The organism is Streptomyces sp. NPDC043427, from assembly GCF_056436655.1.
Window position 1 is genome coordinate 1 of the sequence record NZ_JBWKCC010000010.1, and the last position, 57,671, is coordinate 57,671.

48 protein-coding genes and 1 pseudogene (1 of these 49 running past the window's edge) are annotated in these 57,671 nt (G+C 71.0%); 30 read left to right on the plus strand and 19 right to left on the minus strand.

What is annotated here, in order from left to right; all coding sequences use genetic code 11:
- Positions 1-278 precede the first annotated feature (278 nt).
- The gene (locus AC067M_RS18315) at positions 279-971 is read right to left on the minus strand and encodes a 4'-phosphopantetheinyl transferase family protein (RefSeq protein ID WP_478698020.1); all 693 of its coding nucleotides are present in this window, start codon (positions 969-971) and stop codon (positions 279-281) included.
- Entirely contained in the window at positions 968-1,918 is a 951-nt protein-coding gene (locus AC067M_RS18320) for a metallophosphoesterase family protein (RefSeq protein ID WP_478698021.1), read from the minus strand. The genes AC067M_RS18315 and AC067M_RS18320 overlap by 4 nt, the downstream gene beginning before the upstream one ends.
- 356 nt (positions 1,919-2,274) lie before the next feature.
- Between AC067M_RS18320 and AC067M_RS18325 the strand changes: the two genes are divergently transcribed.
- A complete protein-coding gene (locus tag AC067M_RS18325; RefSeq protein WP_478698022.1) occupies positions 2,275-3,399 on the plus strand; it encodes an ATP-grasp domain-containing protein in 1,125 nt (374 codons plus the stop codon).
- 97 nt (positions 3,400-3,496) lie between these two features.
- Here the strand turns inward: AC067M_RS18325 and AC067M_RS18330 are convergent, their stop codons facing one another.
- From AC067M_RS18330 to AC067M_RS18350, 5 genes are all read right to left on the minus strand, one after another.
- On the minus strand, positions 3,497-4,018 hold the full coding sequence (locus AC067M_RS18330) for a cupin domain-containing protein (protein ID WP_478698023.1): 522 nt from the start codon (positions 4,016-4,018) through the stop codon (positions 3,497-3,499).
- Between the two features lie 239 nt (positions 4,019-4,257).
- Positions 4,258-5,508 carry an alpha-L-fucosidase gene (locus AC067M_RS18335; protein WP_478698024.1) on the minus strand — a complete coding sequence of 417 codons (1,251 nt, stop codon included), beginning with the start codon at positions 5,506-5,508 and terminating at the stop codon, positions 4,258-4,260.
- A gap of 2 nt (positions 5,509-5,510) precedes the next feature.
- Complete coding sequence (locus AC067M_RS18340) at positions 5,511-8,576, minus strand: alpha-mannosidase (protein WP_478698025.1); 3,066 nt, start codon at positions 8,574-8,576, stop codon at positions 5,511-5,513.
- Positions 8,577-8,607: 31 nt separating this feature from the next.
- Complete coding sequence (locus AC067M_RS18345) at positions 8,608-9,945, minus strand: 6-phospho-beta-glucosidase (protein ID WP_478698026.1); 1,338 nt, start codon at positions 9,943-9,945, stop codon at positions 8,608-8,610.
- On the minus strand, positions 9,942-10,706 hold the full coding sequence (locus tag AC067M_RS18350; RefSeq protein WP_478698219.1) for a DeoR/GlpR family DNA-binding transcription regulator: 765 nt from the start codon (positions 10,704-10,706) through the stop codon (positions 9,942-9,944). Before AC067M_RS18350 ends, AC067M_RS18345 begins: the two co-directional genes overlap by 4 nt.
- A 156-nt stretch (positions 10,707-10,862) precedes the next feature.
- Here AC067M_RS18350 and AC067M_RS18355 point away from each other — a divergent pair, with 156 nt between their 5' ends.
- From AC067M_RS18355 to AC067M_RS18385, 7 genes are all read left to right on the plus strand, one after another.
- Complete coding sequence (locus AC067M_RS18355; protein ID WP_478698220.1) at positions 10,863-11,882, plus strand: carbohydrate kinase family protein; 1,020 nt, start codon at positions 10,863-10,865, stop codon at positions 11,880-11,882.
- A gap of 71 nt (positions 11,883-11,953) precedes the next feature.
- Positions 11,954-13,240 (plus strand): ABC transporter substrate-binding protein, encoded by a 1,287-nt coding sequence (locus AC067M_RS18360; RefSeq protein ID WP_478698027.1) that lies wholly within the window; start codon positions 11,954-11,956, stop codon positions 13,238-13,240.
- On the plus strand, positions 13,240-14,211 hold the full coding sequence (locus AC067M_RS18365; protein WP_478698028.1) for a carbohydrate ABC transporter permease: 972 nt from the start codon (positions 13,240-13,242) through the stop codon (positions 14,209-14,211). The genes AC067M_RS18360 and AC067M_RS18365 overlap by 1 nt, the downstream gene beginning before the upstream one ends.
- A gap of 11 nt (positions 14,212-14,222) precedes the next feature.
- Positions 14,223-15,062 carry a carbohydrate ABC transporter permease gene (locus tag AC067M_RS18370; protein ID WP_393618512.1) on the plus strand — a complete coding sequence of 280 codons (840 nt, stop codon included), beginning with the start codon at positions 14,223-14,225 and terminating at the stop codon, positions 15,060-15,062.
- Positions 15,059-18,031, plus strand: a complete 2,973-nt coding sequence (locus AC067M_RS18375) for a glycoside hydrolase family 2 TIM barrel-domain containing protein (protein ID WP_478698029.1) — start codon at positions 15,059-15,061, stop codon at positions 18,029-18,031. Before AC067M_RS18370 ends, AC067M_RS18375 begins: the two co-directional genes overlap by 4 nt.
- 88 nt (positions 18,032-18,119) lie before the next feature.
- Positions 18,120-19,949 carry a LamG-like jellyroll fold domain-containing protein gene (locus AC067M_RS18380; RefSeq protein ID WP_478698030.1) on the plus strand — a complete coding sequence of 610 codons (1,830 nt, stop codon included), beginning with the start codon at positions 18,120-18,122 and terminating at the stop codon, positions 19,947-19,949.
- A 27-nt stretch (positions 19,950-19,976) separates the two neighbouring features.
- On the plus strand, positions 19,977-21,644 hold the full coding sequence (locus tag AC067M_RS18385; protein ID WP_478698031.1) for a PHP domain-containing protein: 1,668 nt from the start codon (positions 19,977-19,979) through the stop codon (positions 21,642-21,644).
- Between the two features lie 43 nt (positions 21,645-21,687).
- Here AC067M_RS18385 and AC067M_RS18390 read toward each other — a convergent pair whose 3' ends face one another.
- Genes AC067M_RS18390 through AC067M_RS18405 form a run of 4 tightly spaced genes read right to left on the minus strand, consistent with a single transcriptional unit; the run spans position 21,688 to position 25,481 of the window.
- Positions 21,688-22,143, minus strand: a complete 456-nt coding sequence (locus AC067M_RS18390) for a MaoC family dehydratase (RefSeq protein ID WP_478698032.1) — start codon at positions 22,141-22,143, stop codon at positions 21,688-21,690.
- A gap of 29 nt (positions 22,144-22,172) precedes the next feature.
- Positions 22,173-23,678: an acyl-CoA synthetase gene (locus tag AC067M_RS18395; protein WP_478698033.1), complete on the minus strand. Its 1,506-nt coding sequence runs from the start codon at positions 23,676-23,678 to the stop codon at positions 22,173-22,175.
- Positions 23,679-23,688: 10 nt separating this feature from the next.
- Positions 23,689-24,564, minus strand: a complete 876-nt coding sequence (locus AC067M_RS18400; RefSeq protein WP_478698034.1) for an amidohydrolase family protein — start codon at positions 24,562-24,564, stop codon at positions 23,689-23,691.
- Complete coding sequence (locus AC067M_RS18405) at positions 24,564-25,481, minus strand: SDR family NAD(P)-dependent oxidoreductase (RefSeq protein WP_478698035.1); 918 nt, start codon at positions 25,479-25,481, stop codon at positions 24,564-24,566. Before AC067M_RS18405 ends, AC067M_RS18400 begins: the two co-directional genes overlap by 1 nt.
- A 203-nt stretch (positions 25,482-25,684) precedes the next feature.
- Between AC067M_RS18405 and AC067M_RS18410 the strand changes: the two genes are divergently transcribed.
- The 5 genes from AC067M_RS18410 to AC067M_RS18430 all read left to right on the plus strand — a co-directional run bounded on the left by AC067M_RS18410 (position 25,685) and on the right by AC067M_RS18430 (position 30,582).
- Positions 25,685-26,146: a MarR family winged helix-turn-helix transcriptional regulator gene (locus tag AC067M_RS18410; RefSeq protein ID WP_478698221.1), complete on the plus strand. Its 462-nt coding sequence runs from the start codon at positions 25,685-25,687 to the stop codon at positions 26,144-26,146.
- Between the two features lie 10 nt (positions 26,147-26,156).
- Positions 26,157-26,921, plus strand: a complete 765-nt coding sequence (locus AC067M_RS18415; RefSeq protein WP_478698036.1) for an IclR family transcriptional regulator — start codon at positions 26,157-26,159, stop codon at positions 26,919-26,921.
- A gap of 136 nt (positions 26,922-27,057) precedes the next feature.
- Entirely contained in the window at positions 27,058-28,152 is a 1,095-nt protein-coding gene (locus AC067M_RS18420; RefSeq protein WP_478698037.1) for a carboxylate-amine ligase, read from the plus strand.
- A 14-nt stretch (positions 28,153-28,166) separates the two neighbouring features.
- Entirely contained in the window at positions 28,167-28,865 is a 699-nt protein-coding gene (locus tag AC067M_RS18425; protein WP_478698222.1) for a hypothetical protein, read from the plus strand.
- Positions 28,866-29,178: 313 nt separating this feature from the next.
- Positions 29,179-30,582, plus strand: a complete 1,404-nt coding sequence (locus tag AC067M_RS18430) for a glycoside hydrolase family 16 protein (RefSeq protein WP_478698038.1) — start codon at positions 29,179-29,181, stop codon at positions 30,580-30,582.
- Between the two features lie 41 nt (positions 30,583-30,623).
- On the opposite strand, the gene AC067M_RS18435 is transcribed toward AC067M_RS18430, so the two are convergent.
- Together AC067M_RS18435 and AC067M_RS18440 are read right to left on the minus strand one after the other, a co-directional pair.
- A complete protein-coding gene (locus AC067M_RS18435; RefSeq protein WP_478698039.1) occupies positions 30,624-31,463 on the minus strand; it encodes an aldo/keto reductase in 840 nt (279 codons plus the stop codon).
- A gap of 60 nt (positions 31,464-31,523) precedes the next feature.
- Positions 31,524-32,429: a helix-turn-helix domain-containing protein gene (locus AC067M_RS18440; RefSeq protein ID WP_478698040.1), complete on the minus strand. Its 906-nt coding sequence runs from the start codon at positions 32,427-32,429 to the stop codon at positions 31,524-31,526.
- Positions 32,430-32,575: 146 nt separating this feature from the next.
- On the opposite strand from AC067M_RS18440, the gene tkt reads away from it, so the two are divergent.
- From tkt to AC067M_RS18480, 8 genes are read left to right on the plus strand one after another with little or no spacing between them, the layout of a single operon-like run.
- Positions 32,576-34,651, plus strand: a complete 2,076-nt coding sequence (gene tkt / locus AC067M_RS18445) for a transketolase (RefSeq protein ID WP_478698041.1) — start codon at positions 32,576-32,578, stop codon at positions 34,649-34,651.
- A 19-nt stretch (positions 34,652-34,670) separates the two neighbouring features.
- Entirely contained in the window at positions 34,671-35,819 is a 1,149-nt protein-coding gene (tal, locus tag AC067M_RS18450) for a transaldolase (RefSeq protein ID WP_478698042.1), read from the plus strand.
- A complete protein-coding gene (gene zwf / locus AC067M_RS18455; protein ID WP_478698043.1) occupies positions 35,816-37,345 on the plus strand; it encodes a glucose-6-phosphate dehydrogenase in 1,530 nt (509 codons plus the stop codon). Before tal ends, zwf begins: the two co-directional genes overlap by 4 nt.
- On the plus strand, positions 37,342-38,268 hold the full coding sequence (gene opcA, locus AC067M_RS18460) for a glucose-6-phosphate dehydrogenase assembly protein OpcA (RefSeq protein WP_478698044.1): 927 nt from the start codon (positions 37,342-37,344) through the stop codon (positions 38,266-38,268). Before zwf ends, opcA begins: the two co-directional genes overlap by 4 nt.
- Before the next feature lies 1 nt (position 38,269).
- A complete protein-coding gene (pgi, locus tag AC067M_RS18465) occupies positions 38,270-39,931 on the plus strand; it encodes a glucose-6-phosphate isomerase (protein WP_478698045.1) in 1,662 nt (553 codons plus the stop codon).
- Positions 39,932-39,933: 2 nt separating this feature from the next.
- Positions 39,934-40,833, plus strand: a complete 900-nt coding sequence (gnd, locus tag AC067M_RS18470; protein WP_478698046.1) for a phosphogluconate dehydrogenase (NAD(+)-dependent, decarboxylating) — start codon at positions 39,934-39,936, stop codon at positions 40,831-40,833.
- Between the two features lie 7 nt (positions 40,834-40,840).
- Positions 40,841-41,428: a histidine phosphatase family protein gene (locus AC067M_RS18475; protein ID WP_478698047.1), complete on the plus strand. Its 588-nt coding sequence runs from the start codon at positions 40,841-40,843 to the stop codon at positions 41,426-41,428.
- Positions 41,429-41,466: 38 nt separating this feature from the next.
- On the plus strand, positions 41,467-42,087 hold the full coding sequence (locus AC067M_RS18480) for a GyrI-like domain-containing protein (protein WP_478698048.1): 621 nt from the start codon (positions 41,467-41,469) through the stop codon (positions 42,085-42,087).
- 23 nt (positions 42,088-42,110) lie between these two features.
- On the opposite strand, the gene AC067M_RS18485 is transcribed toward AC067M_RS18480, so the two are convergent.
- A complete protein-coding gene (locus AC067M_RS18485) occupies positions 42,111-42,692 on the minus strand; it encodes a hypothetical protein (protein ID WP_478698049.1) in 582 nt (193 codons plus the stop codon).
- A gap of 87 nt (positions 42,693-42,779) precedes the next feature.
- Between AC067M_RS18485 and AC067M_RS18490 the strand changes: the two genes are divergently transcribed.
- Complete coding sequence (locus tag AC067M_RS18490) at positions 42,780-44,222, plus strand: membrane-associated oxidoreductase (RefSeq protein WP_478698050.1); 1,443 nt, start codon at positions 42,780-42,782, stop codon at positions 44,220-44,222.
- Between the two features lie 9 nt (positions 44,223-44,231).
- Here AC067M_RS18490 and AC067M_RS18495 read toward each other — a convergent pair whose 3' ends face one another.
- Together AC067M_RS18495 and AC067M_RS18500 are read right to left on the minus strand one after the other, a co-directional pair.
- Entirely contained in the window at positions 44,232-46,061 is a 1,830-nt protein-coding gene (locus tag AC067M_RS18495; protein WP_478698051.1) for a bifunctional sugar phosphate isomerase/epimerase/4-hydroxyphenylpyruvate dioxygenase family protein, read from the minus strand.
- A gap of 24 nt (positions 46,062-46,085) precedes the next feature.
- Positions 46,086-46,970: a shikimate dehydrogenase gene (locus AC067M_RS18500; RefSeq protein ID WP_478698052.1), complete on the minus strand. Its 885-nt coding sequence runs from the start codon at positions 46,968-46,970 to the stop codon at positions 46,086-46,088.
- A gap of 163 nt (positions 46,971-47,133) precedes the next feature.
- On the opposite strand from AC067M_RS18500, the gene AC067M_RS18505 reads away from it, so the two are divergent.
- Both AC067M_RS18505 and AC067M_RS18510 read left to right on the plus strand, forming a co-directional pair.
- The gene (locus tag AC067M_RS18505; protein WP_478698053.1) at positions 47,134-47,799 is read left to right on the plus strand and encodes a TetR/AcrR family transcriptional regulator; all 666 of its coding nucleotides are present in this window, start codon (positions 47,134-47,136) and stop codon (positions 47,797-47,799) included.
- Positions 47,800-47,928: 129 nt separating this feature from the next.
- Positions 47,929-49,278, plus strand: a complete 1,350-nt coding sequence (locus AC067M_RS18510) for an MFS transporter (protein ID WP_478698054.1) — start codon at positions 47,929-47,931, stop codon at positions 49,276-49,278.
- A gap of 54 nt (positions 49,279-49,332) precedes the next feature.
- Here AC067M_RS18510 and AC067M_RS18515 read toward each other — a convergent pair whose 3' ends face one another.
- Positions 49,333-49,743, minus strand: a complete 411-nt coding sequence (locus AC067M_RS18515; RefSeq protein ID WP_478698055.1) for a VOC family protein — start codon at positions 49,741-49,743, stop codon at positions 49,333-49,335.
- Between the two features lie 231 nt (positions 49,744-49,974).
- Here AC067M_RS18515 and AC067M_RS18520 point away from each other — a divergent pair, with 231 nt between their 5' ends.
- The 3 genes from AC067M_RS18520 (at position 49,975) to AC067M_RS18530 (ending at position 54,534) form a co-directional block, all read left to right on the plus strand.
- The gene (locus AC067M_RS18520; protein ID WP_478698056.1) at positions 49,975-51,237 is read left to right on the plus strand and encodes a glycosyltransferase; all 1,263 of its coding nucleotides are present in this window, start codon (positions 49,975-49,977) and stop codon (positions 51,235-51,237) included.
- Between the two features lie 125 nt (positions 51,238-51,362).
- Positions 51,363-53,534 (plus strand): RNA polymerase recycling motor ATPase HelR, encoded by a 2,172-nt coding sequence (gene helR, locus AC067M_RS18525; RefSeq protein ID WP_478698057.1) that lies wholly within the window; start codon positions 51,363-51,365, stop codon positions 53,532-53,534.
- A 76-nt stretch (positions 53,535-53,610) separates the two neighbouring features.
- Positions 53,611-54,534 carry a phosphotransferase family protein gene (locus tag AC067M_RS18530; protein ID WP_478698058.1) on the plus strand — a complete coding sequence of 308 codons (924 nt, stop codon included), beginning with the start codon at positions 53,611-53,613 and terminating at the stop codon, positions 54,532-54,534.
- A 9-nt stretch (positions 54,535-54,543) separates the two neighbouring features.
- Here AC067M_RS18530 and AC067M_RS18535 read toward each other — a convergent pair whose 3' ends face one another.
- Positions 54,544-55,611, minus strand: a complete 1,068-nt coding sequence (locus AC067M_RS18535) for an N-acetylmuramoyl-L-alanine amidase (protein WP_478698059.1) — start codon at positions 55,609-55,611, stop codon at positions 54,544-54,546.
- Positions 55,612-55,852: 241 nt separating this feature from the next.
- On the opposite strand from AC067M_RS18535, the pseudogene AC067M_RS18540 reads away from it, so the two are divergent.
- Positions 55,853-56,060: pseudogene (locus AC067M_RS18540) on the plus strand (MFS transporter); the annotation flags it as partial.
- 14 nt (positions 56,061-56,074) lie between these two features.
- Here AC067M_RS18540 and AC067M_RS18545 read toward each other — a convergent pair.
- On the minus strand, positions 56,075-56,521 hold the full coding sequence (locus AC067M_RS18545) for a PPOX class F420-dependent oxidoreductase (RefSeq protein ID WP_478698060.1): 447 nt from the start codon (positions 56,519-56,521) through the stop codon (positions 56,075-56,077).
- Positions 56,522-56,601: 80 nt separating this feature from the next.
- Here AC067M_RS18545 and AC067M_RS18550 point away from each other — a divergent pair, with 80 nt between their 5' ends.
- Complete coding sequence (locus tag AC067M_RS18550; protein ID WP_478698061.1) at positions 56,602-57,183, plus strand: TetR/AcrR family transcriptional regulator; 582 nt, start codon at positions 56,602-56,604, stop codon at positions 57,181-57,183.
- Positions 57,180-57,671 carry the start of an MFS transporter gene (locus AC067M_RS18555; protein ID WP_478698062.1) on the plus strand. Its footprint extends 882 nt past the window's final position, so the window shows 492 of its 1,374 coding nt (coding positions 1-492); the start codon lies at positions 57,180-57,182; its stop codon lies beyond the right edge, outside the window. Before AC067M_RS18550 ends, AC067M_RS18555 begins: the two co-directional genes overlap by 4 nt.

A 57,671-nucleotide genomic window follows, 5' to 3' on the forward strand; every position in this document is an offset into this window, starting at 1 on the left:
CGTCTCTCTCTCCCCCCGCTCTCCCCCCCCCCCCCCCCCCCGCCCCCCCCCCCCCCCCCCCCCCCCCCCCCCCCCCCCCCCCCCCCCCCCCCCCCCCCCCCCCCCCCCCCTGACCGGTGGGGCCCGTGTCGTGCGCACACCGCACGGGCCCACTTGGCTGACCGGCCCGACCGGCCCGACCGGCCCGACCGAAGAGAGCCTGCCTGGGAGCGCGGGCTGGGGTCTTTCGTTGGATCATGCCGGACCCCGCGAGCCCGGCATGATCCAGACGAGAGGCCCTAGCCGCCGACGTGCGGCACCGTCACCGCCGTGGCCACCAGGCCCCGTTGGACGGTCCAGCGGCCCTCGAAGTGGTCGACGCGGTGCCCGTCGACCACGGGGCCGGGGACGAGGAGGCGTGCCCGGAAGCCGCCGTTGAGGCGTTCGCCGGGGTCGGCGTAGAGGTCGAGCTCGGCCTCCGTGAACTCCAGCCACAGGCCGGTGAGGGGGAACCACGCCTTGTAGACGGACTCTTTGGCGCTGAACAGCAGCCGGTCCCAGTGGACCTCGGGACGGTCCGCGGACAGCCGGCCCAGCCGCTGCGCCTCCGTGGGCAGCGACACGGCGGGCAGGACGCCCTCGGGCAGCGCCTGGTGGGGTTCCGCGTCGATACCGAGGGAGGCGACGTCGGCGGCGCGGACCAGGGTGGCGGCACCGTAGCCCTCGCAGTGGGTCATGCTGCCGACCAGCCCGTCCGGCCAGCGCGGTGCACCCCGCTCCCCCGGCAGCACGGGCTGGGGCGGCACGCCGAGCTTCTCCATGGCGCGGCGGGCGCAGGAGCGGACGACGGCGAACTCACGGCGCCGCTTGGCGACGGCCCGCACCACGAGCGCCGCCTCCTGCGGAAGCAGCCCTCTCTCGGCCTCGTCGGCCCCCTCGTCGCCGTACGCCTCGACGGCGACCACCGACTGCGGCAGCAACTCCTCGATCACCGGCCCGCCCCCTCCCTGCCCGCCCCGTCCCCTATGCCCGCCCTGTCCCCATTGCCTTCGCTGTCCACTCTGCCTTCGCTGCCCCCTCCGCCTTCTTCCTCCGGCCTCGGCAGAATGCGGCGCAGGCGACCCGGCGGCTGCGGGCGCTTCCGCCACTCGCGCGGGTAGCCCACCGACACCTCCTCGAAGCGGACGCCCTCGTGCCAGGTGGTCCGCGGGATGTGCAGATGGCCGTAGACCATGGTGGCGACGCGGAACCGGCGGTGCCAGTCCGCGGTCAGCCGGGTGCCGCACCACATGGCGAACTCGGGGTGCCACAGGATGTCGGTGGGGTGCCGGTCCAGCGGGTAGTGGTTGACGAGCACCGTGGGCAGGTCGTCCGGCAGCGCGGCGAGCCGGCGTTCGGTCTCGGCGACCCGCGCCCGGCACCAGGCCTCGCGGGTGGGATAGGGGTCGGGGTGGAGCAGGTACTCGTCGTTGCAGACGATCCCGGTCCCCTGCGCGTACGCCAGCCCCTCCTCCTTCGTCGCACAGCCCTCCGGCAGGAACGAGTAGTCGTACAGCAGGAACAGCGGCGCGACGACGACCGGGCCGCCGGGGCCCTCCCAGACGGGGTAGGGGTCCTCGGGCGTCAGCACGCCCAGGTCGCGGCAGAGGGCGACCAGGTGCTCGTAACGGGCGACCCCGCGCAGCGTGACCGGGTCCTTCGGGTGGGTCCACAGTTCGTGGTTGCCGGGCGCCCACACGACCTGGCGGAATCTGCTCTCCAGCGTCTTCAGCGTCCAGGTGATGTCGGCCACGTTCTCCGAGACGTCGCCGGCCACGAGGAGCCAGTCGTCGTCCGTCTCCGGTCGCATCGCCTCGACGAGGGCGCGGTTCTCGGGATATCCGACATGCAGGTCACTGATGGCCAGCAGCTGTCCGGCACCACCGGCCGTCGACGTCACCTCTCGCCCCCTCACGAGCACACGAATGGGTCCACGAGAACACATTCGAAGTCGGCGGGCAAGGACACCCGGCCGTCCATGGATCCGTTTCCGGCCGACGCCGGATCACCCTCGGCTCGGCCTCGGATCGTGCGGCTCGTTCCGGCGGATCACCGGTGCCGGCGCCCACGACAATTCATGATCGCAAAATCCGTAACACCCACGTTGCACGAGAGGGCCCCGAGAAGCCGTATGATCGCCCCAACACCACAGCACTGACACCCCTTCATCAGGGGCGCTTTGGTGACCCTTCCCATACCCCTGGCCGGGCACGGCCCTGCTTCGCCGTGCCCGCACACCCCCGAAAGGCGGCCTGCATGCTCTCTCGCGTACGCGTCTGGCTCAACCGCACGTACGCGGAGAACGTGTTCTTCATGGATCAGTTGCGGCGAAATCCGAGCGATCGGGCCGTCGAGATCCATGCCACGCACGGCGACGCCGACTCCCCCGTCCTGGCCGCCGCCGACACCGCCGAGCTGGAGCCGGAGGGCCTGTCCCCCGCCGCGTACGTCGAGTTCGCGCTCGCCCAGTGCCGGCGCCGCGGCATCGACGTGTTCGTGCCCCGGCTGCACCAGTCGGCGATCGTGGCGCACCGCGCCGACTTCGCGGCGATCGGCACGGCGCTGCTGGCGCCGCCGCCGGAGGCCGTGGCCGTCTTCGAGGACAAGGTGATCGCCTACGAGGCGGTCCAGGCGATCGGCGTGCCGGTGCCGCCCTGGTACCGGGTGCGCACGGCGGACGAACTCCTCGCCGCAGTCGAGGAGTTGGAGGCGGGCGGCCACAAGGCGTGCTTCAAGCCGGCGTCCGGCGCGGGCGGGGTGGGCTTCCGTATCGTCACCCGCGCTCCCTTCTCGCTCGCGCACCTCAACGGGTTCCCGAGCCCGTACGTCCAGCTGGACATGGTCCTCGAGACGCTGCGGCAGGCCGACGAGCCGGTGGACTGGCTCGTGATGCCGCGTCTGGAGCAGCCGGAGGTGTCCGTCGACTGCCTGACCGGCCCCGACAACCGGATCCGTCTCGCCGTGGGCCGCACCAAGAACGGCCGCCGTCGTGGCTTCACGCTCCACGAGCAGTGGCTGGAGCCGGCCCGGCGGATCGCCGAGGGTTTCGCGCTGCACTACCTGTCCAACATCCAGTTCCGCATGTACGGCGAGCAGCCGGTGCTGATGGACGTCAACACGCGCCCCGCGGGGGGACTGCACCAGCTGTCGCTGTGCGGGATCAACGCTCCCTGGGCCGCTGTGCAGTTGGCGCTGGGTGAGGATCCCGGGGAGGTCGTGCCGCCATTCCTGGGGCAGGACTACACGGTGGTGTCGGGTCCGCGCCCGTTGCGGGCGGTGTCGATCCCCCAGCAGCGGGAGATCGAGGCGGGGCCGCTGCTGCCGGCGGTACCGGCACCGGTCGAGTCCGTCGAGGCTGCGGCGCAGGCGCTGCCGCTGTAGGCCGGCGGTCGGGTGCGGGGGGCGTGGCTTGTCGCGCCGTTCCTCCCGCCCGTGACCTGCGTCACCTCATCCGGCGTGATCAGCAACTGCTCTGGCGTCAGCCCCGCGCCGCGAGCGCCTCGCGCCACACCGGGCTGTCGACGTAGTGGTTGTCGAACCGCTCCGAGGAGTCCTTGATCTCCTGCGGATCGGCCTCGCCGCGCATCACTCGGCCGAGAAGTCGCAGGTAGTCGAAGCGGTCCGCGCCCGGGGTGAAGACGAACAACACGTCGGCCGTGGCACCGGGCGCCGCGGCGAAGGCATGCGGGGTGTGCGGCGGTACGAGGAGGAAGTCGCCCGCCTCCAGGACAGTGATCTCCTCGCCCACCAGGACCTGCAGCGATCCGTCGATCACGAAGAACAGCTCGGACGCCTTGGTGTGCAGGTGGGCGGGCGCGCCCACCGCACCCTCGGCGAAGGTCGACCGGTAACTGGTCAGTCGGCCGCCGGTGTTGACGGAGTCCGCGAAGAGCGTCATCACGCTGCTGGGGTCACTCGTCGTCTCGGCGTCGGCGGCACGAGTGAGGACCGGCTCGAAGTGCGTGGTCACCGTGGTCTCGTTCTTGTTCGTCGTCGTCATGTCTACGACTCTATGCAGCCGGGTGACCGGTGGCGGGGGGCATTTCGTGGGCAAAATCGTGGGTCAATTCACGATCGCGAGATTTCTTCTCCCGGGGGTGTATCAGGCGGCGGGTGGCGCGCTCATAAGAGTGAAGGATCGCGGGGGAGCACAACGGGGGAACCGGGGGGAACGGGGGCTCGGGTCGGTCGGTCGCTGCAACGGGGGAGCGACCGACCGGCCCGAGATGCTGTCCGGGGTCAGAAGCGGCCCGAACCGCGGTAGAGCTCCAGTTCGCCGTCGAGTTCGACGGCCAGCACCGTGGCGTGCGGGTCGAGATCCGCCGCGGCGGGCGGCTCGATCCACAGCACACCGACCGCCTCGTGCAGGCCGCCCACGACCCGGTGTGCGAGTTCCGTGCCGGTGCCGAGGACGGTGACCCTGCGGACCGCTGTGGCCAGACCCCGGACCCCGATGTCGGCGCGCGGGGCGTCGAACAGGGTGAGGTAGAGCGTGCGACGGTCGGCGGACAGGGTGCTGGGGCCGTAGTGGTGCCCGGCCGGGAGGCCGCGTACCGTCCCGTACACGGCCTCCGCGTGCCTGCGGACCCACTCCCCCAGCGCCTCCAGCCGCTCCACCTGCGGCTGCGGGATCGTGCCGTCCTCCATCGGGCCCACGTCGAGCAGCAGGTTGCCGCCCCCGCCGATGGTCTCGGTGAAGTAGCGGATCAGCTGGTCGACCGACTTGTGGTGGTGGTCGTGGTGCTGGTAGCCCCAGGAGTCGTTGATGGTCAGGCACAGCTCCCACGGGCCCTCGGGCGGCACCACCGGGGCGCCCTGCTCGGGAGTGGCGTAGTCGCCCTCGCTGAGCATGCGGGCGTTGAAGACGACGTCCGGGACGTACGACCGGATGAGCGCGGCGAGTTCGGGGATGCGCCACTGCTCCTCGCTGCGGTCCCACTCACCGTCGAACCACATCAGGTCCGGCCGGTAGCGGGAGGCCAGTTCGCGGATCTGGCCGTCGCGGTAGGCGATGAACCGCTCCCAGGCGTCCAGGTCCTCGAACTCCGCCGCGACCTCCGAATATCGGTTGTCCTCCAGCTCCGGCGGGCGGCCCGGCTTGCGGGTGGAGGCGTAGTCGGGGTGGTTCCAGTCGGAGTGCGAGTAGTACAGGCCGACCTTGAGGCCCTTCTCGCGCAGGGCCTCGGCGTACCCGGAGAGGTAGTCGCGGCCCAGGTTGAGATCGCCGTACGCGGTGTCCCACAGGGCCACACCGTCATGGTGACGGCTCGTCAGCACCGCGTACCGGGCACCGGCGCGGGCGAACAGGTCCGCCCAGGCCCTCGGGTCGTACTTGGCGCCCGTGAAGCGGTCGAGCTGGGACATGTACCGGTCGTGCGGCACGATGTCGTCGTAGAACGACCAGGACTCCTGGACGCCGTCGACGGCGTAGATGCCCCAGTGGACGAAGATCCCCAACTTGGCGTCGGTGAACCACGGTTGCATGGGCACGGTCAGCTCACCCCGGCCCTCTTCAGACGGAGCGTCAGGACCTGGAAGGGGCGCAGCTCGACCGGGACCGCGCCGTCGGCGTCGACCTCGACGTCCCGGTCCTCCAGCGGTCGTTCCAGCAGGTCGGTGATGCGGGCGGCGGCCAGCGGGAAGCCGGTGCGCAGCGCGCCGGTGGCGCGGCCGCCGCGGCACTCGTACAGGCGGACCACGACGTCGCCGGACGCGTCGTCGGCGAGCTTGACCGCCTCGACGGTCACGCCGTCGCCGGTGACGGAGACGACCGGCTGCGGGGTGCCCGCCGACTCCGCCACGCGCAGCGGCAGGTTGAGGGCGTAGCCCTCGGCGACGGCGTCCTCGATGCCCGCGCCCGGCAGGAGGGAGTAGGTGAAGCGGTGCTTGCCCTGGTCGGCCTCGGGGTCCGGGACGCGCGGGGCGCGGACCAGGCTGAGGCTGACCTTGGTCGTCGTACCGCCGTCCTCGCGGACCGTGCGGGAGACGTCGTGGCCGTACGTCGAGTCGTTGATGACCGCGACGCCATAGCCGGGCTCCCCGATGTGCACCCAGCGGTGGCCGGAGACCTCGAAGCGGGCCGCCTCCCAGCTGGTGTTGGTGTGGGTGGGGCGCTGGACGTGGCCGAACTGGATCTCCGCGGACGAGTGCGGCGCGCGGACGTCCACCGGGAAGCCCGCCTTGAGGATCTTCTCGGCCTCGTGCCAGTCGATGTCGGTCTCGAAGTCGATGCGGGGGCTTCCGGCGCGCAGGGTGATGGTCTGGGTGATCGTCGAGCCCTTGCCGAAGGAGCGGGTGACGCGGAGGGCGCCGAGCAGCGGGTCGTCCTCGACCACGGTCACCGAGTCCGGCTCCAGCAGGTCGGTGAAGCGGTTCTTGTAGTGCTTGTCGATGTCCCAGGCGTCCCAGTAGTTCGGGAGGTCGGTGTGCAGGCGGAGCAGGTTGCCCTGGCCGGCGAGGACCTCACGGTTCGCACGGAGATCGTATACAGACGACAGTGTGCCGTCTTCGGCCACCTCCACGCGGACCAGGCCGTTGTCGAGGACCCGGCCGGAGACCGTCACCGACTGCGGGGATCCGCCGGCCGCCGCGGCGAGCGGCGCGCTGCCGCTCGCGGGCACCTCCACGTACGCCGGTGCGCCCGCGGAGGTGCGGATCACCTCGGCGCGGTCGTACGGGCTCGTGTTGAACACCGTGGTCCCGCCGCCACCCAGCGCGGCCACCGCCTCCGCCGTCAGCGCCTCGAGCTCCTCGGCGACACGGGCGTATTCGGCCTCCGCCTCCCGGTGCACCCAGGCGATGGACGAGCCCGGCAGGATGTCGTGGAACTGGTGCAGCAGCACCGTCTTCCACAGGCGGTCCAGCTTCTCGTACGGGTACGCGTAGCCCGGCGCGTGCAGGGCCGCCGTCGTCGCCCACAACTCGGCCTCGCGGAGCTTGTGTTCGCTGCGCCGGTTGCCCTGCTTGGTGCGGGCCTGGGAGGTGTACGTGGCCCGGTGCAGCTCCAGGTAGAGCTCGCCGTTCCAGACCGGGGCGTCCGGGTACTCCTCGCGGGCCTTGGCGAAGAACTCGTCCGGGTGCTCCACGACGACCTTGGGCGAGCCCTCCAGGTCGGCCAGCCGACGCGCCCGTTCCATGATCTCGCGGGTGGGGCCGCCACCGCCGTCACCCCAGCCGAAGGGGGCGAGGGAGCGCGAACCACCGCCCTTCTCGGAGTAGTTGCGGACGGCGCGGTCCATCTCCTCGCCGCTGAAGCGGGCGTTGTAGGTGTCGACCGGTGGGAAGTGGGTGAAGATGCGGGTGCCGTCGATGCCCTCCCACCAGAAGGTGTGGTGGGGGAACTTGTTGGTCTGGTTCCAGGAGATCTTCTGGGTGAGGAACCACTCGTTGCCGGCGAGCTTGGCGAGCTGCGGGTAGGCGGCGTTGTAGCCGAAGGAGTCCGGCAGCCAGACGCCCTTGGTCTCGATGCCGAAGTGTTCGATGAAGAACCGCTTGCCGTGGACGAGCTGGCGGGCGATCGCCTCGCCGCCGGGCAGGTTGCCGTCGGACTCGACCCACATGCCGCCGACCGGCGCCCACTGGCCCTTCTTCACGGACTCCTGGATGCGGGCCCACACGTGGGGGTAGTGGTCGCGCACCCACTCGTACTGCTGGGCCTGGGAGCAGGCGAAGATGAAGTCGTCGTACTCGTCGGCCAGGGACGTCACGTTGGAGAAGGTCCGGGACGTCTTGCGCTTGGTCTCGCGGATGGGCCACAGCCAGGCGGAGTCGATGTGGGCGTGGCCGACGCCGGAGATCGTGTGGGCGCTGGCGTGGGCGGGCCTGGCCAGGACCGGGGCCAGCACCTCGCGGACGGCCGGGGCGCTGCCCGCGATGTCGTCCAGGTCGAGGGCGTCCATGGCGCGGTCCAGGGCGTGCATGATCTCGTGCCGGCGCGGCTCGTGCTCACCGAGGTGGACCATGAGCTCGCGCAGCACCTGGAGGTCGAGGTCGAGGTGCCAGACCTCCTCGTCGAGGACGGCGATGTCGGCCCGCAGGAACGTGTACAGCGGACGGTCGCCTGCCGTCAGGACGTCGCCGAGCAGGGTCGGCTCCGCGAAGTTGTTCGCCAGGATGTCGGGGTTCGAGGCCGCCTCGACCAGGTAGTCGATCTGCTCCCCGCCGGTCGCCGGGTTGGCGATCGGCACGTACTGGTTGAGCGGGTTGACCGCCTTCAGGGGCCGGCCGTCCGGAAGGTGCACGAGCGCCTCGGCCTGGTTGCCCGGCCAGTCGCCCACGAAGCCGAGGTCGATGACCGCCTCGACGCGCCGGCCCGCCCACTCGGCGGGCACCTCGCCCCGCATGCGGAACCAGGTGGTGCCCCACGGCGGGCCCCACGGGGTGCCCATGGCGAAGGGCTGGTAGCGCGCCGCCGCGGCCTCCTCGAAGGGGACCGGCTCCCCCGGTGCCTGCCAGGCCTCGACCTCGAAGGGGACGGTGGCCGCGTAGATCGCGGGCTTGACGCGCTGGGTGTGGACGCGCTCGACGCGCTCCTCGATGCGGCGGCGTTCGTCGTGCATGAAAGTCTCCAGAGAAGCAGATGGCAAGCGCTTACTTAAGGTACGCCAGACCCGGGTGGACCGCGGTGTAGCCCTCGACGAGCCTGCGGGCCACGTTGACGGAGTCGACGAGCGGGTGCAGCGCGAACGCCTTCACGGCCGTCGTACGGGAGTGGGACTCGGCGGCGGCGAGCACCTCGCGCTCGACCGCCTTGACCGCGCAGACCAGGCCGGTGGCGTGGCCGGGCAGCGGGGCGACGGCGACCGGGTGGGCGCCGTTGGCGTCGACCAGACAGGGGACCTCGATGACGGCGTCCCCGTCGAGCACCGAGAGGGTGTCCTGGTTGCGCACGTTGAGGATCAGGGTGGCGCGTTCGTCGCGGGCGATGGCCCGCATCAGGGCGAGGGCCACCTTCTCGTAGCCTCCGGAGAGATCGTCGGCGTCGCGCTCGCCGGCGCCCGCGGTCTCCCGGTTCTCCGCCATGTAGGTCGCCTCGCGCTCGGCGCGGGTGCGGTCCCAGGTGGTGAGGGCGGCCGCGTCCGGGTCGCGCATCTGCTCGTAGAAGCGGGCCTGCTGGTCGGCGAGGAAGGCGCCGCGGGTCTTCTCGGCCTGCTGGTAGGCGCGGACGGCCTCGCGGTTGAAGTAGTAGTAGTGCAGGTACTCGTTGGGGATCGCGCCGAGGGACTGCAGCCAGTCGACGCCGAAGAGCTTGCCCTCCTCGAAGGAGCCGAGCAGGTCGGGGTCGGCGAGCAGCCGGGGCAGCTCGTCCCGGCCGGCCACGCGCAGGCCGCGCACCCACCCGAGGTGGTTGAGGCCGACGTAGTCGATCCAGGCGTCCCGCGGGTTCGCGCCGAGGACACGGGCGATACGGCGGCCGAGGCCGACCGGCGAGTCGCAGATGCCGATGACACGGTCGCCGAGGTGGCGGGACATGGCCTCGGTGACCAGGCCGGCGGGGTTGGTGAAGTTGATGACCCAGGCGTCCGGGGCCAGGCGGGCCACCCGACGGGCGATGTCGGTGGCGACGGGGACGGTGCGCAGGCCGTAGGCGATGCCGCCCGCGCCGACCGTCTCCTGGCCGAGGACACCCTCCGCCAGCGCCACCCGCTCGTCGTCGGCACGGCCCTCCAGGCCGCCGACGCGGATCGCGGAGAAGACGAAGTCGGCGCCGCGCAGTGCCTCGTCGAGGTCGGTGGTGGCGGTCACGGTGGGGGCGTCGGGGACACCGGCGGCCTGCTCGGCGAGCACGCGGGTCACCGCGGACAGCCGTTGCCCGTCCAGATCGTGCAGCACGACCTGAGTGACCCGCCCCTCGGCGCGGTCCGTCAGGAGCGCCCCGTACACCAGCGGCACCCGGAACCCGCCGCCGCCCAGAATCGTCAGTCTCACCCTTGCACCTTTCCTGCCACGACCACCTCGACGCCCGCCTCCTCCAGGGAGGACCGCGTCGTCACGTTCACCGGCGCGTTCGTCACCACCACGTCCAGTTCCTCGGGACCGCAGACCCTCGCCATGCCCGTGCCCGGGAACTTCGCCGAGTCGGCGAGCAGGACGACCTTGTCACTGGCCTTGATCATGGCCCGTTTGACCGGCACCTCCACCACCGTCGTGTCCATCACCTGCCCGGCCGGACGCACTCCACTGGTGCCGAGGAAGAGCCAGTCGGCGTGCAGCTGGCGCAGGTTGTCCTCGGTGAGGAAGCCGACCAGGGAACGGTACTCACGGCGGACCATGCCGCCGAGCAGCACCAGCTCGATGTCCTCGTCGTCGGCGAGTTCCTCGTACACCACGAGGTTGCTGGTGATCACGGTGAGCCGGCGGCCGTGGAGTTGACGGGCGAGGCGGTACGCGGTGGTGCCGATGTCGAGCAGCACCGAGTCACCGTCCCCGATCATCGCCGCCGCGTGCGCGGCTATGGCGTCCTTCTCGGGCACGCGCACCTCGGCGACCTCGGCGAAGGGCTGGTCGCCCTCCTCGACGACGGCACCGCCGTGCACGCGCGTCAGAAGTCCCTCTTCCTCCAGTTTGAGCAGATCCCGCCGGATTGTGGCAGGGCTCACGCGCAGCTGCTCGGAGAGATCGGTCACTGCCGCGGGGCCCCCGGAGCGCAGGGCGCGCAGGATGAGTTGGTGTCGTCGTTCTGCCAGCACGGCGTGAACACTACTCGTCATCTTCAATCATTTCCATGCTCGCTTCTGCTCAGGTATTGACCAATCTCTGAGGCAGCGCAACGATTCCGGTCACCGAAATGAAGAGTTTTGACGAGCTCTCTCCCCCCTGCTCCGCCGACGAGAGGATGCATGCGCGTGGACGACGACCGGCCCGATGTGCTGCTGACCGGGCTGCTCTTCTACGACCTCGTCCTCACCGGCCTCGGCAGGCCGCCCACGCCGGGCGAGGAGATCTGGACCGCCGGGATGGGCTGCGGTCCCGGCGGCATCGCCAACCTGGCGGTGGCCGCGTCCCGGTTCGGTCTGCGCACCTGTCTCGCGGCGGTCTTCGGCGACGACTTCTACGGCGCCCACTGCCAGGAGGTCCTCGCAGGTCAGGAGGGCGTCGACCTCTCCCTCTCGCGTGTCTTCGGCGGCTGGCCCACGCCGGTCACGGTCTCCCTCGCGTACGGCCACGACCGGGCCCTCGTCACCCACGGCCAGGAACCGCCGTACTCGCAGGACGAACTGGTGGGCGACCCTCCCGAGGCGCGCACGGCCCTGGTGCACCTGGAGGCGGAACCGCGCCGGTGGCTCGCCAAGGCCGCCGCGAACGGCACCCACATCTATGCCGATGTCGGCTGGGACCCCACCCAGGAGTGGTCCAGGGACCTCCTCGACCAGCTCGCCCTGTGCCACGCCTTCCTCCCGAACGAGACCGAGGCGATGGCGTACACCCGTACCGACAGCGCGGTCGCGGCCCTCGGGACGCTCTCTGAGCTGGTGCCGGTCGCCGTGGTCACGCGCGGTGGGGACGGCGCGGTCGCCGTCGACCAGACGACCGGCGAGTACGCCGAGGTACCGGCCCTCGACGTCGACGTCCTGGACGCCACGGGCGCCGGGGACGTCTTCGGCGCGAGCTTCGTCGCGGCCTCGCTCGGCGGCTGGCCGCTGGCGGAGCGGCTGCGGTTCGCGGTGCTCGCCGCGAGCCTGTCGGTCCGGCACCACAGCGGGGCGCTGGCGGCGCCCGGCTGGTACGGCGTGGAGCGCTGGTGGCGGTCGCTGACCGACCCCGAGCTGAAGAGCGCGTACGGCTTCCTCGCCGACCGGCTGCCGAAGGATCCCGGCGCTCCCGTCCGGTACGCGCCCGTCACCCCACCCGCACGACAGCACTGACCCCCTGCACGACCCGGCACCACTCACCCCCCCATGCAAGAACCAAGAAGATCCGAAAGGCGGTGGGAGCTGTGCGGCTCTCACGAAGAGGCCTGCTGCGCGCGGGACTGGCCGGTTCGGCCGCGACCGCGCTCGGCGGCCTGGCGTCCGGCTGTGCCGTCCCGACCGGGTCGACCGGCCGGAACATGGTCCTGTGGTACTGGGACGGCGGCCTGGGTGACACGGTCATCAAGAAGGCCAGGGCCCGCTACGACAGCTCGGTCGACCTGAAGGCCATCAAGATCGGCGGCTACTACCGCTCCAAGCTGATCACCACGATGGCCGGCCGCGCCCACGTCCCCGACATCGCGGGCCTCAAGGGCGAGGACATGGCGTCCTACCTGCCCAACGCCGACCAGTTCGTGGACCTGCGCACGCTCGGCGCGGACAAGTTCAGAAGCCAGTACCTGCCGTGGAAGTGGGACCAGGGCATCGCCGACGACGGCTCGATGATCGGCTTCCCGATCGACTGCGGCCCGGTCGCGCACATCTACCAGTACGAGGTCTTCCGCAAGGCGGGACTGCCGTACGAACCGGCCGACGTGTCCCGGGAGTTGAACACCTGGGACACGTTCTTCGCGGCCGGCGAGCAGTTGCGCAAGCGGATCCCGGGGACCTCCCTGCTCACCGACGTCAACAGCGTCTTCGAGAACGCGGTGCAGCAGGGCGGCAAGCGGTACGTCGACAAGGACCGTCACTTCATCGGTGACCAGCAGCATGTGCGGGACGCCTGGGCGCTCGCCGTTGAGGCCAAGCGGCGCGGGATCGTCTCCGACCTCGTCAGCGGTACCCCGGACCAGTTGTCGGCGATCGAGGCGGGCAGGCTGCCGAGCCAGCTGGGTGCCTCCTGGGCCACCAACGACATCAAGAACGGCGTGCCGAAGACCAAGGGGAGATGGCGGGTCGCCGACATGCCGGTGCGGCCCTCCAACAACGGCGGATCGTTTCTGTCGATCACCAAGGCGTGCCGGGAGCCCGAGCGGGCCTTCCAGATCATCAGCTGGATGCTCGACGCGGGCAACCAGGCACAGGGCTACGTCGACGCGGGTCTCTTCCCCTCCACCCCCGCCTCGTACGGCCTGAAGCAGCTGCGCGAGCCGGATCCGTTCTTCGGCGGCCAGGTCACGATGGACGTCTTCGGGCCCGCCGCACAGAAGATCGTGGTCGCCTACAACAGCCCGTTCGACGTGGCGCTCGGACAGCCGATCAAGGACGAGATCAAGAACGTCGGCGTCCTCGGCAAGGACCCCGCGAAGGCATGGAGGGACGCCATGAGCAAGTGCAGGCGGATCGCGGCGCACCTGGGGGTGAGCTACTGATGGCCACCCTCCCCGCCGTGGAGAAGCCCCAGCCCCCGGCGCCCGTCGTGGAGGCACCCGCCGCACGACCCAGGACGGGCTTTCGCAGGTACTGGCACCTCTATGCCGCCATCTCGCCGTTCTACCTGCTGTTCCTGTGCTTCGGCCTGATCCCGGTCGGCTTCTCGCTGTACCTGTCCTTCCACCGCTGGGACGGCCTCGGCTCGATGGAGTCCGCGGGTCTGTCGCAGTACGCGTACCTGCTGAGCGACAGCGACTTCTGGAGCTCGATCGGCAACACGGTCATCATCTGGGCGCTGTCCACCTTCCCCATGATCTTCCTGGCGATGGTGACGGCCGTGATGCTCAACTCGGCGGTCCGGTTCAAGAACGTCTACCGCTTCGCGTTCTTCCTGCCGAACGTGACGTCCGTCGTGGCGGTCGCGATCATCTTCGGATCGGTGTTCTCCACCAACTTCGGTTTGATCAACGCCCTGTTGCAGGCGGTCGGGCTCGACCAGATCGCGTGGCTGAACACGCCCTGGGGCATCAAGATCGCCATCGCGACGCTGATGACCTGGCAGTGGACCGGCTACAACGCGATCATCTTCCTCGCGGGGCTCCAGACCATCCCGAGCGACTTGTACGAGGCGGCGCGCATCGACGGCGCCGGTCCCGTGCAGACGTTCTTCCGGATCACGCTGCCGCTGCTGCGGCCGACGCTGCTGTTCGTGCTCGTCGTCTCCACGGTGACGGGTCTGCAGAGCTTCTCCGAACCGCAGGTGCTGCTGCAGAACACCTCCAACGACTCGACGTTCTCGGGCGGTCCCGACCACGCGGGCCGGACGATGGTCCTCTACTTCTTCCAGCAGACCTTCGACAACAACGACTTCGGCTACGGCGCCGCCGTGGCCTGGGGCATCTTCCTCGTCGTCGTCCTCTTCTCGATCATCAACTGGCGCCTGGTGCAGCGCCGGGGCGAAGAACAGTGAGGCCGCACACCATGGCATCCCTCAAGGGCTCCGGGCGCCGGGGCATCGGACTGCATCTGTCGCTGATCGTCGGTGTGGTGCTGTCGGCCTTCCCGTTCTACTGGGCCGTCATCATGTCGACGCACACGACGACCGAGATCTTCTCCTACCCGCCGAAGCTGCTGCCGGGCACGCACTTCCTCGAGAACGTCCGCAGCCTCTTCGACAACATCGACTTCTTCGGCTCGATGTTCAACTCGCTGCTGGTCGCGTGTTCGGTGACGTTCCTCGTGCTGTTCTTCGACTCGCTCGCCGCGTTCGTCTTCGCGAAGTTCGAGTTCCCGGGCCGCAAGGTGCTGTTCGCGCTGCTGATGGTGATCTTCATGGTGCCGACGCAGCTCCAGGTCATCCCGCAGTTCGTGATCATGGCGAAAATCGGCTGGATCGGATCGATGTCGGCGCTGATCGTGCCGGCGGCGGCCAACGCGTTCGGCATCTTCTGGATGCGCCAGTACATGCGCAGCGCCATCCACGACGAACTGCTCGACGCCTCCAAGCTCGACGGGGCGGGCTTCCTGCGCCAGTACTGGCATGTGGCGCTCCCCGTGGTCCGCCCGGGCCTGGCCTTCCTCGGCATCTTCACCTTCATGGGCCAGTGGAACGACTACGCCTGGCCGCTGATCGCCCTCACCAACCCGGACAACGTCACCCTCCAGGTCGCGTTGTCCCAGCTCAACGGCGTCCACGGCACGACGGACTACGGCATGGTGATGACCGGCGCGCTGCTCGCGCTCGTCCCGCTGCTGATCGTGTTCGCGGTCGGCGCCCGACAGATCATCGGCGATCTCGGCAAGGGAGCGGTCCGAGGATGAACGATGCGTCGATCAGTGAGCGCGGGATCGTCGATCCCCTGGTCGCCCTGCGCCCCTGGGAGGCGCCCGAGATCACCTCCTGGGGACGCCTGCCCATGAACGCCGTCGACCGGCGCTCCGGATGCCTCTCCCTGGACGGCGACTGGCGCTTCCAGTTGCTGCCCGCTCCGGACACGCTGGTCGGCGGTGCGTGGTCCTCGGCCCACGTGCCCGGTGTCTGGACCATGCAGGACACGGACGATCTGCCGCAGTACACGAACGTCCGTATGCCGTATGCGGAATTCCCTCCGCGGTCGCCCGCCGCCAACCCGACGGGCGTCTACGAGCGGACGGTGGACGTGCCCGCCGAGTGGGCCGGACGACGGATCGTGCTCCAGGTGGGGGCCGCCGAGAGCGTGCTCCTCGTGCACGTGGACGGGCGGCCGGTCGGCATCTCCAAGGACTCCCATCTGGCCGCCGAGTTCGACCTGACGGGAGTCGTACGCCCCGGTGGGCGGGCCCTCGTACGGCTCACCGTGGTGAAGTGGTCGGACGCCTCGCACATCGAGGACCAGGACCAGTGGTGGCACGGCGGCATCACCCGGTCCGTGCTGCTGTACGCGACGGACCCGCTGCACCTCGCCGACGTGACCGTACGGGCCCGGCGGGACGGGCGGCTGCGGGTCGACTGCCAGGTGCGGGACGCGCGCGGCGCGCTGCCCGAGGGGTGGTCCATCAGCGGGGACCTGGACGGTCACGCGCTCCCGCAGGACCGGGAGTTCGACCGCGCCAACGCCGAGGAGGAGCGGGTCTCCGACTTCCTCGGTGAGGCGCGGCTCGGGACCACCGTGCCCGAGGTGCGCACCTGGACCGCCGAGACGCCCGAGCTGTACGACCTGACGGTCCGGCTGCACCGCGCCGACGGCAGCGTCGCCGACACCTCCCGCCACCGCGTCGGCTTCCGCGACGTCGAGATCGTCGGCCGGGACCTGCTGGTCAACGGCGAGCGCGTGTTCATCCGGGGCGTCAACCGGCACGACTTCCACCCGCTGACCGGCCGGACGGTGTCGTACGACGACCTGCGCGCGGACCTCGTCCTGCTGAAGCGTTTCGGCTTCAACGCGATCCGCACCGCCCACTATCCGAACGACCCGGCGCTGTACGACCTCGCCGACGAGCTCGGCTTCTACGTCGTCGACGAGGCGGACATCGAGTCCCACGACCACGCCCATGAGATCGCCGACGACCCGAGGTATCTGGGCGCGTTCGTGGACCGGGTCTCACGGATGGTCCTGCGCGACAAGAACCATCCGTCGATCATCGTCTGGTCCCTGGGCAACGAGTCCGACTACGGCGCGAACCACGACGCGGCAGCGGGCTGGGTGCGCCGGCACGACCCGACCCGGCCCCTGCAGTACGAGGGGGCCGCCAAGCGCGGCTGGGCCGACCCGGACCTCGCCTCCGACATCGCCTGCCCCATGTACGCCCCGCTGGAGGAGTGCGTGGCGCACGCGCTGTCCGGGGAGCAGACCAAGCCGCTCATCCAGTGCGAGTACTCGCACGCCATGGGCAACAGCAACGGCACGCTCGCCGACCACTGGGCGGCCATCGAGGCAACCCCGGGTCTTCAGGGCGGCTTCATCTGGGAGTTCTGGGACCACGGCATCCTCCAGCGTGTGAACGACGGAAGACCTGCTGGGCGTGGGGGCGCCGGGCTCTTCGACAACGGTGTCGCCGCGCCCGGTCATCGCTGGGCGTACGGCGGCGACTTCGGCGAGACGATCCATGACGGCGCGTTCATCGCCGACGGGATCGTCTTCCCGGACCGCACGCCCAAGCCGGTGATGTACGAGCACCGGGAGATCGCCGCGCCGGTGCGCATCGACTGTTTCCGGCACGAGGGGGTCGTCCTCTCCAACCACCAGCACTTCCGGGGCGTGGAGTGGCTGTCCGCCGAGTGGGAGCTGTCCCTGGCGGACGGCCGCACGCTGACCGCGCCGACCGAGCTGCCCGATCTGAGGCCGGGCGAGACGGCGGCGGTGCCGTTGCCGTTCGAGCTGCCGGAGGGCGGCGGCGAGGCCTGGCTGACCCTGCGGGTGACGACGGCCGAGGACCAGCCGTGGGCGCCACGCGGTACGCAGGTGTGCGCACCGCAGGTGCGGCTGCGCGCGGCCGAGCGGTCCTGCACGGCGGCTTCCGTGCGGGTCGCCGAGCCCCTCGGGGCGGGCCCGGTCGAGGTCGACGACGAGGGTCTGCTGATCCATCCCCTGCTGACGGCGGCGCCCGCGCTGTCGCTGTGGCGGGCGCCCACCGACAACGACGAGCTGGGCGGGATCGCGCTGCGCTGGCGCGCCTGGGGGCTCGACTCGCTTGTACGCAAGGTCGTCTCGGTGCACCGGGACGGGCCGGGCGTGACGGTGCTGGCGGAGTACGCCGGGGCCGTCGCGGTCGTGCGTCACCGGCAGGTGTGCACGCCGGTCGAGGGCGGGGTCCGTATCGAGGAGTGGGCCGAACTGCCGGACGACCTGTACGACGTGGCGCGGGTCGGCTCCGTGTTCGAGACGGTGCCGGGCCTCGATCTGCTGGAGTGGTTCGGTCACGGTCCTTGGGAGTCGTACCCCGACCGCAGCGCGGGCGCGCCCGTGGGGCACCACTCCGTACCCGTCGACCAGTTGTTCACCCCGTATCTGCGCCCGCAGGAGAGCGGCGGCCGGCACGGCGTACGGCGCTTCACGCTGTCCGCGCCGGACGCCACCGGTCTCGCGGTCGAACTGGACGAGCCCCGCCAGGTCTCCGTCACCCGCTATCGTGCCGCCGACCTGACGGCGACCGCGCACCACGACGAGCTGGTGCCGCGGCCCGGCTGCGTGGTGCACATCGACGCGGCGCACCGAGGCCTCGGCACGGCCTCGTGCGGCCCCGACACCTTCCCCTCGTATCTGGTCGCACCAGGTGTCCATCGCTGGAGCTGGACGCTGCGCGTGCTCTGAACCCCGCTCTCCACCTCCCGTTCTGAACCAACCCCCCGCTCTGAGCCCCCCACGCTTCGTTGTCACTTCCCCTCCCACGGAGCAACACGTGTGTACTACGCATGAGCACGACCAGGGCGAGGCCGCGCAGGCCGGTGCCGGAAGACGCGGTTTCCTGCGGGCGACCGCACTGCTGGGCGCTCTCGCCACGGCCGGGATCGCCCTCCCGGACACCGCCGAGGCCGCGTCGTCGGGCAGCTGGCGGCCCGACCCGGAGAGCCGCCGCTTCACGCTCGCCGTCATGCCCGACACCCAGTACCTCTTCGACGGGCCGAGCATCGACAGGGCGCCGGTCGAGGCATCCCTGCGCTACCTCCTGGAGCACGGCGAGGACGAGAACATCGTCTTCCTGTCGCACCTCGGCGACCTCACGGAGAACGGCGCGGCGGCCGAAGTCACCGCGATCAGCGAGGCGTTCCAACTGCTGGACCAGCGCGGCGTCGGCTACAGCGTCCTGGCCGGCAACCACGACGTGAAGTCGTCGACCGACGACCAGCGGGGCTCGACGCCGTACCTGGAGGCCTTCGGGCCGCAGCGGTTCCAGGGCAAGCCGACGTTCGGCGGCGCCTCCCCGGACGGCTACAACACCTTCCACCTCTTCAAGGCGGCCGGCCGCCAGTGGATGGTGCTGGCGCTGGACTGGCGGCTGTCGGCGAAGGGGTACGCCTGGGCCAAGGACGTCCTGGCCAAGCACCCGAGGACGCCGGTCGTCCTCACCACGCACGAGCTGGTCGTCGAGGACGACAGCTTGTCGGCGTACGGACAGCAGCTGTGGGACCAGCTGATCGAGGACCACGACCAGATCTTCCTCACCCTCAACGGGCATGACTGGCCGGCCGGCCGGGCCACGCGCAAGAACGCGGCGGGCAACGACGTCCACCTGCATTTGACGAACTATCAGAACCGGTACTTCGGTGGCGCGGCGATGATCCGCCTCTACCACTTCGACCTGGACCGGAACGTCATCGACGTGGAGACGGTCTCCCCATGGATCCTCGGCCGGGCCTCGGAGGGGCTCAATGAGCTGGAGCGGCAGGAGATGGAGCTGAGCGGCGACGCCGACCGGTTCTCCGTCGACATCGACTTCGCCGACCGCTTCTCCGGCTTCGCCCCGGTGGCCCCGCGTCCGGCCCGCCCCGTCTCGCAGATGCTGGTCCCGGGCACGGTCGCCTACTGGCGCTTCGAGTCCCCCGTGTCCGGCACCGTCCGTGACCTGTCCGGCCGCGGCAACGACCTCACCCTGGTGTCGGTGGGCGGCAACCGCACGCTGGGCTGGTCGGCGGACCACCACCCCGACCAACCCGGCCACGGCAGCCTGGAGTTCCAGGGCTACAAGTCCCCGCTGAAGGGCGCCTACCTGCGCACGGTCGACGGGGCGCCCCTCAACTCCGCGACCTTCGAGGCCGGTTACACCATCGAGGCGTTCTACCGTCTCCCGGCCGACTGGGACCCCTCCCACAACGCCTGGTCCGGGCTGGTCAGCCGGACCGGCACGGGCGGCGCCGCCGGCAAGACCGCCGACGACCCCGACGAGCCGCTCGCCACGCTCTCCCTGTCCGACGGGCCCGGCCCGCAGTGGGCGGTACGCCCGCTCAACCAGCAGGGCATCGCGACGAACTGGGGCGACGAGACGGCCCGGGAGGTGTGGTGGCACGTCGCCGTCGTCAACGACGGTTCCCACACCACGATGTTCGTGCAGGGCTGCCCGGTCGCCCGCAATCCGCATGCCACCGCCGTCGGAATCACCTCGGTCGGACTGCCGTGGCTGCTGGGCGGTTACGAGTACGGCGGCAAGATCGACCAGATCCTCTACGGACGCCTCGGGGACGTCCGGATCGTCGCACGGGCGCTGCCCGTCACCAGTTTCATGAACCACTGAACGCACGTGACACCCCAGAGGAACGTCATGACCGAGCAGCAGCTGCCCAGCTGGGCCGACCCGACCGTCTCCCCCGCCGACCTGGACGCCCAGGGCGTCTCCCGCCGTCAGCTCCTGCGCCGTGCGGGTCTGTTCGGCGCCGCGTTCGCCCTCGGCTCGGCGGCGATACCCGAGGCGGCCGCCGCCGAGGGCTACGGCGGCAACGATCCGAGACTCGCCTACCTCGTCGGCGACCACCACGTACACAGCGTGTACAGCCACGACGCGAAGTACACCTTCTCCCAGCTGGCCACCGCTGCCGCCAAGTACGGCCTCGACTGGATGGTGTTCAACGAGCACTCCAACTTCGGGCACGCCTGGTACGGCGCCAAGATGGAGCACGAGGAGATCCTCAAGGCCCGCGCCGAGAACCCCCGCCAGCTGATCTTCCAGGGCCTGGAGTGGTACATCCCGGCCGCCGAGCACTGCACGATCTTCGCCGCGCCCGGTCCCCACGAGGTCGACCTTCTCACCCAGTTCGAGCTGGCCTACGACGGCAAGCTGCTCAACTACACGGACGGTGCCCCGGACAATCCGAACACGGCGCGCAACGAGGCGCACGCGGTCAAGGCCATCCAGTGGCTCGCCGAACAGCGCCGTGCGGGATACGTCGACGACGTCCTCGTCCTCGCCAACCATCCGATGCGGCTGGGCATCGACTCCCCGCACGAAATGCGCAACTGGCGGGACGCGGCCCCCGAGATCATGATCGGCATGGAGGGCGCGCCCGGCGCGCAGGGCGGCGGCATCCCCGGCTGGGAGGGCCCCACCTCGCAGCGCGGCGAATACACCAACAAGCCGTCCGTGAACTCCTGGGCCGGCTACCCGGAGAACGCGTACGTGCTGTACGGCGGTTTCGACTGGATGACGGCGACGGTCGGCGGCATGTGGGACGCGATGCTCGCCGAGGGCAAGCTGTTCACGATCACCACCAACTCCGACGTCCACCGGGTCGTCTTCGACACGTGGAAGAACGGCGACTGGCTGCCGGGGCAGAACTTCGACAACACCGGCAAGATCCCCGACCCCGTGAACACGGACTCGCCGCAGCCCGGCGGCGACTTCTGGCCCGGCCAGTTCAGCCGCACCCACGTGGGCGTGACCGGCTACGGCTACCGCGCGGTGATGGCGGGGCTGCGCGCGGGCCGGGTCTGGCTCGACCACGGGCATCTGCTGGACGGGCTCGACGTGCGGCTGAAGCGCGACTGCGACGCGGGCCGCGGTGTCACGCTGGGCGGGCGGCTGCGGGTGCGCAAGGGCGAGAAGCTGACGCTGAACGTGACCGTGACGACCGCCTCCCGCCCCAACCCCCAGGGAATCCTGCCCGAGTTGGCCCACGTGAACGTCATCCGCGGGGCAGTGCGCGGCCCGGTGCCCGACCGGGACAGCTGGCGGGCACCCGACACCAGGGTCGTGCGGACGCAGGACGTGTCGGGCCGCACGGGGACGTACACCCTGCGCATCCCCCTCACCGCCGGCGACGAGTCCTTCTACGTCCGGCTGCGCGGCAGCGACGGCAAGCGCAACGGTGCGGGCTACCTCGGCGCCTCCGTCGACCCGCACGGGCCGATTCCGCACGTGCCTGGGGACGGCGACCCGTGGGCCGACACGTGGTTCTACTCCAACCCCATCTTCGTAGATGTGGTGGGTGCCTGATGGAACGTCATCTTCTCCCAGGCCCTCCAGGGGTGACTGAGCGTCAGGCGTAGAACCGCGACAGGCTCTGCAGGACGGCGGCGGGCTTCTGCCCGCCGTCGATCTCGATCGTGCCGTCGACGGTGATCTGAACACCGCCCGGCACCTCCTCGACCTCCGCCAGCTTCCCCACCAGCCGGATGCGTGAGCCGACCTTGACCGGTGAGGGGAAACGCACCTTGTTCAGGCCGTAGTTGACCTTCGTGGTGACACCCTGGACGTCGAGCAGCTCGGTGAACAGGGGGATGAAGAGGGAAAGGGTGAGGTAGCCGTGGGCGATGGGGGCGCCGAAGGGGCCCTCAGCGGCCTTCTCGGGGTCCACGTGGATCCACTGGTGGTCGCCCGTGGCGTCGGCGAACGTGTTGATGCGCTCCTGCGTGATCTCGATCCACTCACTCGTGCCGAGGTCGCTGCCGGCGAGCTTCTTGAGTTCGTCGAGGCCGTTGACGGTGATACCCATGTGGCTTTCCTTAGCTGGGAGTCGAGGGTTCAGGAGTCGGCGCCGAAGCGCTTGCGCACCCGGGCCTTGAGGAGCTTTCCGGAGGCGGTGCGCGGGAGTTCGTCCGCGAGCACCACCGACTTCGGGATCTTGTACTTGGCGAGGCGGCCGGCCAGGGAGGCCAGCACCTCGTCGGGATCCAGCGAGGCGCCCTCGCGGGGGACGACGACCGCGCGCGGCACCTCGCCCCACTTGTCGTCCGGCACGCCGATGACCGCGCACTCGACGATGTCCGGGTGGGCGAGGAGCAGGTCCTCGATCTCGGCGGGGTACACGTTCTCTCCGCCGGAGATGATCATGTCCTTGATGCGGTCGACGATGTGCACGTAACCGTCCTCGTCGACCCGCGCCGCGTCGCCGCTGCGGAACCAGCCGTCGGCGAAGGAGGCGGCCGTCTCCTCGGGCAGTCCCCAGTAGCCGGGCATGACGTGCGGTCCGCGCACCACGACCTCGCCGGTCTCGCCGATGTCGACGGGTGCCAGGTCCGGCCGTACCACCCGGACGTCGCTGAAGAAGTGCGGCACCCCGGCCGAGCCGGCCTTGCTGATGGCGTGCTCGGCGTCCAGGAAGAGCGTGCCGGGGGCCGCCTCCGTCATGCCGTAGCCCTGGAGGAAGGTCAGGCCCCGCTCCTGGTACGCCGCGATCAGCGGCGAGGACACGGGCGAGCCGCCGCAGGTCAGGATGCGCAGGGAGGACAGGTCCGCCCGCGGCCAGCGCGGATGCCGGGCCACCTGGTCGAACATCGTCGGCACGCCGAACATGAAGGTGATCCGGTGCCGTTCGATCAGGTCGAAGGTGGCGTCCGGGTCGAAGGACTCGACCAGAACGCAGGTGCCGCCCTTGAGCAGGACCGGCAGCGTCAGCATGTTCAGGCCCGCCGTGTGGAACAGCGGGGCGGAGACCAGGGCGCGTTCGTCGGCGATCAGGTCGGTGTCGACCAGGACGTTGATCGCGTTCCAGGTCAGGTTGCCGTGCGTGAGCATGGCGCCCTTGGGGCGGCCGGTCGTCCCCGAGGTGTACATGATGATGCAGGTGTCGTCGGGGCCGACCGGTTCGTCGATCGGCTCCTGGAAGGCGGCGGCCACCGCCTCCTCGTACTCGGCGCCGACCTCGAGGTACGTCCGCACGTCGGTGCTGCCCGGCAGGCCCGCCACGAGTCCCGCGTGCGAGCGGCCGTAGACGAGGGCCTTGGCGCCGGAGTCGGCGAGCTGGTAGGCGATCTCGGGTCCGGCGAGGCGGGTGTTGAGCGGGACGAAGACCGCGCCGAGGGTGCCGGCCGCGAACAGGGTCTCCAGGTAGGAGGGGTGGTTCGGGCCGAGGTAGGCGATGCGGTCGCCGCGGCGCACGCCCCGGGCGCGCAGGGCGTGCGCGAGGCGGGTGGTGCGTGCGTACAGGGCGCCGTAGTCGGTCGACTGCTCGCCGTGGACCAGGGCCGTGCGGTGTGGGGTCTTGCGGGCCCGGCGTGCGGGCCACGACCCCAGTCCCTCGTTGCGCATCTACGACCCCTTATGGCTTCGTCAGCCCGAGCAGGCGGGCGGCGTTCTCCTTGAGGATCTTCGGCTTCACCTCGTCCTTGATCGACAGCTTCTCGAAGTCGGCGAGCCAGCGGTCGGGAGTGAGGACGGGGAAGTCGGAGCCGAAGAGGACCTTGTCCTTCAGCAGCGTGTTCGCGTACTGCACCAGCTGCGGCGGGAAGTACTTCGGCGACCAGCCGGACAGGTCGATGTGCACGCCCGGCTTGTGTGTGGCGACGGCCAGGGCCTCGTCCTGCCAGGGGAAGGACGGATGCGCCAGGATGATCTTCAGATGCGGGAAGTCGGCGGCCACGTCGTCGACGTGCAGCGGGTTGGAGTACTTGAGGCGGATCCCGCCGCCGCCGGGCACTCCGGCGCCGATCCCCGTCTGTCCCGTGTGGAACAGGGCGATCGTGCCGGTCTCCTCGATGACCTCGTAGAGGTCGTACGCCACCGAGCGGTCGTTGGGGAAGAAGCCCTGGATGCTGGGGTGGAACTTGAAGCCCCGCACCCCGTACTCCTCGACCAGGCGGCGGGCCTGCTTCACGCCCGCCCTGCCCCGGAAGGGGTCGATGGAGGCGAAGGGGATGAGGACGTCCGCGTTGGCGGCGGCCGCCTCGGCGACCTCCTCGTTGGGGACGGGGGCCGTCCCGGTCGCGGACTCGGCGTCCACCGTGAAGATCACGGCGGCCATCTTCCGCTCGCGGTAGTAGGCGGCCGTCTCCTCAAGGGTCGGCTTCCGCTTGCCCTCCACCTTGAAGTAGGCGGAGGACGCGTCGTGCAGGTCGTCGTCCAGCGAGGAGTGGCCCTTGGAGGACACCTCCGCGTGGGTGTGGACGTCGATCGCGACGAGGTCGTTCAGGTCCATCACGCCTCCGGGAACTTCGGGGCGGGGATACCGACGGTCTGGAGTTCCGCGCCGACCGAGGTGGCCCACGCGGCGGCCAGGGTGTCCGGCGTCCAGCCGCCGTCGGCGTACGCCGCCTTGATCTCCTGCGGATGCGACCAGAGTGCCACCTTGTCGCCGCCGATGCCGATGGCCTGGCCGGTGATGCCCCGGGCGGCCTCGGAGGCGAGGAACGGGACGAGGGCCGCGCAGTCCTCGGGGGTGCCGAAGCCCTCGCCCTTGCGCAGGAAGTCCGGCAGCGGCTCACCGTTCTTCATCGCCTCGACGTACGGGGCGAAGGCGGGGATGGTCTCGGTCATCGCGGTCGCCGCGACCGGCACGATCGCGTTGACGGTGATGTTCGCGCGGCCCAGCTCCATGGACCAGGTGCGGGCGAAGGCGGCGATGCCGGCCTTGGCCGCGGCGTAGTTCGTCTGGCCGAAGTTGCCGCGCTGGCCGGCCGGGGAGCCGACCAGGATCAGGGTGCCGCCCTCGCCCTGCTCGCGCATCCGTACGGCGGCGGCGCGGGCGCAGGTGAAGGTGCCCTTGAGGTGGGTGGCGATCACCGCGTCGAAGTCGTCGTCGGTCATCTTCCACAGGACCTTGTCGCGCAGGATGCCCGCGTTGGTGACCAGGATGTCGAGCCGCCCGAACTCCTCGACCGCCCGGTTCACGAGCCGGTCGGCGGCCTCGGTGGTGCCGACGGCGACGACCTCGGCGACGGCCTTGCCGCCCGCCTCGACGATCGACTTCACGGCCTGCTCGGCCACGGCCTCGTCGACGTCGTTGACGACCACGGAGGCGCCGTGGGCGGCCAGGGCGTGCGCGTAGGCGAGTCCCAGGCCCCGGCCGCTGCCGGTGACGACGGCGACCTTGCCGGTGAGATCAGTGGTGGACACGAGCGAGTCCCTTCACGAACGGATGCAGGTCTGATGCGGGTCTGATGCGGGGGTGCTGCTTGGGGTGCTGCGGCTTCGAGATCGAAGCTAAGAGCAATAATTGTTGACGTCAATAGTTGTTGGTGACCTCGGGGTGCGGCATGCTGAAATCTCAGAGAACGCAGACCGAGCTCAGGGAGCCCGCCATCACCCGCCAGCACGCCATGAACCCGAGCCCCATCGACGCGGACGAGCCGTGGATGCGCGAGCTGCACGCGGACGCGGGCTACCTCCTGTACCGCCTGGGCCTGCGCTCCGGGCAGCTGTTCAACACGTTCCTGCAGGAGTCGGGCCTCAGGCTGCGCCACTACGCGGTGCTGCGCTTCCTCGCCACCTCCGAGGGCGTGCTCCAGCGCGAGCTGAGCGCCCGCCTCGGCTACGACCCGAGCGCGATCGTCGGCCTGGTCGACGACCTGGAGAAGCTGGGCTTCGCGGAGCGCCGCCCCTCCCCCGACGACCGCCGCAGCCGGATCGTCGTCCTCACCGGGGACGGCCGTGCCTTCCTGCGCAACACCGATGAGGCGGGCCTGCGCGTGACGAACGAGCTGCTGGGCCCCCTCGACCCCGCCGAACGCCAGACCCTGCACGCGCTCCTGCTGCGCGTCGCCGAGGACGGACTCACCTGACGAGGACCGGATGACCGCAACGACCACCACTCGCTCGGCGCCCGACCGGCTGCTGTCCGTGCTCGCCGCGTTCGACCACGAGCACACCGCGCTGTCCCTGACCGACATCAGCCGCCGGGCCGGCCTGACGCTGACCACCACGCACCGGCTGGTGGGCGCCCTGACCGCGTGGGGCGCCCTGGAGCGGGACGGCGCCGGCGTGTACCACGTCGGACTGCGGCTGTGGGAGGTCGCGGCGCTCGCACCGCGCGGGCTCGCGCTCCGGCAGGTCGCGCTGCCGTATCTGGAGGACCTGTACGAGGCCACGCACGAGAACGTGCAGCTGGCGGTGCGGGACGGGGCGGAGGTCGTGTACACCGAGTGGCTCTCGGGACGTTCGGCGGTCGGCGTCCACATCCGCGTCGGCGCGCGCTGGCCCCTGCACGCCACGGGCGTCGGCCTGGCGCTGCTGGCGCACTGTTCGCCGGACGTCCAGGACCAGTACTGCACGCGCCCGCTGGCCTCCTTCACCCCTTACACCATCACCGACGGCGACCGGCTGCGCCGGGTGCTCGCCGAAGTCCGGCGGACCGACGTGGCCGTGAGCAGCCGTCAGGTCACCGAGGACGCCCTCTCTGTCGCGGCCCCCGTGCGCGGCCCGGGCGCCGCGGTGGTCGCCGCCGTGTCGGTGGTCGTACCCCAGGCCGACGCGCAGGTACCGGTCCTGATTCCCGCGGTGCGGATGGCGGCGCGCGGGATCTCACGGGCGCTGGGGTGGCAGCCGGACACGCCGTGAACCGCTGACGGACGGTTCTGAGGCTTCTCCCTTCCGCGTGGGTGCCTTTTGGGTAGGTTTTGTCATGAATTAAGTGCGACACTCGTGTCACCCGTGGGTGTGCGCCCCTCCGGGGTGCGAAGCGAAGGGGTGACCGATGACGACGATCGGTGTGGAAGAGGAGTACCTGCTGCTCGACTCGGTCACCGGCCTGCCGGTGCCGCAGGCGGACAAGGTGCGTGCCGCGGCGGGCCTGGCGTCACTCACGGCCGACCAGGAGGTGCAGTACGAGCTGCTCCAGGCGCAGGTCGAGGTGGCCACCCCGGTGTGCAGCACCCTGGAGGAGGTCGGGGGGCATCTGCTGCGTCTGCGGCACGCCGTCGGTGCCGCCGCCGAGGCGCACGGCTGCCGGATCGCGACCTGTGCGACGCCGCCGCTGCGCCACGGCCGTCCCGTGGCCGTCACCCACCGGGCCCGCTACCGTGCCATGGCCGTGCAGGCGCCGCAGCTCGTGGCGGAGCAGTTGGTCAACGGCATGCATGTGCACGTCGGCGTGCCCAGCCGTGAGGCCGGGGTGCAGGTCCTCAACCGGATCCGGCCCTGGCTGCCGACGCTGACCGCGATGTCCGCGAACTCCCCACTGTGGGACGGCCACGACACCGGCTTCGCCAGCTGGCGCACGGTGATCTTCGGCCGCTGGCCGGTGAGCGGCATGCCTCCGTCCTTCGTCGACATCGCGGACCACGACCGGCGCGTGCACCAGCTCCTGGAGAGCGGTCTGATCTCGGACACCGGTCAGCTGTACTGGCAGGCCCGCCTCTCCGACCGGTACCCCACCATCGAGGTGCGCTGCCTGGACGTCCAGCTGCGCGCCGACGACGCCGTCATGTTCGCCGGGATCATCCGGGCCCTGGTGGAGATCACCCTCGCGAACACGGCGGCCGGGGCTCACGTCCCGGACTGCGCCCAGGAACTGCTGCAGGCCGCGATGTGGCATGCGGCCCGCCACGGACTGAGCGACGCCCTGATCGACCCCAGGGGTGGCCGCAGGCGAGCCGGCGACGTGCTGTACGAGCTCCAGCGGCACATCGCTCCGGCACTCGACGCGACCGAGGACACCCGGCAGGTCGCGTCTCTTGTCCATCGGCTGCTGCGCGACGGCACCGGTGCGGACCGGCAGCGCGCCGCCCTCGCCACCGGCGGGATCAGGGCGGTGACCGACCTGGTCAGCAGCGAGAGCACCGCGTCGTGACCCCACCCTCCCGGGTGCGACGGCGGGTGCCCCTGCCCGCGGCAGCGGCGGGCCGGCGTCCGTCGTCACGGCTCCGTTTCGACGGCTGGATCGCGGGCACGGGCACGGCCTCCGGGACCCGCCTCGTCCTGGGCACCTGGCAGCGGTCGCCGTTCGGGCCGTTCAGCGACGTGATGCTGGAGCGGGCCGACGGAGAACGGCTGCTGCTGGCCCCGACCCGGGAGGCGGCGGACTTCGTCAGCGGCGTCTACGCCTTCGACACCATGTACGTGGTTCCGGTCGAGGTGCGCGTCGCGGACGGAGACTGGAGCGTCACCGCGGGGCCGCTCGACCTGCGTTTCACCCCGGGCCGCCGAGGCCCCCTGGGACTCCTGCTGCGTACCGTTCCCGGCACGCTCGCCCGCCGTCCGGCGTGGTGCGCGCTGACCGACCGGCCCGCCCGCTTCCTGCTGCCCGGCGTGCGCACCCGCGGGAGTACCGGTGCGGGCCGCCGTGAGTGGTACGGCGCGCGCGACCTGCGCCCGATCCGCCGGCTGTCCGCGACCCTCGACGGACGCGACCTCGGCCCGGCGGCACCCGTCGAACCACCCGTCCACTTCGGTTTCGGCTCGGTACCGCGCCACCCCGCCCTCATCCGGGTCACGACGACAGTCGAAGGCAGCGGCTTGTTGCCCACGGTGCGAGGCGGCCCGTCCCCGTCCCCCGGCGGGTGACCCACGTGTGTCGAGGCGGGCGCGGAACGTGTAGCACCCGTCCTCCCACACGAGCGGCCCGTCGGCCCGGGCCCCGGCCCGGCCGGTCACCTCGGTGGCCGTGCGGGGCGCGCCGAGGCTCAGGGCGGTCCAGGCGTCGGGCGTGGTGCCGCCCGGCTGCCCGGTCCCCGGCATCTTGCCTCACCTCTTGACGGCCGCAGTTGCTGGGAGCACATTGGGCGCACTTTGAGAGCGCTCTCAAAACTCTCCGAGCGCTGTCCCAGGCACCTCCCAGGCACCCGCGCACCCCACTCCGTACCCGAGAGGCACCCCCATGAGTGAAACCTCCGGCATACTCCGCAGACGGCGCCCCCTGAGGCGGACGCTCGTCGCCGTCATCGGCACCCTGGGCCTCGCGGCGGCCGCCGCCACCGCCGCCGTCCTCCCCGCGAACGCCTCCGCGCCCACGCCCCCGTCGGGCTGGTCCCAGGTCTTCCTGGACGACTTCAACGGCGCCGCCGGCACCGGCGTCAGCACCTCCAACTGGCAGTACGCGACCGGCACTTCGTATCCGGGCGGCCCCGCCAACTGGGGCACCGGCGAGGTCGAGACGATGACCAACAGCACCAGCAACGTGTCGCTCGACGGCAACGGCAACCTGCGCATCACCCCGCTGCGCGACGCGGCCGGCAAGTGGACCTCGGGCCGCATCGAGACCAACCGCACCGACTTCCAGCCCCCGTCCGGCGGCAAGCTGCGCGTCGAGGCCCGCCTGCAGATGCCCAACGTCACCGGCACCGCGGCCGAAGGCTACTGGCCGGCGTTCTGGATGCTGGGCGCGCCGTACCGCGGCAACTACCAGAACTGGCCCGGCGTCGGCGAGTTGGACATCATGGAGAACGTCCAGGGCCGCAACACCGTCTGGGCCACGATGCACTGCGGCACCAACCCGGGCGGGCCGTGCAACGAGACGACCGGTATCGGCAACAACACCGCGTGCCCCAACACCACGTGCCAGTCCGGGTTCCACACCTACACCATGGAGTGGGACCGCTCGGTCAGCCCGGAGGCGATCCGCTTCTTCGTCGACGGCGTCAACTTCCACACCGTCACGGCCAGCCAGGTCGACGCGACGACGTGGTCCAACGCCACCGACCACGGGTTCTTCATCATCCTGAACGTGGCGATGGGCGGCGCGTTTCCGGACGCGTTCGGCGGCGGCCTGGACGGCGACACCCGCTCCGGCGTCCCGATGGTCGTGGACTACGTGCAGGTGCTCCAGTCGACCGGTGGTGGGGGCGGCACCACTCCCCCGCCGACCGGCAACCGCGACGCCTACGGCCCCATCCAGGCCGAGTCCTACGACAGCCAGTCCGGCGTGAGCACGGAGTCGACCTCCGACACCGGCGGCGGCCAGAACATCGGCTCCCTCGCGGGCGGCGACTGGGCCCTCTTCAAGGGCGTCAACTTCGGCTCCACCGCGGCCAAGCAGTTCTACGCCCGGGTCGCGAGCGGCGCCGCGGGCGGCGTCAGCGGCCTGGTCGAGGTCCGCCTGGACAGCCGCGGCAACGCGCCGATCGGCAGCTTCTCGGTCGCCAACACCGGCGGTTGGCAGTCGTGGCGGACGGTCCCGGCCAACATCAGCTCCGTGACCGGCAGCCACGACGTGTATCTGACCTTCACCAGCGGCCAGCCGTCGGACTTCGTGAACGTCAACTGGTTCAACTTCGGTCACTGAGACGGCCGTTCACGGCTGATCCGCGAGGGGCACCTCGCGGATCAGTCCTGCTCGGTCAGCCGGTCGAGACGCTCCCGCTGGGCCGGGGCCAGCTGGAGGTGCGCCGCGGCGAGGTTCTCCTCCAGGTGGTCGATGCGGGAGGTGCCCGGGATCGGGAGGACGACCGGGGAGTGGGCGAGGAGCCAGGCGAGGGCGACCTGGGTGGGGGTGGCGCCGGTCTCGGCGGCCACGGCGGCGATCTCGGCCCGGGCGCCCGACGTGCCCGCCGCGACGGGCCGCCACGGCAGGAACGCGATGCCCGCCGCCTCGCAGGCCGCGAGGACGGGCTCGTACTCGCGGTCGAGGAGGTTGTAACGGTTCTGGACGCTCGCCACGTCGACGATCTGCCGGGCCTCGTCGAGCTCGGCGACGGTGACCTCGGAGAGTCCGATCCGGCCGATCTTGCCTTCCGTCCGGAGATCGCGCAGGGTGCCGAGTTGGTCGGCGAGAGGTGTCTGCGGGTCGATGCGGTGCAGTTGGAGCAGTTCGATCCGCTCGGCGCGCAGCCGGCGCAGCGCCCGCTCGACCTGGTCCCGCAGGACGGCGGGGCGACCGTCCAGCCGCCACCCGTCGCCGAAGTCCGTACGCACGACGCCGACCTTGGTGGTGACGAGCAGCCCGGCGGGATAGGGGTGCAGGGCCTCTGCGACCAGCTCCTCGTTGGCTCCCCAGCCGTACATGTGCGCGGTGTCGATCAGTGTGACGCCCAGTTCGACGGCCCGCCGGGCGACCTCGACGGAGGCCTTGCGGGCGTCGGCGGGCCCGGTCGGCAGGCGCATGGCCCCGAATCCGAGCCGCCCCACGGTCAGGTCTCCGCCGATGTCGAAAGTGGTCGGTGTCATGTGCTGTCTTCATCCCCCTCGGTTCAAGAGGCCACGCTAACAGGGCAGTTGGCGCCCGCCCTACCGCAGCTCCGCCCGGAACGCCGCCGGCGTGAGGTCCGTGTGCTGGTGGAAGAACTTGGAGAAGTTCGCCGCGTCGGGGAAGCCGACGGCCGCGCCGACGCGGCCGATGGGCAGGTCCGTGTGGGCGAGGAGGCGTTTGGCCTCCAGGACGACCCGTTTGTCGATGAAGCCCTTGGGTGTCTCGCCGGTGGCGGCGCGGACCGCGCGGACGAGGGTGCGGCGGGAGTAACCGAGCGCGTCGGCGTAGGCGCTGACGCTGTGGTTGATGGCGAAGCCGTTCTCGACGGCGTCCCGGAAGAGGGTGAACGTCGTGTCGGCCTGACGGCGTTCCGCCTCGGCGGAACTGGCCGCGAGGTGGGAGAGGCGCAGCAGGAACGCCGTGAGGGAGTGGCGCAGTACGGCGGTGTGGAGGGTGGGCGGCAGGGTCTCGGTGTCCTCGTACTCGCGTCTGAGCTGGGCGAGGGCCGCGCGCAGGGCGGTGAGGCGGGGCTCGTCGGTGCGCAGCAGGGGCGACACGTCGTAGCGGTACAGGCCGGTGGCCTCCACCGTGGCGCGCGGCAGGAAGCCGGGCTGCATGGTGAGGACGGTTCCGCGGTACTCGCTCGTGCGCGTGAAGCGGTGGACCTGGCCCGGGCGGATCCACAGCACGTCGTCGGCCGTGGCCTCGTACTCGGCGAAGTCGACCATGTGCCGGACCGGGCCGTCGTCGAACAGCATCACGACATGGAAGTCGATGCGGTGGACACGTTCAAGAGGGGCGTCGGCGTGCCAGGTGCGGTCGGTGCCCATCGGGCCGATCTGCATGCCGACGCCGCCGACGCTGAGGCCGACCGGGAAGGGGAACGTTCTGATCGCGTTGGTGTCGCCTTCACCGTCCGCGGGTTGGGTGGTTTCGTCCGCCATGTCCTTCTCGTGCCGTCTCAGACCTGATGGTGGTGTCCCACTTTCACCAAAGGCTGGCACACGGAGACCTACCACCGTAAAAGTCAGACTTTTAAGTTTGAACGCGTCAGAGCAGCTACCTGGCCCCTATCGAGGACTTCTTGAAGATGAGCACGCAGACGCCCGACAGCTTCGAGTGGACCGATCTCGACCGGCGTGCCGTCGACACCGCCCGTCTTCTGGCGGCGGATGCCGTTCAGCAGGTCGGCAACGGCCACCCCGGCACCGCGATGGCTTTGGCCCCGGCCGCGTACACGATCTTTCAGAAGGTGATGCGCCATGACCCGGCCGACCCGGAGTGGACCGGCCGCGACCGGTTCGTGCTGTCCCCCGGGCACACCTCGCTGACCCTCTACACCCAGCTCTACCTCGCCGGCTACGAGTTGGAGCTGGACGACCTGAAGAGGTTCCGCACGCACGGCTCGAAGACGCCCGGCCACCCCGAATACGGGCACACGGCGGGGGTCGAGACGACGACCGGCCCGCTGGGCCAGGGCGTGGCGAACGCGGTGGGCATGGCGATGGCCGCACGCTACGAGCGGGGCCTGTTCGACCCCGACGCCCCCGAGGGCGCCTCCCCCTTCGACCACACGATCTGGGCGATCGTCTCCGACGGCGACCTCCAGGAGGGCGTCTCCGCCGAGGCCTCCTCCCTGGCGGGCCATCAAAAGCTCGGCAACCTCGTCTTCCTCTACGACGACAACCACATCTCCATCGAGGGCGACACCGCCACCGCGTTCTCCGAGGACGTGCTGGGGCGGTACGAGGCGTACGGCTGGCACGTGCAGCGGATCGAGCCGCTCGAGAACGGCGACGTCGACGTGCACACGCTGTACGCGGCCCTGGAGGCGGCCCGGGCCGAGACCGGCCGCCCCTCGATCGTCGCGATGCGCACGGTCATCGCCTGGCCCGCCCCGAACGCGCGGAACACCGAGGCCTCCCACGGCTCGGCGCTCGGCGAGGACGAGGTCGCCGCCACCAAGCGCCTCCTGGGCTTCGACCCGGAGCAGACCTTCCAGGTCGCCGACGATGTCCTCGCCCACACCCGGACGGCCCTGGACCGGGGCGCCGAGGCGCACAACGCCTGGGACAAGCGGATCGCCGAGTGGCGTACCGCCCGGCCCGAGCGCGCCGAACTGTTCGACCGGGTCGTGGCCGGTCAGCTCCCCGAGGGCTGGGAGGACCACCTGCCGGTCTTCGAGGAGGGCAAGTCCGTCGCCACCCGCGCCGCCTCCGGCAAGGTGCTCCAGGCGCTCGGCGCCGTCCTCCCCGAGCTGTGGGGCGGCTCCGCCGACCTCGCCGGCTCGAACAACACCACCATCGACAAGACGTCTTCGTTCCTGCCGAAGGGCAATCCGCTGGCCGAGGCCGACCCGTACGGCCGAACCATCCACTTCGGCATCCGCGAGTTCTCGATGGCGGCGGAGATGAACGGCATCGCGCTGCACGGCAACACCCGTGTCTACGGCGGTACGTTCCTGGTGTTCTCCGACTACATGCGCAACGCCGTGCGGATGTCGGCCCTGATGCAGTTGCCGGTGACGTACGTGTGGACGCACGACTCCATCGGTCTCGGCGAGGACGGCCCCACCCACCAGCCGGTCGAACACCTGGCCGCCCTGCGGGCCGTTCCCGGTCTGAACGTGGTCCGTCCGGCGGACGCCAACGAGACCGCGATCGCCTGGGCCGAGATCCTCCGGCGGCACGCCACCGACCCGGCCCCGCACGGCCTCGTCCTCACCCGTCAGGGTGTACCGACGTACACGCCGAACCCGGACGCGGCGAAGGGCGGTTACGTGCTGGCGGACTCCTCCACCGCGACCCCGGAGGTCGTCCTCATCGCGACCGGTTCCGAGGTGCAGCTCGCCGTCGCGGCCCGCGAGATGCTTCAGGCCGAGGGGGTCGGCACCCGGGTGGTGTCGATGCCGTCGGTGGAGTGGTTCGAGCAGCAGCCGCGCGCCTGGCGCGACAGCGTGATTCCGCCGTCCGTGCGCGCCCGCGTCGCCATCGAGGCCGGGATCGGTCTGACGTGGTACCGGTTCACAGGAGACGCCGGACGCATCGTCTCCCTCGAACACTTCGGTGCCTCCGCCGACGCGAAGACCCTGTTCGCCGAGTACGGCTTCACCCCCGAGAACGTCGTCGCCGCGGCCCGGGAATCCTTGGCCGCCGCGCGTGGTTGATCCGACCGCCAGAAAGAAGATGATCACTGTGAGCGAAGCAACCGCGAAAGCGGGAGCACTGAAGCGCCTGTCCGACGAGGGCGTCTCGATCTGGTTGGACGACCTGTCCCGCAGGCGCATCGAGTCCGGCAACCTCGCCGAACTCGTCGAGACCCGGAACGTGGTGGGCGTGACCACCAACCCGTCCATCTTCCAGGCCGCCATCGGCTCCGGGGAGGGTTACGAGGAGCAGCTCGCCGAACTCGCCGTGCGGGGCGTGACGGTCGAGGAGGCCGTCCGGATGATGACGACCGCCGACGTGCGTGCCGCCGCCGATGTCCTGCGTTCCGTGTACACCGCGACGGAAGGCCGCGACGGCCGGGTCTCCATCGAGGTCGACCCCCGCCTCGCCCACCGCACGGCGGCCACGGTCGCCGAGGCCAAGCAGCTCGCCTGGCTGGTCGACCGGCCCAACGTGATGATCAAGATCCCGGCGACGAAGGCGGGCCTGCCGGCCATCACGGAGGTCGTCGGCCTCGGCATCAGCGTCAACGTCACGCTGATCTTCTCCCTGGAGCGCTACCGCGAGGTCATGGACGCCTACCTCGCCGGTCTGGAGAAGGCGCGGGCGGCCGGCCTCGACCTGTCCCGCATCCACTCCGTGGCCTCCTTCTTCGTCTCCCGCGTCGACTCCGAGATCGACAAGCGCCTCACCGTCCTCGGCACCGACGAGGCCCTGGCGCTGAAGGGCAAGGCCGCGCTGGCCAACGCCCGGCTCGCCTACGAGGCGTACGAGGCCGTGTTCGGCTCTGCAGCCCGCTGGACCGCCCTCGCCGGGGCGAAGGCCAACAAGCAGCGCCCGCTGTGGGCCTCGACCGGTGTGAAGGACCCGGCGTACAAGGACACCCTGTACGTGGACGAGCTGGTCGCGCCCGGCACGGTCAACACCATGCCGGAGGCCACCCTGAGCGCCACCGCGGACCACGGCCGGATCACGGGGAACACGGTCAGCGGCGGTTACGCGCAGGCCCGCGCCGACCTCGCCTCGGTGGAGCGGCTCGGCATCTCCTACGACGAGGTGGTGCAGCGCCTCGAGGACGAGGGCGTCGCCAAGTTCGAGGCGGCCTGGGACGACCTGCTGGCCGCCGTCACGAAGGCACTCGACAGCAAGGGAGTTGACGGGGAATGACCTCCGACTGGACCAACCCGCTGCGCGACGGGCGCGACCGGCGGCTGCCGCGGATCGCGGGTCCCTCCGGGCTCGTCATCTTCGGCGTCACCGGCGACCTGTCCCGCAAGAAGCTGATGCCGGCCGTCTACGACCTGGCCAACCGCGGCCTGCTGCCGCCGGGCTTCTCTTTGGTGGGCTTCGCGCGGCGCGACTGGGAGGACCAGGACTTCGCGCAGGTCGTGCACGACGCCGTCCGCGAGCACGCGCGCACCGAGTTCCGCGAGGAGGTCTGGCAGCAGCTCGCCGAGGGCATGCGGTTCATCCCCGGCGACTTCGACGACGACACGGCGTTCAAGCAGCTGCGCCAGACGGTGGACGACCTCGACGCGGCCCGCGGCACCAGTGGCAACTACGCCTTCTACCTCTCCGTACCGCCGAAGTTCTTCCCGAAGGTCGTCCAGCAGCTGAAGAAGCACGGGCTGGCGAAGGCGCGGGAGGGGTCGTGGCGGCGCGCGGTCATCGAGAAGCCGTTCGGGCGCGACCTGGCGACCGCGCGTGAGCTCAACGCGATCGTGCACGACGTGTTCGAGCCGGACCAGGTGTTCCGCATCGACCACTACCTGGGCAAGGAAACCGTCCAGAACATACTCGCGCTGCGCTTCGCCAACGAGATGTACGAGCCGATCTGGAACCGGTCGTACGTCGACCACGTCCAGATCACGATGGCCGAGGACATCGGTATCGGCGGCCGAGCGGGTTACTACGACGGCATCGGTGCCGCCCGTGACGTCATCCAGAACCACCTCCTGCAGCTGATGGCGCTCACCGCGATGGAGGAACCCATCGCGTTCGACGCCGAGGCGCTGCTCACCGAGAAGCTCAAGGTGCTGAAGTCCGTGCGGCTGCCGGAGAACCTGGGCGAGCACACCGTCCTCGCCCAGTACGCGCAGGGCTGGCAGGGCGGCGAGAAGGTGGCCGGCTACCTCCAGGAAGACGGCATCGACCCCCAGTCGAAGACCGACACGTACGCTGCCATCAAGCTGGAGGTCGACAACCGCCGCTGGGCGGGCGTCCCCTTCTATCTGCGCACCGGCAAGCGGCTGGGCCGCCGGGTCACCGAGATCGCGGTGGTTTTCAAGCGGGCGCCGCACTCGCCCTTCGACTCCACCGCCACGGAGGAACTCGGCCAGAACGCGATCGTCTTCCGCGTCCAGCCCGACGAGGGCATGACGGTCCGCTTCGGCTCCAAGGTGCCGGGCACCTCGATGGAGATCCGGGACGTGTCGATGGACTTCGCCTACGGCGAGTCCTTCACGGAGTCCAGCCCGGAGGCGTACGAGCGCCTCATCCTGGACGTGCTGCTCGGCGACGCCAACCTGTTCCCCCGGCACCAGGAAGTGGAAGAGTCCTGGAAGATCCTCGACCCGATCGAGGAGTACTGGGCGACTCACGGCAGGCCCGCGCAGTACCCCTCGGGCAGCTGGGGACCCGAGGAAGCGGACGAGATGCTCGCACGAGACGGACGGAGCTGGCGCAGGCCATGAAGATCGACCTGACCGACACCACGGCAAGCAAGATCAACAAGGCGCTGGTGCAGGGTCGCCGCGCCATCGGGACCCCCGCCGTGGGCATGGTCCTGACGATGGTGATCGTCACGGACGAGGAGAACGCCTACGACGCGATCAAGGCCGCCGAGGAGGCCTCGCACGAGCACCCCTCGCGCACCCTGGTCGTCATCAAGCGGCACGCCCGCACCCCGCGCGACCGCACCACCTCCCGCCTCGACGCGGAGGTGCGGGTGGGCGCCGACGCGGGCACCGGCGAGACGGTCATCCTCAGGACGTACGGCGAGGTGTCCGACCACGCCGACTCCGTGGTGCTGCCACTGCTGCTGCCGGACGCGCCGGTGGTCGTGTGGTGGCCGGTGGGCGCGCCCGAGGTGCCCTCGAAGGACCCGCTGGGCGCGCTCGCGCAGCGCAGGATCACCGACCTGTACGCGGTGGACAACGCGCTCGACGTGCTTCGGTCGCGCGTGCGCTCGTACGCGCCGGGTGACACCGACCTGGCCTGGACCCGGCTGACGCCGTGGCGCTCGATGCTGGCCGCGGCCCTGGACCAGGCCCGGGCGCGGATCGTCTCCGCGGCGGTGGAGGCCGAGGCCGAGAACCCGGCCGCCGAGCTGCTCGCCCGCTGGCTGGAGGCCCGCCTCGGCGTCACGGTCGACCGGGTCGTCACCGCGGGCCCGGTCGTCACGGCCGTGCGTCTCGGCACCGAGAACGGCGAGATCGTCATCGACCGCCCCGAGGGGCCGCTCGCCACGCTCTCCCTGCCGGGCCAGCCGCCGCGCACCCTCGCGCTGAAGGTCCGCACCACCTCCGAACTCATCGCCGAGGAGCTCAGGCGCCTCGACGCCGACGAGATGTACGCCGTCGCCCTGCGCGGCGAGGGCACCAAGGAGACCGTCTGAGATGGCTGAGACGCCTGTGAACCCCCTGCTCACCCGGCGGCCCGAGTGGACCGCCCTGGAGGACCACCGCGCCGAGTGGAACGCGCATCTGCGGGATCTGTTCGCGGCGGACCCGGGGCGTGCCGAACGGTACGTGGTGCGCGTCGGTGACCTGCGCATCGACTACTCCAAGCACCTCGTCACCGACGAGACGCTCGCCATGCTCCAGGAACTGGCCACCGCCACCGACGTGTTCGGGCTGCGCGACGCCATGTTCCGTGGCGAGAGGATCAACACCACCGAGGACCGCGCCGTGCTGCACACCGCGCTGCGCGCCGCGCGTGAGGCGGTGATCGAGGTCGACGGCGAGAACGTGGTCCCCAAGGTCCACGCGGTGCTCGACAAGATGAGCGAGTTCGCGCAGCGGGTCCGCTCCGGCGAGTGGACCGGCCACACGGGCCGCCGGATCCGCAACGTCGTCAACATCGGCATCGGCGGCTCCGACCTGGGCCCGGCGATGGCGTACGAGGCGCTGCGGGCGTACACCGACCGGTCGTTGACGTTCCGGTTCGTCTCGAACGTGGACGGCGCCGACCTCCACGAGGCTGTTCGGGACCTGGACCCGGCGGAGACGCTGTTCATCGTCGCCTCCAAGACCTTCACCACGATCGAGACGATCACCAACGCCACCTCGGCCCGCGCCTGGCTGCTGAACGGCCCCGACGGCCTCGGCGAGGAGAAGGCGGTCGCCAAGCACTTCGTGGCGCTGTCGACGAACGCCGAGAAGGTCGCCGGGTTCGGCATCGACGTGGACAACATGTTCGAGTTCTGGGACTGGGTCGGCGGCCGTTACTCCTACGACTCCGCCATCGGCCTGTCCCTGATGATCGCCATCGGCCCGGACCGCTTCCGTGAGATGCTCGACGGCTTCCGCATCGTCGACGAGCACTTCCTGAACGCCCGCGCCGAGGCCAACGCCCCCTTGCTGCTGGGCTTGTTGGGCGTCTGGTACGACAACTTCTTCGACGCGCAGACGCACGCCGTACTGCCCTACAGCCACTACCTGTCCAAGTTCACCGCCTACCTCCAGCAGCTGGACATGGAGTCCAACGGCAAGTCGGTGGACCGTGACGGCAACCCGGTGCAGTGGCAGACCGGTCCGGTGGTGTGGGGCACGCCCGGCACCAACGGGCAGCACGCCTACTATCAGTTGATCCACCAGGGCACGAAGCTCATCCCGGCCGACCTGATCGGCTTCGCGCGTCCCGTCGCCGACCTGAGCGACGAACTGGGGGCGCAGCACGACCTGTTGATGGCCAACCTGTTCGCGCAGGGGCAGGCGCTCGCGTTCGGCAAGACCGCCGACGAGGTGCGCGCGGAGGGTGTGGCCGAGGAGCAGGTCGCGCACCGCACCTTCAAGGGCAACCACCCGACGACCACGATCCTCGCGCGCGAGCTGACCCCGTCGGTCCTCGGCCAGCTCATCGCCCTTTACGAGCACAAGGTGTTCGTGCAGGGCGCGATCTGGAACATCGACTCCTTCGACCAGTGGGGCGTGGAGCTCGGGAAGGTCCTCGCCAAGCGGGTCGAACCCGCGCTCACCGACGGCGCCGACGTCCCCGGCCTGGACTCCTCCACCACCGCCCTCGTGGCCGCCTACCGTGAACTGAAGGAAGTGCACTGATCATGCAGATCGGACTCATCGGCCTCGGCAAGATGGGCGGCAACATGCGCGAGCGGATCCGCCGCGCCGGCCACACCGTCATCGGCTACGACCGCAACCCCGAGCTCTCCGACGTGGCCAGCCTCGCCGAACTGGTCGACAAGCTCGAAGCCCCGCGTGTGGTCTGGGTGATGGTCCCGGCCGGCGCCGCGACCCAGTCCGTCGTCGACGAGCTCGGCGGCCTGCTCCAGCCCGGCGACACCGTCGTCGACGGCGGCAACTCCCGCTGGACGGACGACGAGAAGCACGCCGAGGAGCTCGGTGCCCGGGGCGTCGGCTTCGTGGACGCGGGCGTCTCCGGCGGTGTGTGGGGCCTGCAGAACGGCTACGCCCTCATGGTCGGCGGCGACAAGGAGCACGTCGACCGCCTCCGGCCGATCTTCGAGGCGCTCAAGCCGGAGGGCCCGTACGGCTACGTCCACGCGGGCAAGGTCGGCGCCGGGCACTTCTCGAAGATGGTCCACAACGGCATCGAGTACGCCATGATGCAGGCGTACGCCGAGGGCTGGGAGCTGCTGGAGAAGATCGACTCCGTGACCGACGTGCGCGAGGTGTTCCGCTCCTGGCAGGACGGCACGGTCATCCGTTCCTGGCTGCTCGACCTCGCGGTCAACGCCCTCGACCAGGACGAGCACCTGGAGCAGCTGCGCGGGTTCGCGCAGGACTCCGGTGAGGGCCGCTGGACGGTGGAGGCCGCCATCGACAACGCGGTGCCGCTGCCGGCGATCACGGCGTCCCTGTTCGCGCGGTTCGCCTCCCGTCAGGACGACTCCCCGCAGATGAAGATGGTCGCGGCGCTGCGCAACCAGTTCGGCGGTCACGCCGTCGAGTCGACGAAGTCCACGAACTCGGCGAAGGAGTAGTCCGGCCGTGGGGGATCTTCTTCTGGTCCGCCACGGTGAGACGGAGTGGAGCGTGTCGGGACAGCACACCAGCTGGACCGACCTGCCCCTCACCCAGCACGGCGAGGAACAGGCCAAGTCCCTCGCTCCACTTCTGTCCGCCCGGACCTTCGCCCTGACACTCACCAGCCCGCTGCACCGCGCGGTCCGCACCGCCGAGCTCGCGGGCCTCACCGATGCCGTACCCGAACCCGGCCTGCACGAGTGGGACTACGGCGGCTACGAGGGCATCACCACGGTCGACATCCACCGCACCCGCCCCGACTGGGACCTGTGGATCGACGGCACCCCGCCCGGCCCGGACGGCCACCCCGGCGAGTCACCGGAGGAGGTCGGACTGCGCGCCGACCGCGTGCTGTCCCGCGTCGAGTCGGCGCTCGAGGACGGCGACGTCGTCCTGGTCGCCCACGGCCACTTCCTCAGGGTCCTGACGGCCCGCCGCCTCGGACTCCCGCCCGCCGAGGGCCGGTTGTTCCAGCTGGCGACCGCCACGGTCAGCCGCCTGTCGACGGAACACGGGCGGCCCGTGATCGCGGAGTGGAACACGCCCGCCTGAGGGGCGGCGCCACGGTAGGTTGCTCCAAGGAGGCCCTCATGCAGCCACTTGATCTGGTGAAGGAACTCAAGGACGCCTATCGGCCCCCGGTGGGCAGGGCGGTGCTCGCGCGGATCCCGGACCTCAACTACCTGATGATCGACGGCAAGGGCGACCCCAACACGTCCGACGACTACCGCGCGGCGGTCGAGGCGCTGTACACGGCGTCGTATGCCCTGAAGTTCACGATCAAACGGGGCGCGTCCGGGCTCGACTACAAGGTCATGCCGTTGGAGGGCCTGTGGTGGGTGCCGGACATGGCCGAGTTCTCCGTCGAGCGCAAGCAGGACTGGCAGTGGACGATGATGATCGCCCAACCGCCTGCCGTGACAGCGGAGTTGGTGACGGAGACACTCGGCACCGAAAAGCTCCGCAAGAAGGCCGAGGCGCTCCCCCGGCTCCGGTTCTCGCCGTTCGCCGAAGGGCTCGTGGCCCAGATCATGCACGTGGGTCCGTACGCGGCCGAGGCACCGACGGTCGCCGCCCTGCACGGCTTCATCGCCGAACAGGGATACGCACTGTCCGGCAAGCACCACGAGATCTACCTCCGCGACCCCCGGCGCACCGCACCCGAACGGCTCAGGACGGTGATCCGGCAGCCGGTCGGGGACACGGTGTGACCATCAGCCGCTGAACGACGGGCTCAGCGCGCCAAGACGCGCCACCTCCCCGACGAGGACAAGGTCACGTATCCGTGCCGCGGGAGCCGCAGGCTGCCGCTCTGGTCGACGGCCGAGGTGAGACGGACGAGCTGTTCGCCGCCGTCGGCCGGGGTGTAGGTGAGCGTTCCCGGGACGTCGACGAAGTCGTAGCGCAGGACCGGGGCGTACTCGTAGTACGGCTTGGGTGCGAAGTAGCCGAAGGTCCCGGTGCCCTTCACCTCGGTGGCCTCGGCGGGGAGCGGCGGTACGGCGTCGGCCTCCACCACCCGCAGCTTCCAGCCGCTGAAGCCGCCGGCGCCCTCCCGGTAGCGGATGCGGCGGACTCCGACGGCGTCGCAGTCGGCGGGCAGCACGAGGTGTGAGGGGCCGCGTCGGCGGATTCTGGCGAGGGGTTTTCTGACGCGCTGTCGGTACGAACTCGTCCGTATCGCGACCAGTTCGAAGTCGGACGTGATGCCCCCGCGGAACTCCACCGGGACGGGCGTACCGGTTCCGGCTCCGGGGATGTCGACGGTCCGGTCACGCCACCCCGACCAGGCACCGCCCCGCGTGTCCTCGCCCATCGGTCCTCCTCCTGACGGCCGTCGTCCGTGACAGGTGGGACATCGTGGCATTGACAGCCGTAGGCGGTCACGTCAGAGTCCCCGCTGATGGAGATCAACGAGCTGACACCGGCCGAACAGCGCCTCTGGCGGGCCTTCGCCACCGGTGCCGAGGTGGACTTCCGTGATGGTAGCCACGAGTGGGGCGCTGAGCGGACCGTCCGGGCGCAGGTGTTGCGGGCACTGCTGCTCAACGGGCCCCATGAACCGGGGGAGATAGCGGCCCTCAAGATCAGGGGAGCCCTCGTCACGGGCTCGTTGGAGCTGAGGTACGCGGCGGTGGACAGCGTGATCCACCTGACCCACTGCCGTTTCGAGGCCGCCCCCGACTTCATCGGTGCCCACCTGCGCTACCTCAGCCTGCGCGACTCCGAGATGCCCGGCCTGTCGGTGACCCGGGCCCGGATCGACGGCAGCCTGCGGCTGACGCGGTGCCGGTTCGGCGGGCCGGTGCGGCTGGACGGGGCACAGATCGCGGGCGCGCTGTTCCTGGAGGGTGTGGAGGTCGACGTGGAGGCGCCCACCCATCCCGTGCTCCAGCTCAACCAGATCACCGTCGACGACGACCTGTGCGCCCGGGGTCTGCGCGCGCACGGTCTGATCCGGCTCGACGGCGCCGGCGTGGCCGGCTCGCTCGACCTGGAGGACGCCGAGTTGAGCAACCCCGGCGCCCAGGTGCTCGATGCGGAGGCCGTCGAGATCGGTGCCAACCTGCTGGGCCGACGGCTGCGCGCCCAGGGCCGGATCGACCTGCGCGGCGCCCGGATACCGGGCCGCGTGGATCTGCTGGACGCCCACCTGTCCAACCCCGGCGGCACCGCCCTGCGGGCCAGCAGTTGTGTGATCGGCGAGTTCTGGCTGCGCCGGGGCCCTCGGGTCGAGGGGCTGCTGAACCTGCGCCGGTCCGAGATCAACCAGCTCGACGTGGAGCCGGAGATGCTGCCCGACCAGGTGCGGCTGCTCGACCTCACCTACACCTTCCTCACCCCGCACGAGCCCGCCGAACGCCGGCTGCCGATGCTGGAGCGCGACGGCGAGGGGTTCGACCCGCACGCCTACGAGCAGTTGACGACCGCGTACCGCCGGATCGGCGACGACCAGGCCGCCCGGCTCGTCCAACTCGCCAAGCAGCGCCGCCGCCGGTCCACGCTCCCCTGGTACGGCCGCGTGTGGGGCCACCTCCAGGACGCGGCCGTCGGCTACGGTTTCCGCCCGCTGCGCGCCGCCGTCTGGCTGCTGTCCCTGCTCGCCGTCGGCTCGGTCGCGTACGCCACGCACCACCCGCCCGCGCTCAAGGCGTCCGAGGCGCCCCGCTTCGACCCGGTCTTCTACACCCTCGACCTGCTGCTGCCGGTGATCTCCTTCGGGCAGGAGTCCGCGTTCGCCCCGACCGGCTGGTACCAGACGCTGTCGTACGTCCTCATCGTCACCGGCTGGATCCTGGCCACGACGGTCGTCGCGGGCGTGACCAGGACCGTCAGCCGGCAGTGAGGCGGCGGGTCAGCGGGCCGCGTGCTGGGCGGCCAGTCTCACCTGTGCGTTCGCGGCGCCGTAGCCCTGGTAGCCGCCGTCGCGCTGGACGAGTTCGAAAAAGACCCTGCCGACGGTGTGGGTGTAGCAGTGCCGGAACACACCCCGTGCGTCCCGGTCGTAGAGGATGCCGAGTTCGCGATACGTCTCCAGCTCGCCCTCGGCGAACTCGAAGCGGGCCGCGAGGTCGTCGTAGTAGTTGGCGGGGATCGACAGCAGGCGGCCACCGGCCCCGGTGAAGCGGCGGGCCGCGGCGACCACGTCGTCGGTGGCCAGCGCGATGTGCCGGGCCTGCGCGGTGTCGTCACCGGGCGAGGCGCCGACCGTGAGCGGGATCCGGACGCTGCCGTCGGCGTTGGTGACCGCGCGGCTGCGCAGCAGACCGTACGGGTCGGCGACGTCCACGCTCTCCTGGGCGTCGAGGCCGAGGACGCCGCGGTGGAAGAGGACGGCTTCGTCGTAGTGGTGCCAGGGCTGGGTGAGGGAGAGGTGGTCGATCCGGACCGTACCCCCGACGACCGCGGGAGCCCGCGTGACGTCCTCGAAGTCCGCCCGCCAGTTCGGCAACCCCGGCCGGCCCGTCGCGCACAGGAAGAGCTCCGTGCCGTCGGGGGCGGCGACGGCGTCGAGCGGGGCGTCCTCGGGGGCGCGGCGGCGCGGCAGGACGGGGGCGAGCAGGGCCTCGGCGCGGCGGGCGGCGGCGGACGGGTCCGGTGACTCCAGGCCGATCGCGGCGAGGCAGGTGCCGTCGATGGGGGTCCCCCCGCTCGAGCGACACCGCGAGTGAGGGACGGCGGCCGGGCCGGTGTTGACCAGGACCCGGGCCTCGCCCTGCTCCCACAGCTCGACGGGCTTGCCACGGTGGCGGGCGGTGCGGGTGAGGCCGAGCGCGGTGAGGAGGGCGGAGACGGGTGCGGCGTCGGGCGTGACCAGCTCGACGAAGGCGATGCCGGTGGGGGCGGTGGGCGCGGGCAGGGCGGCGAGACCGACCTCCTCCCCGAGCACGAGCAGTGAACGGCGGGCGTCCACGGCGGTCGGGCCGGCCTCGGCCTGCCGGAACACGTCGTTGAAGACCTCCAGGGAGAGCGGCCCGTCGTAGCCGGCGCGCAGCACGTGTCGTACGAGCCCGGCGACGTCGAAGCCGCCCTGGCCGGGGAAGCATCGGTGGTGCCGGCTCCACTGCAGGACGTCCATGGCGAGCAGCGGGGCGTCGGCCAGCTGGAGGAAGAAGATCTTCTCGCCGGGGATGTCCTCGATGCCCGCGAGGTTTTCCGGGTCGGAGGTCCGGGACAGGATGTGGAAGCTGTCCAGGCAGGTGCCGAGCGCCGGGTGGTCTGCGGTGTCGACGATGCGCCAGGCGTGGTCGTACGTGCTGACGTGGCGTCCCCAGGCGAGCGCCTCGTATGCGACGCGGACGCCGAACTCCTGCGCCAGGTCGGCGAGTCGGCTCAGCTGCTCGGCGGCGAGCGCGTCGTCGTCGACGGCGCGCGGATGGACGCTGGAGCAGACGAGGACGGTGTCCGCGCCGAGCCTGCCCATGAGCTCGAACTTGTGGCGGGCGCGGCGCAGGTTGCGGGCGAACTCGTCGGCGGGCACGGCCTCGATGTCCCGCATCGGCTGGTACAGGTCGATGCCGAGGCCGAGGTCGGCGCAGCGGACGCGGATCTCCTCCGGGGTGAGGGGGCTCGCGAGCAGGTCGTTCTCGAAGATCTCGACACCGTCGAAGCCGGCCCGGGCGGCCGCGGTGAGCTTCTCGGTGAGGGATCCGCTCAGGGAGACGGTGGCGATGGACGTGCGCACCTCGGTACCTCTCTGTCCTGGTCTCTATTTGGGGGCCTTCACGGCCCCGGCCAGCTCGGCGAACACGGCGAGCATCCGTGCGCTGTCGGGTTCCCGGCCGGTGAACAGACGGAACGCGTCGACGGCCTGGAAGACGGCCATGCCGCCACCGTCGAGGGTGGCGCAGCCCAGCGCGCCGGCGGTGCGCAGCAGCTCGGTCTCCAGCGGCCGGTAGACCACGTCGGCGACCCACAGCCGGGGGTGCAGCAGCTCGGCGGGCAGGGGCAGTCCGGGGTGGGCGGCCATGCCCGTGGGGGTCGCGTTGACGAGGCCGCCGACGCCGTGGGACTCGGCGAGGAGGCGGGGCAGGTGGTCCAGGGCCGCGGCGGCCGCCCGGTCCGCGCCGAAGCTCCGGTTCAGGGACGCGGCGAGGGCGGCGGCCCGCTCGGGCAGCGCGTCGACGACGGTGACCCGTTCGGCGCCGAGGGTGAGCGTGGCGTGCGCGACGGCCGCGCCCGCGCCGCCGGCGCCCAGCTGCACGACCCGCTCCAGCGGTACGTCGGGCAGGCCGCGCGCGAAGGAGGCGGCGAAGCCGGTGACGTCGGTGTTGTGGCCGACCGCGCGTCCGCCGTCGAAGACGACGGTGTTGACCGCGCCGAGCGCCTCGGCCTGCGGGGAGAGCGCGTCGAGATGCGGGACGACCAGCTGCTTGCAGGGGTGGGTGATGTTCAGCCCGTCGAAGCCCAGGTCCCGGGCGGCCCGCACCAGGTCGCCCACCGCCTCGGGCGGGACCCCGAGCGTGTCGATGTCGATCAGCCGGTAGAGGTAGCGCAGGCCCTGCCGGTCCGCCTCGCGCTGATGCAGCGCCGGGCTCAGGGAGGGGCCGATACCGGAGCCGATCAGCCCGACGAGATACGAGTCCTTGGGCACATGGCCTCCCGAGCCGCTCAACAATGTACGAACTGGTGAGTTAGTCATAGCAGCCGGAACGCGCTCCTGGGAACCCCTCTCCGGGTGACGCACACGTGCCGGGCCTCCCCCACGGCCGGGCTTCTACAATCACCGGCACAGGCCCTACGCCCGAAGGAACCCGATGACCAGCGTCGACGAACCGGCAGCATCGAACGGGCGCATCCGTGACGCCGCCCGCACCCAGGCCGAGATCCTCGACGTCGCCACGCAGGAGTTCGCCCGGGCCGGCTACGACGGGGCCCGCATGGACGAGATCGCCGCCCGCACCCGCACCACCAAGCGGATGATCTACTACTACTTCGGCGGCAAGGAACAGCTGTTCACGGCCGTCCTGGAGCGGGCGTACGGCGTGATCCGCGAGGCCGAGCAGAGCCTCGACGTCGACCACCTCGACCCCGTCGCGGCCATCCGGCGCCTGGCCGAGCTCACCTTCGACCACCATGAGCGGCACCCTGACTTCATCCGCCTGGTCAGCATCGAGAACATCCACGGCGCGGAGCACATCGCGGCCTCCGAGAAGCTCGGCAGGATCGGCTCGCCCGCACTCGACGTGATCCGCCGGATCCTGGCGTCGGGCCGGGAGTCCGGCCTGTTCACGGCCGACGTCGACGCCGTCGACCTGCACGCGATGATCAGCTCGTTCTGCTTCTTCCGGGTCGCCAACCGGCACACCTTCGGCGCGCTGTTCGGCCGTGACCTGGTGGACCCGGCCCAGCGCGAGCACTACCGCGCCATGCTGGGCGACATGGTGATCGCCTACCTGACGGCCGAGCGCTCAGCGCAGTGAGCGCGCCGTGCGCGACCTCTTGACACCCGGGGAAACGACGGCGCACCATCCCACCCACCGCGACTAACTACCCAGTGGGTTAATTAGCCGAGATCCGGCACCTCCCCCTCCGCTCACAAGGAGCACGCCGTGTCCGTCCCCGCCGCATCCCCGCCCACGGGCCAGCCGAAGAAAGCCGCCACGGCGGCCTGGATCGGCAGCGCCCTGGAGTACTACGACTTCTTCGTCTACGGCAGTGCCGCCGCGCTGATCTTCCCCGAGATCTTCTTCGACGAGTCCGACCCGGCGACCGCCACCCTGCTGTCGCTGGCCACCTTCGGGGTCGCGTACGCCGCCCGTCCCGTCGGCGCCCTGTTCCTCGGGCACTTCGGCGACCGGGCCGGCCGTAAGAAGATCATGGTCTTCACGCTGATCCTCATGGGGCTGTCGACCTTCCTCATCGGCTGTCTGCCCACACGCGCCCAGGCCGGCACCCTCGCTCCCGCCCTGCTGGTCCTGTGTCGTGTGCTGCAGGGGATCTCGGCAGCGGGCGAGCAGGCCAGCGCCAACTCCATGACCCTGGAACACGCGCCACCGCACCGGCGCGGCTTCTTCACCAGCTTCACGCTCAGCGGCACCCAGGGCGGACAGCTCCTCGCCACGCTGGTCTTCATCCCGGTCGCCGCGCTCCCCGACGACCAACTGCTGTCCTGGGGCTGGCGGATCCCGTTCTGGCTGAGCGTCGCCGTCGCGGTCGTGGGCTACGTCATCCGGCGCACCCTGGAGGAGACCCCGGTCTTCGCCGAGCAGCAGGCCTCGGGCAAGGGCGTCGCCAAGCTGCCGCTGGCGGTGCTGCTGCGCGAGCACTGGGCGGATGTGCTGCGGGTGATCGCGGGGGCGCTCATCGCCTCGGTCAGCACGATCTTCACGGTGTGGGCGCTGGCGTACGCGACGAGCGACTCCGTCGGGATGAGCCGCTCCTCGATGCTGTGGGTGGGCGCGCTGGCCAATCTCGTCGCGCTGGCAGCGATCCCCCTGTGGGCCACGCTGTCGGACCGCGTCGGCCGGCGTCCGGTGTACCTGATCGGCGCCGCGGGCAGCGCGGTGGCGATGTTCGCCTACCTCTGGGCGATCTCGACCGGCTCCTACCCCCTGACCCTCCTGCTGGGCCTCGTCGCCTTCGGTGTCGTCTACAGCGCCGCGAACGGCGTGTGGCCCTCCTTCTACGGCGAGATGTTCCCGACCCGCGTTCGGCTGTCCGGCATGGCCGTCGGCACGCAGATCGGCTTCGCCGTCGCCGGCTTCGCGGTCACCTTCGCCGCGCAGATCGCCGGCCCGGACGGCGACGACTGGTCGGCGGTGGGCCTGTTCACCGCGGCCCTGTGCGTCCCGCCGGTCGTCGCCGCGCTGTCGGCCCGCGAGACCGCGACGGTACCGACGGAGCGACTCGGCGAGGGGGCACGGCGGGAGGAGTCCCAGGCGGAGACGGTGACGGCCTGACCGCTCCACGAACGAAGCCTTGGCGCCGGGGGTTCCCCACCCCTCGGCGCCCGCCTACTGGTTGGACCAGCCCCGTCGGCACAGCACCAGCCTGTACCCGTCGGGGTCCTCGATCGTCACACCCCACTCGTTCCAGTACGGGTTGGGCGACTCGACCCGCTTCCCGCCGTGCTCCTCGAGGCGGGCCACCAGATCCTCCGGCACGGGCCCGTCGACGTACACGACGAGGAGATCCTCCTCGGTGGGCCGGGGTTCGACGGGGTGGGCCGCCTCGTGCACGAGTTCCAGATGCCAGTCGGCGTCCGGCCACCCCACCATGAGCAGATCGTGCTCCCCGGGCTCCGCCCCGCCCTCGGCCCGCCATACGACCCCCAGCCCCAGCCCCTCCACCCAGAACCGCTCGGCCGCGGCGAGGTCGCGGGAAGGACGGGCGACGCGGATGTGACTGCGACCGTCGACGGGCATGAGGGCCTCTCCTCTTCGTCCAGGGCGTTGCCCGGTCAGCGTAGGCTCGGGAGAGGCCGCAGACATCGGCCGTTGGTCGTGGGACGACATCGGGCGTTGGTCGTGGGGCCGGGGGCCTAAGACTGGGGAGGGGAAAGGGGAGTACCCACTCCTTTCCACTCTCAACGTATAGCGCACCGGGGGGCTTGCGGCAAGACCCCCGTCGTGCCGCAGAATTGCCCGCCTGAAGTCATGACCTGCGGAAACGGGAGTCGCTCAGTGCGTGTGTTGTTGTCGACGTATGGGTCGCGAGGGGACGTCGAACCACTAGTGGGGCTCGCGGTGAGGTTACGGGAACGCGGTGCGGAGGTGCGGGTGTGCGCGCCACCGGATGAGGACTTCGCGCAGCGGTTGGGTGGTGTGGGCGTGCCACTGGTGCCCGTCAGCCGGTCGGCGCGGGCGTGGACGAAGGAGGCACCGCAGGCGTCGGGCCTGCCCCAGCGCGCGGCCGAGGTGATCGCCGGGCAGTTCGACGCGGTCACCGCGGCGGCCGCGGGATGCGACGTGCTGGTGGCGACCGGGATGATGCCGGCCGCGGCCGGTGCGCTGTCGGTGGCCGAGATGCTGGGCATCCGCTCCGTGTCCGTGACCTTCCAGCAGCTGACGCTGCCGGCGCCGCACCGTCGGCCGCTGGCGTATCAGGGGCGGCCGTTCCCGCCTGAGGTGACCGACAACCGGGTGCTGTGGGACCTGGACGCCGAGAGTATCGACGCGTTGTTCGGCGAGGCGCTCAACACGAACCGGGCGGCGGTCGGCCTGCCCCCCGTGGACCACGTCCGCGCATACGTCATCGGCGACCGGCCGTGGCTGGCGACCGACCCGGTCCTGGACCCGTGGCGGGAGACGCCGGACCTCGACGTCGTCCAGACCGGCGCGTGGACCCTGCCGGACGAGCGCCCGCTCCCGGCCGAGTTGGCTGCGTTCCTGGACGCCGGCGCGCCACCGGTGTACGTGGGCTTCGGCAGTATGCCGATGCACGCCTCGACGGACGTCGCACAGGTGGCCATCGAGGCGGTCCGCGCACAGGGCCGCCGCATCGTCGTCGGGAGCGGCTGGGCCGACCTTGCCCTGGTCGACGGTCAGGACGACTGCTTCGCCGTCGACGAGGCCAACCATCAGGCGCTGTTCCGCCGGGTGGCCGCGGTCGTGCACCACGGCGGCGCGGGCACCACGACAACGGCGACCGGGGCCGGCGCGCCTCAGGTGGTGGTCCCCCAGTCGGCGGACCAGCCGTACTGGGCAGGCCGGGTGGCCGACCTGGGCATCGGCGCGGCACACGACGGGCCGACCCCGACCTTCGCGTCCCTGTCGGCGGCGCTCGCGACAGCCTTGACCCCCGAGACCCGCGCGCGAGCGAGGGCGGTCGCCGACGAGATCCGCACCGACGGCGCGGCGGTGGCCGCCGAGTTGCTGTTCGACATGGTCGGACGGGAGAAGCCGCCCGTGCCCGCGTGAACCGCCCGGGATCGCCGAAACGGACCGATCCGACCCGACCCAGACCGGACCGCACCGGCGCCGGAGCCGGATGTCCTGCCGTGCGCCACGGCCGCAACAGCGGCCTCATCATCGGAGCTGATGACGTGACCCCCCTGCCCACCAGTGCCTTCGACCTCCCCGACCGCCTCTCCCCCAAGGCCGACCCGAAGCTGATCGCCGGCGACGAGCAGCACTTCGCGGCCATCGCGGAGTGTCTCGAGCAGTCGATCGCCGAACTGTCCGACCGCCTCGACGCGGAGCGCAGGGCGCCCGGCGGCCTGGGCCGGCAGGCGATGGACCGGGACACGGAGATCCACCGGCTGACCGCGCGGCTGCGCGCGCTGCGCCGCTTCGGTCTGGACCTGTGTCTCGGGCACATGGTCGGCGCGGACGACGCCGAGCCCGTGTACGTAGGGCGGCTCGGCCTGACGGACAGCGAGGGCCGCCGACTGCTGGTCGACTGGCGCTCCCCAGCGGCCGAGCCGTTCTTCGGAGCCACCCACGCCAACCCGATGGGCCTGGCGAGCCGCCGCAGGTACCGCTGGACCCGCGGCCGCATCAGCGACTACTGGGACGAGGTGTTCACCTCGGACGGGGTCGTCGGGCACGCCGCGCTCGACGACCAGTCCGCCTTCATCGCCAGCCTGGGCAGCGACCGTTCGCCACGGATGCGTGACGTGCTCGGCACCATCCAGGCCGACCAGGACGCCATCATCCGCGCGGGCTCCCGCGGCGCTCTCGTTGTCGACGGCGGTCCCGGTACGGGGAAGACCGTCGTCGCCCTGCACCGTTCCGCCTATCTCCTCCACTCCGAGCCGCGTCTCGGTCACCGCCGGGGTGGTGTGCTGTTCGTCGGTCCGCACCGGCCCTACCTGGCCTACGTCGCCGACGTCCTCCCCAGCCTCGGCGAGGAGGGCGTGCAGACCTGCACCCTGCGGGACCTCGTGGCCGAGGGAGCCGCGGCGACGGTCGAGGCCGACCCGGAGGTGGCCCGCCTGAAGTCGTCCGCGGACCTGGTGAAGGCGATCGAGAGGGCCGTCGCGTTCTACGAGGAGCCGCCCGCCAAGGGGATGACGGTCACGACCCACTGGTCCGACGTGCGGCTGACCGCCGACGACTGGGCTGTGGCGTTCGAGGCGGCGGAGCCGGGCACCCCGCACAACGAGGCGCGCGAACAGGTCTGGGAGGAACTGCTGACCATCCTGATGGACAAGCACGACGGCGACGCCCCGCCCGCCCTGCTGCGAAAGTCGCTGCTGCAGAACAGGGAACTGGCGGCGGCGTTCCACCGCGCGTGGCCGCTGCTCGAAGCGGCCGACCTGGTCGGAGACCTGTGGACGGTGCCCGCCTACCTGCGGATGTGCGCTCCCTGGCTCGGGCCCGACGAGGTGTCGCTGCTGCAGCGCCCGCAGGCCCAGGCCTGGACGGTGTCAGACCTGCCGCTGCTGGACGCGGCTCGGCAGCGGCTCGGCGACCCGGAGGCGGCGAGGCGCACGCGCCGGCACAAGGCCGTCCTCGCCGCCCAGCGCGAGCGCATGGACCAGGTCGTCGACAACCTGATCCGGGCCGTGGCCGACTCCGGCGCCGACGGAGACGACGGCGAAGGCCTGGTGACGATGCTGCGCGGCGAGGACGCCAAGGTCAGTCTGGTCGACGACGCCGAACTGCCCGTCGCCGACCCGGACCTGCTCGCCGGCCCGTTCGCGCACGTCGTGGTGGACGAGGCGCAGGAACTGACCGACGCGGAGTGGCAGATGCTGCTGCTGCGGTGCCCGTCCCGCAGCTTCACGATCGTCGGGGACCGCGCGCAGGCCAGGCACGGCTTCACGGAGTCGTGGCGGGAACGGCTGAAGCGGGTCGGGCTCGACCGGATCAACCTGACCTCACTGAGCGTCAACTACCGTACGCCGGAGGAGATCATGGCGGAGGCCGAGCCGGTCATCCGGGCCGTGCTCCCGGACGCCAACGTGCCGGCCTCCATCCGCAGCAGCGGGGTCCCCGTCCTCCACGGCTCCGCCTCGGATCTGAACTCGGTCCTCGACACCTGGCTCGCCGCGCACGCCGAGGGGATCGCCTGTGTCATCGGCGATCCCACGTTCCGGCCGGCGACGTCCCGCGTCCGCTCGCTGACCCCGCAGCTGACGAAGGGCCTCGAGTTCGACCTGGTCGTCCTCATCGACCCGGAGGAGTTCGGCAAGGGCGTCGAAGGGGCGGTCGACCGGTATGTCGCGATGACCCGCGCGACCCGGCAACTGGTCGTCCTCAGCAGCTCCTGACGTCGCGCACGCGTACGCGCACTGAACGTCAGAAATACGTTGCCCTCCGACAACCAGTCGTCCTACGGTCTCGATCATGCTGCCTCCGGTGGAAACAGACGAAGAGTGGGACGCGGTCGTTCCCGACGAGACGGTGATGCGGGCGGGGGCGGAGGACCTCTGCGGGCGCCTCGGTCTGGCGGGCGCACCGCTGACCCGCTTCCCGGACGGGTCGCAGCCGGTCTACGCCGTCGGTGACGACCTCGTCCTCAAACTGTTCCCCGGAACCGCCGCGCGGGACGGCCTCGCCGAAGGCCGTGTGCTGTCCCATCTCCACGGTCTGCTGCCGGTGCCGACGCCACGGGTGGAGGACTTCGGGGCGTACGAGAACGGCTGGCGGTACGTCCTGATGTCGCGGCTTCCCGGCGAGAACCTCGCCCACGCCTGGAAGCGCGTACCGCAGGCCGACCGTGAACGGCTCGTCGCCGACATCGGCCGGCTTCTCGCCGTACTCCACTCCCTTGACCCCACTCCGCTGGAGGACGTGCTGGGGCCCGGCAGCTGGGGCGCCTTCACGGACCGCCGTCGCCGAGAAGCCGTGGAACGGCAGCGCGGACACGGGCTGCCGGCCGTCTGGCTGGAGCAGATCCCGGAGTTCCTCGCCGCGGTCCCCCTGCCGCCCGCTCCGCGCCGCTCCCTGCTGCACACCGAGATCATGCGGCAGCACTTCCTCGTCGACCCCGACGGGTGGCGTCTGACGGGGCTCTTCGACTTCGAGCCGGCCATGATCGGCGACCGCGCGTACGACTTCGTCGGGGTCGGCCTGTTCGTCACCCGGGGCGACCCGAAACTGATGGGCCGCCTCGCCAACGCGTACGGACACGCCTTCGAGCCGAGGGTGCTGCTCGCGTACACGCTGCTGCACGTGTACAGCAACCTCCCTTGGTACATGCGGGAACTGGGCACCCCCACCGAGGAAACACTGCTCGCGCTGGCCCGGACGTGGTTCCGCACGGCGTGACCGCGATGGTCAGCCCTCCTTCCAGACCAGGACCTTCAGCACCGCGCTGGTGACCCGCACCGGCACCGTCTCGAAGGCCTTCAGCCGGATGCGCATCTGGCGGCCGGAGCCGATGCGACCGGTGATCGGTAAGGTGCCGAACGTCTCGCCGGCGGTGCCGATGAGTTCGCCGATGGGATGGTCGGTGACGTACCCGCCGGTGGAGTCGACCTCCGACTGGCGGATCTGAAGGACACGGCCGGCCGCGAGGCCAAAGACGCGCAGGTTGATCGCGCCGGTGAAGCGGGCCGGGCCGCGGACGAAGACGGAGCCGTCGTTGGCGTGGCCGCCGGGCTCGTCGGTCCACTCGGCGGTGAACTCGATGGCGTCCCAGTCGCCGCCGGGCCTGAGCGCGAAGGGCGCGTCGATGCCGAGGTTGACGTAGAGGGGCATGGGGTCCTCCTTCTCCCAGTGGCCCGCCGGCAGTGCCAGGCAGTCGGCCAGATCACGGCGGAAGTCCTTCATGGCGAAGCCGCGTGGGTCGGGCTTCCAGTCGCTCCACTCCAGGTGGCCGATCGCGCTCTTGTGGCTCCAGCCGTGGGCGCGGCAGATCGCGGCGTCGGCCTTGACCATCGCGACGTACTGCACGCGCGGCCACGGGTCCTTGCCGGTGCCGAGGTTCTCGCACTCGAAGCCGTAGAAGTGGCGGTTGCCGTCGACCGCGCCGCCGGAGCCCTCGTGCTGGTGGGGTGCGGGCGGGCGGTCGCCGTACGACTCCGCGCGCACGGCGGCGAGTACGGCCCCGTCGCCGCCGCCGGCGTGGTTGGCGCGGCCGTTGCCGACGAGGTGGACGACGCCGTCCTTGGTGATGCAGCCGGTGGCCAGCGGGCCGGGCAGGTCGCTGCGGCCGTCGTAGATGAGGTCGACGACGTCGACTCCGGGCCCGGTAGCGGTGTGGTGGTCCATCACGCCGTACACCGGGCCCCAGGCGCCCACACCGTTGCGGTTGTGGGTCCGCCAGCTGCGGACCTCGTGCACGGTGCAGCCTTCGGCGAGCAGTGCGGCGAGCAGTCTGGCAGCGCTGAGCGGTGTGGCCATCGGGCCTCCGATCCCTCTCCTCGTCCCCGTCGGTCTCCTCGTCCCCCGTCGTCCCCGTGGCCCCGGTCACCCCGGTCGCCCCGTCATCTCGCCTTACGCAGCGTAGGGCGGCCGGGCAGGGTCGGCTGGAGGAATCCAAGCCATCACGGCGGAGGGTCGCCCGCGTACTGGGCGTACGTGGGCGATCCGAACCGCGCGGCGAGCGCGCGTGCCGGGCGTCGCAGCGCAGGCGGGACTTTCCGAGGCGGGCGGCGAACGCGCGGAGCCCGCGCAGGCGATGCTGGTCACGCTGTGGAACGTGGCGATGGCCGGCGGCGGAGCGGTCGGCGGAATCCTCCTCGGCCAGGTCGGCGCGACCGCGTTCCCATGGAGCGTGCTCGTGCTGCTCCTGCCGGTCCTCGCAGGTGACGGGCGCGCGCAGGCACGGCTTCCCGGCACCGGTGTCGTGACACCGGCGGCCCGGTCAGGCCTGGGCGCCCTTGGGGATGCCGTACGCCCGCTCCACCCGCAGCCGCACCACCAGACGGCGGTCCTTGACCATGGCGGCCCGGAAGTCGTCCCAGTCGGGGTGCTCGCCGAGGACGTCGCGGTAGAGGCGGACCAGTTCCTCGACGGTCTCGTCGTACGGGTCCTTCGCGACGGGCGTGAGGTCGGCCGTGCCCTCGACGACCGTGTAGGCACGGTGGCCGGGGGTGGTCACGTGGTACGACGCCCGCGGGTCCCGGCGCAGGTTGCGAGTCTTGGCGCGGTCGTCGGTGACGGAGATCCGGACGATCCCCTCCTCCGGGTCGTAGTGGTGGCTCACGTTCGACAGTTGGGGGCGGCCGTCGCGTTTGAGGGTGACCAGCACCCCGGTGCGGCCCTCGGAGAGCAGCGCGAGCAGTGCGTTCTGGTTCGCGTCCTGAGTCATGCCTGCAACAACCCGTCCCGCCGAGCCGCGATTCCCCAAGGGAGTAGACACTGTCCACCCGCCGCTGGTAGACAGTGTCTATGACCTCATCCGAACCAGGGCTGCGCGCCCGGCTCGTCGACGTCGGCGTGGACCTGGTGACCCGCGAAGGCGCCCAGGCCCTGACCCTGCGGGAGATCGCCCGGCGGGCCGGTGTCTCGCACGGCGCGCCCCGCCGGCATTTCCCCACCCACCTGGAACTGCTGTCGGCCATCGCGCGCCGCGGCTTCGCCGACCTGGGCCGGCGGGCCGCGGCGGCGGTCGGCGACGGTACGGCGACTGCGCGCACGCAGTTGACGGAGCTCGGGCGGGTGTACCTGGAGTTCGCGCTCGGCAACACCGGAATGTACGAGCTGATGTTCCGTCATGACCTGCTGGAGAGCGGCCATCTGGGGCTGCGCGACACCAGTCTTCCGCTCTTCGGGGTGCTGGTGGAGCTGGTCGGACGGGCCCGTCCCGACGTGGACGCCCGGGCCGTCGCGGGCGCGCTGTGGGCGAACCTGCACGGCATCGCCCAGCTGTGGGGCTGGGGCAGCCTCCAACTGGCCACCGGCGCCGAGGACTTCGTACCGCTGCTGCGGACGGCCCTGGACGCGCACCTCGGGCCGGAGGACGGTCGGTGAACCGCGCGCTGACGTTGACGAGCAGCGTGGCCGGAGCAGTGATCGTCGCCCTGGACGGCACGGTGCTCGTCGTCGCGCAGCCCACCCTGCGGCACGACCTGGACGCCTCCCTCACCCAGGTCCAGTGGACCAGCACCGGGTATCTCATCGCGGTGGCGGGCCTGTTGGTGTTCGCGGGCCGGCTCGGCGACCGGTACGGGCACGACCTGACCTTCGGTGTCGGCATGGTCGGCTTCGGGCTCGCCTCGGCGGGGATCGGGCTCGCCCCCGGGGTCGGCTGGGTGATCGGACTGCGGGTCGTGCAGGGCGTGTTCGGCGCGCTGTCGCAGCCGGCCACGCTCGGGATGCTGCGGGCCGCATACCCGCCGGAGCAGCTGCGGCGGCCCCTCGCCGTGCGGACCGCCGGCATCGGTGTGGCGGCCGCCATGGGGCCGGTCGTCGGTGGAGCCCTGGTGACGGGCTTCGGGTGGCGGGCGGTGTTCTTCCTC

What these genes read in the sequence shown, in the direction of transcription:
- AC067M_RS18325 (WP_478698022.1), top strand. Translation starts at nt 2,275, where the DNA reads ATGCTCTCTCGCGTACGCGTCTGGCTCAACCGCACGTACGCGGAGAAC.
- AC067M_RS18330 (WP_478698023.1), bottom strand. Translation starts at nt 4,018, where the DNA reads ATGACGACGACGAACAAGAACGAGACCACGGTGACCACGCACTTCGAG.
- AC067M_RS18340 (WP_478698025.1), bottom strand. Translation starts at nt 8,576, where the DNA reads ATGCACGACGAACGCCGCCGCATCGAGGAGCGCGTCGAGCGCGTCCAC.
- AC067M_RS18365 (WP_478698028.1), top strand. Translation starts at nt 13,240, where the DNA reads ATGGCCACCCTCCCCGCCGTGGAGAAGCCCCAGCCCCCGGCGCCCGTC.
- AC067M_RS18370 (WP_393618512.1), top strand. Translation starts at nt 14,223, where the DNA reads ATGGCATCCCTCAAGGGCTCCGGGCGCCGGGGCATCGGACTGCATCTG.
- AC067M_RS18375 (WP_478698029.1), top strand. Translation starts at nt 15,059, where the DNA reads ATGAACGATGCGTCGATCAGTGAGCGCGGGATCGTCGATCCCCTGGTC.
- AC067M_RS18385 (WP_478698031.1), top strand. Translation starts at nt 19,977, where the DNA reads ATGACCGAGCAGCAGCTGCCCAGCTGGGCCGACCCGACCGTCTCCCCC.
- AC067M_RS18390 (WP_478698032.1), bottom strand. Translation starts at nt 22,143, where the DNA reads ATGGGTATCACCGTCAACGGCCTCGACGAACTCAAGAAGCTCGCCGGC.
- AC067M_RS18395 (WP_478698033.1), bottom strand. Translation starts at nt 23,678, where the DNA reads ATGCGCAACGAGGGACTGGGGTCGTGGCCCGCACGCCGGGCCCGCAAG.
- AC067M_RS18400 (WP_478698034.1), bottom strand. Translation starts at nt 24,564, where the DNA reads ATGGACCTGAACGACCTCGTCGCGATCGACGTCCACACCCACGCGGAG.
- AC067M_RS18410 (WP_478698221.1), top strand. Translation starts at nt 25,685, where the DNA reads ATGAACCCGAGCCCCATCGACGCGGACGAGCCGTGGATGCGCGAGCTG.
- AC067M_RS18415 (WP_478698036.1), top strand. Translation starts at nt 26,157, where the DNA reads ATGACCGCAACGACCACCACTCGCTCGGCGCCCGACCGGCTGCTGTCC.
- AC067M_RS18420 (WP_478698037.1), top strand. Translation starts at nt 27,058, where the DNA reads ATGACGACGATCGGTGTGGAAGAGGAGTACCTGCTGCTCGACTCGGTC.
- AC067M_RS18430 (WP_478698038.1), top strand. Translation starts at nt 29,179, where the DNA reads ATGAGTGAAACCTCCGGCATACTCCGCAGACGGCGCCCCCTGAGGCGG.
- AC067M_RS18435 (WP_478698039.1), bottom strand. Translation starts at nt 31,463, where the DNA reads ATGACACCGACCACTTTCGACATCGGCGGAGACCTGACCGTGGGGCGG.
- AC067M_RS18440 (WP_478698040.1), bottom strand. Translation starts at nt 32,429, where the DNA reads ATGGCGGACGAAACCACCCAACCCGCGGACGGTGAAGGCGACACCAAC.
- tkt (WP_478698041.1), top strand. Translation starts at nt 32,576, where the DNA reads ATGAGCACGCAGACGCCCGACAGCTTCGAGTGGACCGATCTCGACCGG.
- tal (WP_478698042.1), top strand. Translation starts at nt 34,671, where the DNA reads ATGATCACTGTGAGCGAAGCAACCGCGAAAGCGGGAGCACTGAAGCGC.
- zwf (WP_478698043.1), top strand. Translation starts at nt 35,816, where the DNA reads ATGACCTCCGACTGGACCAACCCGCTGCGCGACGGGCGCGACCGGCGG.
- opcA (WP_478698044.1), top strand. Translation starts at nt 37,342, where the DNA reads ATGAAGATCGACCTGACCGACACCACGGCAAGCAAGATCAACAAGGCG.
- pgi (WP_478698045.1), top strand. Translation starts at nt 38,270, where the DNA reads ATGGCTGAGACGCCTGTGAACCCCCTGCTCACCCGGCGGCCCGAGTGG.
- gnd (WP_478698046.1), top strand. Translation starts at nt 39,934, where the DNA reads ATGCAGATCGGACTCATCGGCCTCGGCAAGATGGGCGGCAACATGCGC.
- AC067M_RS18480 (WP_478698048.1), top strand. Translation starts at nt 41,467, where the DNA reads ATGCAGCCACTTGATCTGGTGAAGGAACTCAAGGACGCCTATCGGCCC.
- AC067M_RS18485 (WP_478698049.1), bottom strand. Translation starts at nt 42,692, where the DNA reads ATGGGCGAGGACACGCGGGGCGGTGCCTGGTCGGGGTGGCGTGACCGG.
- AC067M_RS18490 (WP_478698050.1), top strand. Translation starts at nt 42,780, where the DNA reads ATGGAGATCAACGAGCTGACACCGGCCGAACAGCGCCTCTGGCGGGCC.
- AC067M_RS18505 (WP_478698053.1), top strand. Translation starts at nt 47,134, where the DNA reads ATGACCAGCGTCGACGAACCGGCAGCATCGAACGGGCGCATCCGTGAC.
- AC067M_RS18515 (WP_478698055.1), bottom strand. Translation starts at nt 49,743, where the DNA reads ATGCCCGTCGACGGTCGCAGTCACATCCGCGTCGCCCGTCCTTCCCGC.
- AC067M_RS18520 (WP_478698056.1), top strand. Translation starts at nt 49,975, where the DNA reads ATGACCTGCGGAAACGGGAGTCGCTCAGTGCGTGTGTTGTTGTCGACG.
- AC067M_RS18530 (WP_478698058.1), top strand. Translation starts at nt 53,611, where the DNA reads ATGCTGCCTCCGGTGGAAACAGACGAAGAGTGGGACGCGGTCGTTCCC.
- AC067M_RS18535 (WP_478698059.1), bottom strand. Translation starts at nt 55,611, where the DNA reads ATGGCCACACCGCTCAGCGCTGCCAGACTGCTCGCCGCACTGCTCGCC.
- AC067M_RS18545 (WP_478698060.1), bottom strand. Translation starts at nt 56,521, where the DNA reads ATGACTCAGGACGCGAACCAGAACGCACTGCTCGCGCTGCTCTCCGAG.
- AC067M_RS18550 (WP_478698061.1), top strand. Translation starts at nt 56,602, where the DNA reads ATGACCTCATCCGAACCAGGGCTGCGCGCCCGGCTCGTCGACGTCGGC.